Source organism: Prevotella pectinovora, assembly GCF_000834015.1.
GTDB lineage: Bacteria > Bacteroidota > Bacteroidia > Bacteroidales > Bacteroidaceae > Prevotella > Prevotella pectinovora.
Window position 1 is genome coordinate 115,343 of record NZ_JXQI01000062.1, and the last position, 57,671, is coordinate 173,013.

At 48.9% G+C, this 57,671-nt stretch carries 38 protein-coding genes, 1 pseudogene and 1 riboswitch (2 of these 40 running past the window's edge); of the genes and pseudogenes, 14 read left to right on the top strand and 25 right to left on the bottom strand.

The genetic code is table 11. The features are described from left to right. From lysA to ST42_RS08485, 4 genes are all read left to right on the top strand, one after another. On the top strand, window positions 1-1,101 hold the 3' portion of the coding sequence (lysA, locus tag ST42_RS08470; protein ID WP_044073181.1) for a diaminopimelate decarboxylase. 69 nt of this gene lie to the left of the window's left edge; the window shows 1,101 of its 1,170 coding nt (coding positions 70-1,170); its start codon lies off the left edge, out of view; the stop codon is at window positions 1,099-1,101. Window positions 1,102-1,134: 33 nt separating this feature from the next. Then, window positions 1,135-2,301 carry a glycosyltransferase gene (locus tag ST42_RS08475; protein WP_082027988.1) on the top strand — a complete coding sequence of 389 codons (1,167 nt, stop codon included), beginning with the start codon at window positions 1,135-1,137 and terminating at the stop codon, window positions 2,299-2,301. A gap of 283 nt (window positions 2,302-2,584) precedes the next feature. Further along, window positions 2,585-3,853, top strand: coding sequence for a glycosyltransferase (locus ST42_RS08480; protein WP_044073183.1), 1,269 nt, complete (start codon window positions 2,585-2,587; stop codon window positions 3,851-3,853). A gap of 91 nt (window positions 3,854-3,944) precedes the next feature. Beyond that, a complete protein-coding gene (locus ST42_RS08485) occupies window positions 3,945-5,933 on the top strand; it encodes a fructose-bisphosphatase class III (protein ID WP_044064541.1) in 1,989 nt (662 codons plus the stop codon). Window positions 5,934-6,080: 147 nt separating this feature from the next. On the opposite strand, the gene ST42_RS08490 is transcribed toward ST42_RS08485, so the two are convergent. Beyond that, complete coding sequence (locus ST42_RS08490) at window positions 6,081-8,444, bottom strand: bifunctional dihydroorotate dehydrogenase B NAD binding subunit/NADPH-dependent glutamate synthase (protein WP_044073184.1); 2,364 nt, start codon at window positions 8,442-8,444, stop codon at window positions 6,081-6,083. A 107-nt stretch (window positions 8,445-8,551) separates the two neighbouring features. Here ST42_RS08490 and ST42_RS08495 point away from each other — a divergent pair, with 107 nt between their 5' ends. Further along, a complete protein-coding gene (locus ST42_RS08495; protein ID WP_044073185.1) occupies window positions 8,552-9,280 on the top strand; it encodes a PriCT-2 domain-containing protein in 729 nt (242 codons plus the stop codon). A 202-nt stretch (window positions 9,281-9,482) separates the two neighbouring features. On the opposite strand, the gene pyrF is transcribed toward ST42_RS08495, so the two are convergent. From pyrF to proS, 3 genes are read right to left on the bottom strand one after another with little or no spacing between them, the layout of a single operon-like run. Continuing rightward, a complete protein-coding gene (gene pyrF, locus ST42_RS08500; protein ID WP_042520072.1) occupies window positions 9,483-10,307 on the bottom strand; it encodes an orotidine-5'-phosphate decarboxylase in 825 nt (274 codons plus the stop codon). A gap of 33 nt (window positions 10,308-10,340) precedes the next feature. Continuing rightward, on the bottom strand, window positions 10,341-11,453 hold the full coding sequence (gene prfA, locus ST42_RS08505; protein ID WP_044064544.1) for a peptide chain release factor 1: 1,113 nt from the start codon (window positions 11,451-11,453) through the stop codon (window positions 10,341-10,343). A 16-nt stretch (window positions 11,454-11,469) separates the two neighbouring features. Beyond that, window positions 11,470-12,951 (bottom strand): proline--tRNA ligase, encoded by a 1,482-nt coding sequence (proS, locus tag ST42_RS08510; RefSeq protein ID WP_022317286.1) that lies wholly within the window; start codon window positions 12,949-12,951, stop codon window positions 11,470-11,472. Window positions 12,952-13,337: 386 nt separating this feature from the next. Here proS and mutA point away from each other — a divergent pair, with 386 nt between their 5' ends. Both mutA and scpA read left to right on the top strand, forming a co-directional pair. Next, window positions 13,338-15,200, top strand: a complete 1,863-nt coding sequence (gene mutA, locus ST42_RS08520; protein WP_044073187.1) for a methylmalonyl-CoA mutase small subunit — start codon at window positions 13,338-13,340, stop codon at window positions 15,198-15,200. Next, the gene (gene scpA / locus ST42_RS08525) at window positions 15,197-17,341 is read left to right on the top strand and encodes a methylmalonyl-CoA mutase (protein WP_022317284.1); all 2,145 of its coding nucleotides are present in this window, start codon (window positions 15,197-15,199) and stop codon (window positions 17,339-17,341) included. The genes mutA and scpA overlap by 4 nt, the downstream gene beginning before the upstream one ends. A 214-nt stretch (window positions 17,342-17,555) precedes the next feature. Here scpA and cbiB read toward each other — a convergent pair whose 3' ends face one another. From cbiB to hisC, 20 genes and pseudogenes are all read right to left on the bottom strand, one after another. After that, window positions 17,556-18,554 carry an adenosylcobinamide-phosphate synthase CbiB gene (gene cbiB / locus ST42_RS08530; RefSeq protein WP_156139337.1) on the bottom strand — a complete coding sequence of 333 codons (999 nt, stop codon included), beginning with the start codon at window positions 18,552-18,554 and terminating at the stop codon, window positions 17,556-17,558. Beyond that, window positions 18,551-19,564 carry an aminotransferase class I/II-fold pyridoxal phosphate-dependent enzyme gene (locus ST42_RS08535; RefSeq protein ID WP_044073190.1) on the bottom strand — a complete coding sequence of 338 codons (1,014 nt, stop codon included), beginning with the start codon at window positions 19,562-19,564 and terminating at the stop codon, window positions 18,551-18,553. Before ST42_RS08535 ends, cbiB begins: the two co-directional genes overlap by 4 nt. Then, window positions 19,561-21,024 (bottom strand): cobyric acid synthase, encoded by a 1,464-nt coding sequence (locus ST42_RS08540; RefSeq protein WP_044073191.1) that lies wholly within the window; start codon window positions 21,022-21,024, stop codon window positions 19,561-19,563. Before ST42_RS08540 ends, ST42_RS08535 begins: the two co-directional genes overlap by 4 nt. 4 nt (window positions 21,025-21,028) lie before the next feature. Continuing rightward, window positions 21,029-22,320 (bottom strand): annotated as a pseudogene (locus ST42_RS08545) (cobyrinate a,c-diamide synthase). A gap of 20 nt (window positions 22,321-22,340) precedes the next feature. Continuing rightward, window positions 22,341-23,384 (bottom strand): iron ABC transporter permease, encoded by a 1,044-nt coding sequence (locus ST42_RS08550; protein WP_022317278.1) that lies wholly within the window; start codon window positions 23,382-23,384, stop codon window positions 22,341-22,343. Continuing rightward, window positions 23,366-25,138 (bottom strand): cobalt-precorrin-5B (C(1))-methyltransferase CbiD, encoded by a 1,773-nt coding sequence (cbiD, locus tag ST42_RS08555; protein ID WP_044073192.1) that lies wholly within the window; start codon window positions 25,136-25,138, stop codon window positions 23,366-23,368. Before cbiD ends, ST42_RS08550 begins: the two co-directional genes overlap by 19 nt. Then, window positions 25,135-26,958: a precorrin-4 C(11)-methyltransferase gene (gene cobM / locus ST42_RS08560; RefSeq protein WP_231556985.1), complete on the bottom strand. Its 1,824-nt coding sequence runs from the start codon at window positions 26,956-26,958 to the stop codon at window positions 25,135-25,137. Before cobM ends, cbiD begins: the two co-directional genes overlap by 4 nt. A 38-nt stretch (window positions 26,959-26,996) precedes the next feature. After that, window positions 26,997-28,166: a bifunctional cobalt-precorrin-7 (C(5))-methyltransferase/cobalt-precorrin-6B (C(15))-methyltransferase gene (locus tag ST42_RS08565; protein ID WP_044064550.1), complete on the bottom strand. Its 1,170-nt coding sequence runs from the start codon at window positions 28,164-28,166 to the stop codon at window positions 26,997-26,999. A gap of 22 nt (window positions 28,167-28,188) precedes the next feature. Next, window positions 28,189-29,589 (bottom strand): precorrin-3B C(17)-methyltransferase, encoded by a 1,401-nt coding sequence (gene cobJ / locus ST42_RS08570; RefSeq protein ID WP_044073194.1) that lies wholly within the window; start codon window positions 29,587-29,589, stop codon window positions 28,189-28,191. A 1-nt stretch (window position 29,590) separates the two neighbouring features. Then, complete coding sequence (locus tag ST42_RS08575; RefSeq protein ID WP_052488289.1) at window positions 29,591-31,669, bottom strand: TonB-dependent receptor plug domain-containing protein; 2,079 nt, start codon at window positions 31,667-31,669, stop codon at window positions 29,591-29,593. Window positions 31,670-31,717: 48 nt separating this feature from the next. Beyond that, window positions 31,718-32,857, bottom strand: a complete 1,140-nt coding sequence (locus ST42_RS08580) for an ABC transporter substrate-binding protein (protein ID WP_082032794.1) — start codon at window positions 32,855-32,857, stop codon at window positions 31,718-31,720. A gap of 89 nt (window positions 32,858-32,946) precedes the next feature. Continuing rightward, the gene (locus ST42_RS08585) at window positions 32,947-34,026 is read right to left on the bottom strand and encodes a sirohydrochlorin cobaltochelatase (RefSeq protein ID WP_022317271.1); all 1,080 of its coding nucleotides are present in this window, start codon (window positions 34,024-34,026) and stop codon (window positions 32,947-32,949) included. Beyond that, window positions 34,013-36,178, bottom strand: coding sequence for a TonB-dependent receptor plug domain-containing protein (locus ST42_RS08590; protein ID WP_052488290.1), 2,166 nt, complete (start codon window positions 36,176-36,178; stop codon window positions 34,013-34,015). Before ST42_RS08590 ends, ST42_RS08585 begins: the two co-directional genes overlap by 14 nt. A 36-nt stretch (window positions 36,179-36,214) precedes the next feature. Continuing rightward, window positions 36,215-36,410: riboswitch (cobalamin riboswitch) on the bottom strand. Window positions 36,411-36,644: 234 nt separating this feature from the next. Further along, the gene (locus ST42_RS08595) at window positions 36,645-38,003 is read right to left on the bottom strand and encodes a glucose-6-phosphate isomerase (protein WP_044073195.1); all 1,359 of its coding nucleotides are present in this window, start codon (window positions 38,001-38,003) and stop codon (window positions 36,645-36,647) included. A gap of 28 nt (window positions 38,004-38,031) precedes the next feature. Beyond that, window positions 38,032-39,027 carry an NAD(P)H-dependent glycerol-3-phosphate dehydrogenase gene (locus ST42_RS08600; RefSeq protein ID WP_044073219.1) on the bottom strand — a complete coding sequence of 332 codons (996 nt, stop codon included), beginning with the start codon at window positions 39,025-39,027 and terminating at the stop codon, window positions 38,032-38,034. Window positions 39,028-39,105: 78 nt separating this feature from the next. Continuing rightward, window positions 39,106-40,866, bottom strand: a complete 1,761-nt coding sequence (lysS, locus tag ST42_RS08605) for a lysine--tRNA ligase (RefSeq protein ID WP_022317267.1) — start codon at window positions 40,864-40,866, stop codon at window positions 39,106-39,108. 425 nt (window positions 40,867-41,291) lie between these two features. Then, window positions 41,292-42,164, bottom strand: coding sequence for a sigma-70 family RNA polymerase sigma factor (locus ST42_RS08610; protein ID WP_022317266.1), 873 nt, complete (start codon window positions 42,162-42,164; stop codon window positions 41,292-41,294). A gap of 190 nt (window positions 42,165-42,354) precedes the next feature. Next, on the bottom strand, window positions 42,355-42,825 hold the full coding sequence (rlmH, locus tag ST42_RS08615; protein ID WP_044073196.1) for a 23S rRNA (pseudouridine(1915)-N(3))-methyltransferase RlmH: 471 nt from the start codon (window positions 42,823-42,825) through the stop codon (window positions 42,355-42,357). Between the two features lie 80 nt (window positions 42,826-42,905). Then, a complete protein-coding gene (locus tag ST42_RS08620) occupies window positions 42,906-43,205 on the bottom strand; it encodes a DUF4491 family protein (protein ID WP_022317264.1) in 300 nt (99 codons plus the stop codon). 80 nt (window positions 43,206-43,285) lie between these two features. Continuing rightward, window positions 43,286-44,335, bottom strand: coding sequence for a histidinol-phosphate transaminase (gene hisC / locus ST42_RS08625; RefSeq protein WP_044073197.1), 1,050 nt, complete (start codon window positions 44,333-44,335; stop codon window positions 43,286-43,288). A 243-nt stretch (window positions 44,336-44,578) separates the two neighbouring features. On the opposite strand from hisC, the gene ST42_RS08630 reads away from it, so the two are divergent. Next, window positions 44,579-45,817: an MltF family protein gene (locus ST42_RS08630; RefSeq protein ID WP_044073199.1), complete on the top strand. Its 1,239-nt coding sequence runs from the start codon at window positions 44,579-44,581 to the stop codon at window positions 45,815-45,817. 1,447 nt (window positions 45,818-47,264) lie between these two features. Here the strand turns inward: ST42_RS08630 and ST42_RS08635 are convergent. Next, on the bottom strand, window positions 47,265-47,921 hold the full coding sequence (locus tag ST42_RS08635; protein WP_022317258.1) for a DUF4468 domain-containing protein: 657 nt from the start codon (window positions 47,919-47,921) through the stop codon (window positions 47,265-47,267). 284 nt (window positions 47,922-48,205) lie between these two features. Between ST42_RS08635 and ST42_RS08640 the strand changes: the two genes are divergently transcribed. The 6 genes from ST42_RS08640 to ST42_RS08665 all read left to right on the top strand — a co-directional run. Beyond that, complete coding sequence (locus ST42_RS08640) at window positions 48,206-49,393, top strand: ATP-binding protein (RefSeq protein ID WP_022317257.1); 1,188 nt, start codon at window positions 48,206-48,208, stop codon at window positions 49,391-49,393. An 85-nt stretch (window positions 49,394-49,478) separates the two neighbouring features. Beyond that, window positions 49,479-53,078 (top strand): pyruvate:ferredoxin (flavodoxin) oxidoreductase, encoded by a 3,600-nt coding sequence (nifJ, locus tag ST42_RS08645; RefSeq protein ID WP_044073200.1) that lies wholly within the window; start codon window positions 49,479-49,481, stop codon window positions 53,076-53,078. A 262-nt stretch (window positions 53,079-53,340) separates the two neighbouring features. After that, window positions 53,341-55,029 carry a putative transporter gene (locus ST42_RS08650; protein ID WP_044064561.1) on the top strand — a complete coding sequence of 563 codons (1,689 nt, stop codon included), beginning with the start codon at window positions 53,341-53,343 and terminating at the stop codon, window positions 55,027-55,029. Window positions 55,030-55,063: 34 nt separating this feature from the next. Continuing rightward, a complete protein-coding gene (locus ST42_RS08655) occupies window positions 55,064-56,026 on the top strand; it encodes an OadG family protein (RefSeq protein ID WP_044073202.1) in 963 nt (320 codons plus the stop codon). 33 nt (window positions 56,027-56,059) lie between these two features. Then, window positions 56,060-56,518, top strand: coding sequence for a biotin/lipoyl-containing protein (locus tag ST42_RS08660; RefSeq protein ID WP_022317253.1), 459 nt, complete (start codon window positions 56,060-56,062; stop codon window positions 56,516-56,518). A gap of 49 nt (window positions 56,519-56,567) precedes the next feature. Further along, window positions 56,568-57,671 carry the 5' portion of a sodium ion-translocating decarboxylase subunit beta gene (locus ST42_RS08665; RefSeq protein WP_042518586.1) on the top strand. The gene runs 54 nt beyond the window's last position, so 1,104 of the gene's 1,158 nt are visible here — the first part of the coding sequence; its start codon is at window positions 56,568-56,570; its stop codon lies off the right edge, out of view.

Consider the following 57,671-nt stretch of genomic DNA (forward strand, 5'->3'; position numbering starts at 1 on the left):
CTCTTGAGCAAGACTTTAGAGGAGATAAACAGAGAGGCAGGCAGACACGATAATTTCCGTGTCCATTATGCAGTCAAGGCAAATGCCAACCCCAAGATACTGAATGTAATCCGCCATTACGGACTTGGCGCCGACTGCGTGAGTGGAGGTGAGATAAAGGCGGCCCTGCGTAGTGGTTTTCCGCATGACAGGATAGTCTTTGCCGGTGTAGGCAAAAGCGATTGGGAAATAGCGCTTGGCATAGACAACGACATACAATGTTTCAATGTCGAAAGCATCCCTGAGCTTGAGGTGATTGATGAAATCGCCAGGGCGAAGGGCAAAATCGCGAATGTGGCATTCAGGATAAACCCTGATGTAGGTGCCCATACCCATGCTAACATAACCACAGGTCTGGCAGAGAACAAGTTCGGAATACCTATGGAGGAGATGGAACCGGTAATCCGTCTTGCAGTCAACATGAAGAACGTGAAGTTCAGAGGATTGCATTTCCATATAGGTTCACAGATTCTCGACATGGGCGACTTTGAGGCGTTGTGCAATCGCATCAACGACCTCCAGCAACAGCTTGAGCGCCATCATATTATAGTTGAGTCATTGAATGTAGGCGGAGGTCTCGGAATTGACTATCATGAGCCTGACAGAGCCTCTGTTCCCGACTTCAAGGGGTATTTCAACACGTATGCCAGATTCCTGAAGCTTCGTCCTCATCAGACTTTGCATTTCGAGCTGGGGCGTGCTGTAGTAGGTCAATGTGGGTCGTTGATTACCAGAGTGTTGTATGTCAAGGATGGAGTTTCCAAGAAGTTCCTTATCCTTGATGCCGGAATGACAGATCTGATAAGACCGGCTTTGTATCAGGCCTATCATAAGATAGAGAACATTTCAAGCGACGGGCCTATGGAGACCTACGATGTGGTCGGACCGATCTGCGAGTCGAGCGACGTGTTTGCAAAGGCGGCAGACTTGAATTGTAGTAGGAGAGGGGATTTTATAGCCATCCGGTCGGCAGGTGCCTATGGAGAGATTATGGCTTCACAGTACAACTGCAGGAAGTTGCCTGACGGTTACGTGTCTGAGGAGCTGAATATAGATTATTAACTTAAAACTTGGTTATAAGGAAGGCAGTATAAAATGTTAGTAGTTGATGATAAGACAATGGTGTTAGGAGGCGTTGCAATATTGCTTGCGCTTTTGTCTCCAATCGTAAACGCATTGATTCTGAAATTGAAGGTAGGGAAGTCAGACATTGACGGCTCCTCATTGCCTGTCAACGATGTTTCATTGCCCGGCATTTCAGTAGTCATGACTGTTGATGACGAGGGTGAAGACCTCAAGAAGAATCTGCCACAATGGCTTGACCAGTCGTATGGCGGCAAATATCAGGTCATTGTAGTCGTTTCGGGCAACGACCCTCAGGTTGAGTCAATCCTCAAGCGATATTCGGGTTCCCCGTCGCTATACACCACTTTCATCCCGTCTTCGTCCCGCTATATGAGCAGGAAGAAGCTTGCCGTGACCATTGGCGTGAAGGCAGCCAGATACGACTGGGTGCTCTTGACGGATGTGGATTGCTATCCGGAGAAAGCCACATTCCTTGACTCCATATCCCGCAGGTCCATATCCGGCGATTGCCAGATGGTGTTGGGCTACAGCAATTTCAGCTCCGACGCCCCGTCAGCCCGTCTCTTCGACAACACCTACAGTCTCTATCGCCAGTTGGCCCTGTCGCAAAGAGGCAGGACAGCAGGCTATTCCGGCAAAGTAGTACTGTTCAGAAAATCCATGTTCATCGAGGGCAAGGGCTATGACGGGAATCTGAAATACACGAGAGGCGAGTTTGAATTCCTGGCAAACAAATTCTCCACGGAATCCAACACGCTGGTCTTTGCATCCCCCGACGCTATGGTGATAGAAGACACCCCGTCTCACAAGGGTTGGACAAACAAGTGTCTCAATTATCTTGCAATACGCAAGACGCTTCGCAACTCCAGACTCCCGAGGTTCACATTCAATCTTGGCATAGTTTCCATGCTGTCGGCCAACATCCTGCTTACCGCCCTGATAGCCTGTTCAGCCATCGCCCGGATGTGGATACTCTGCGGCTGTGCGGTCTTTGCGTTGCTCCTGTCGTTCGTTCTGCGCACGGTGATTCTGTCCGTCCGCCTGCGCCCGTATCTTCACGGAATGTCGTTCGTCAAATTATGGTGGCTGGAACAGACGCTACCTTTCAGAAACTGCATGAGACTGCTGAAATATCGTTTCGCCGACAAATATGACTTCATAAGCCACAAGCTTTAAGTCCCTCGCCCAAACGGCCATCAATCGGCTTGTAAAAAAGCAAAGGCTGCAAGCAGTCATAAAATGTAACATCAATGATGAGCGTTTGGGCGTTAAAAAGCCAGTGCGATGCAATATATCCCGTTCCACAACGTTATAACAATAGACGATAATTGGAGTTGCCCCAAACTATAGGCAATAATGAGAGTTGCCCACAACAATAGACGATGATGAGGTTGACCCCAACAATATACGATAATGAGAGTTGACCAAAATACTGAATTGATTTTTAAAAGCATGTGCCATGAATATACTCCATTGCATTCCACGTTCAGATTCAGGTTCAATACGGCAGACCCTGCTTGACGACTTGTTTTCGTTCAACACACAAGACCTCTCTAATTATGTGTTGACAGACAAGTCACAGCAATCTGAATTTGCAGCATGCGTAGGGACAGACAAGGTATATTGTTTCTCCTCCTCCCGTCCATGGATCAAGGGAGGCAAGAAACAGTTCAGGCATGTCGTTGCCGCTACCTCGGCAGAGATAATCCACATACATTCATTTGCAGACCTGTATTCTCTTCAGATCATGAGATGGGCCTTTGCTATGAGGATTCCCGTGGTCTTCTCCCCATACAACTCGATGATGCCCTGGCATTTGAGCAACATCCCTCTGCCCCTGAGGCTGAAGAGGACGATAGTTTCCCGGATGCTTCTCAAGCACACCGGAGCCACTGTCCTCACAAGCTCCAACCAGGAAACGGAGCGTATGAAGCAGATGTTCCGTCATGCGTTGGGCAGTTCGGGCCGCCTTTCCGTGGCCACCCGCATCAAGAGCATCAACGGTGAAGCAGACACCCTGCGCCTCGCATCCACCATGTTCTCCGTATACCGGAAGATCATCGACAGCAATCCCTTCTGGCTGATGAGCGAAAAAGACGTATATATAGAAAACGGTCTGGCGGCATTGGGAGCCATACTGTCTTCCGGCAAGGATGCCGACACCGTATTCCTGCCCCTGCAGAAGATAAAGTCAGAGCTCGCCACCCTTTCCGCCGAGCATTGGCGACGCATCCAGCTTCATTCCTCAGACCAGGACATTCTTCCCGAGGTGCGCATGGCCTACGAGTCGCTGATGGGCACACCCGGCGAGTTCGACCCCCAGACTGTGGACCGCCATTCTGTGGTTGCCTTCAGGAGCGAACTGAAAAGGGACAAGCCTTCGATAAAGACATCCAGAATGCATCAGGTTTCCGAGGACTATTCAGAATACAAGAGCGAACTTCTCCTCTGCGTCATGCTTCTCAACATGAAGCACCTGACAGACACCCGAAGAGTGACGCGCAGAAACCTTTCCGACCTGTATCTCTATGCAAGGTTTGAAGACTACAACGAATATGTGCTCGAAGAGATGCTTTCAGATCTGGGCATACTGGAGTTCAGTTCCCGCATCCTCACACTCCTCGTCCACAGCATGTTCCTTGAAAAAGGGCATGTACCCGTAAAACTTTCACGTGAAAAGGATTTATGCAAAATGCAGAAGCAACTTTTCAAATCCAATATAATGTGAAGAAGTAACTTTTCAAATCCATATGATATGGAGCAGCAGCTTTTCAACTCCAATATAATATGAAGAAACAACTTTTCAAATCTAATATAATATGAAGAAAAACTTAAACCAACCGCAAGAGAACGAACTGCAGTATCTGCAGTTGTTGTCAAAGACCTTCCCTACCATTGCGGATGCGAGCACGGAGATAATAAACCTCCAGGCCATCCTCAATCTGCCTAAGGGAACAGAGCATTTCCTTGCCGACATCCACGGCGCCTACGAGTCATTCCAGCATGTGCTGAAGAATGCTTCGGGCAACATCAAGAGAAAAGTGAACGAGCTTTTCGGCAACCAGATCCGCGATACGGAGCTCCGCGACCTCTGCACTCTCATCTATTATCCCGAGCAGAAGCTCGAGATGGTGAAGCTCGTAGAGGAAGACATCAACGACTGGTACCACATCACCATCCACCAGCTTGTCACCATCTGCCGCGATGTGTCGAGCAAATACACCCGTTCGAAAGTCAGGAAATCCCTGCCCAAGGAGTTCTCCTACATCATCCAGGAGCTTCTGCATGAGCATTCCGACGACATCGACAAGGCGGGCTACGTGACTGCCGTCATCGACAGCATGATAGAGACCGACAGCGCCGACGACTTCATCATCGCCATCGCCCACGTTATCCAGCGCCTTGCCATTGACCGGCTCCATATTCTGGGCGACATCTACGACCGCGGTCCTGCCGCCCACAAGATATTGAACCTTCTCACCCATTACCACAACTGGGACATCCAGTGGGGCAACCACGACATGCTGTGGATGGGAGCCTGTGCCGGCAACGACGCCTGCATCACCAACGTGGTGAGAATCTCGCTGCGCTATGCTAACCTCACCACCCTGGAGGAGGGCTACGGAATAAACCTGCTGCCCCTTGCCACTTTCGCCATGGAGACCTACAAGGACGACCCATGCCTGGAATTCATCCCGAAGACCTCAGGCGGCACTGGCGTTCTCGATGAGAAGACTGTTCGCCTCATCGCCATGATGCACAAAGCCATCTCCGTAATCCAGTTCAAGGTGGAAGCCGCCTTGATAAAGAAGCACCCTGAGTGGAAGATGAAAGACCGCATGCTCTTCAACAACGTTGACTACGACAAGGGCGTGTGCACAATCGGCGGCAAGGAATATGCCATGAAGAGCTGCCTGTTCCCCACGGTAGACCCCAAGCATCCCAACGTGCTGACGAAGGAAGAGGAGGAACTCATGAAGAAGCTCCACCATTCGTTCACCGTGAGCGAGAAGCTGCGCAACCATATAGAGCTGCTGCTCAGCCACGGCTGTATGTACAACATCACCAACAACAACCTGCTCTTCCATGCTTCGGTGCCTCTCAACGACGACGGCTCCCTGAAGGAAGTGGAGCTGTTCGGTGGCAAGAAATACAGCGGCAGGGAGCTGATGCACCATACGGGTCTCCTCGTGCGTGCGGCGTTCCAGAACGACAGTTCCGAGGCAATGCGTGATTTCGCGCGCGACTATTTCATGTATCTGTGGTGCGGTCCCGACTCCACACTCTTCGACAAGTCCAAGATGGCCACCTTCGAGCGTTATTTCCTTGAAGACGCCGAGACCCACAAGGAGTATAAGGGCAACTATTTCAAGATGAGAGACAACGAAGAAGTGGTGGACAGGATTCTCGACGCCTTCGAGGTGCGCCATCCCAACCGCCACATCATCAACGGCCACGTGCCCGTGCATGCCGGAAGCGGCGAGAACCCGATAAAGGCCAACGGCAAGCTGATGGTCATCGACGGCGGTTTCTCCAAGGCCTACCACAAGGAGACGGGCATTGCCGGCTACACGCTCATCTATCACAGCCGCGGCTTCTTCCTTGTGCAGCACGAGCCGTTCACGAGCGAGGAGGATGCCATCAAGCGCGGCACCGACATCAAGAGTTTCACCAAGATCGTGGAGATGTCTTCTCACAGGATGCTCGTTGCCGACACCGACATCGGCGATGACCTGCGCGGCCAGATCGAATATCTCAAGAAGCTCCTCTATGCCTACAGGTATGGATGGATAAAGGAGCGCGGATAGGGGGGCTATATCTCCTATATCTCCTATATCTCCTATAAGACTTATAGGACTTATAGGACTTATAGGACTTATAGGACTGATAAAACCTATATCTCCTATAAGTCCTATCAGTCTTATTAGTCCTATCAGCTATATCCAGGCTGGGCATTATTTGCTGCCCTTGAGCGCCTTGTCCATGTTTTCGGCGGCACGTCTGCCGTCGCCCATAGCCAGGATCACCGTGGCTCCGCCGCGCACGATGTCGCCTCCGGCGAAGATTTCCTTCCTCGAGCTCTGCATGCAGTCGTCCACGGCGATGGTGTCCTTCCTGCCCAGTTCCAGTCCCTCGATGGATTTCGGCACGAGGGGGTTCGGCGACACGCCCACCGCTACTATCACCTGGTCGGTCTCCACGGTCAGGGTCTTGCCTTCTATAGGTTTCGGACTTCTTCTTCCGCTGGCGTCGGGCTCTCCCAGTTCCATCACCTGTAGCACCGCCTTGCATACGGCACCGTTTTCGTCGGCGATGTATTCAATAGGATTGTGCAGGTTGAGGAAATTTATCCCCTCCTCCTTGGCGTGTCTCACCTCTTCCAGTCTTGCCGGCATTTCAGCCTCCGAGCGTCGGTAGACTATTGTCACGTCGGCTCCCAGTCTCTTGGCTGTTCGGCAGGAGTCCATGGCAGTGTTGCCTCCGCCAATCACGAGCACCTTCTTGCCGAAGTTCATCGGTGTGTCCGTCTTCGGGTCGGCAGCATCCATGAGGTTCACTCGTGTCAGATATTCGTTAGACGACATTATGTTGATGGCGTTTTCTCCCGGAATGTTCATGAAGTTTGGCAGTCCGGCTCCGCTTCCCACGAAGAATCCCTTGAATCCCTCTTCCTTTAGCTGCTCTATGGTGACAGTCTTTCCGATGATGCAGTCTGTGGTGAACTCCACTCCGAGCTTCCTGAGGTTTTCTATCTCCACGTCCACGATGTGGTTGGGCAGTCTGAACTCCGGAATTCCGTATTTCAGCACACCTCCGATTTCGTGCAGCGCCTCAAACACGTGCACCTCGTAGCCCCTCTTTGCCATGTCGCCTGCGAAGCTTAGTCCAGATGGTCCTGAGCCCACCACTGCCACTTTCACTCCGTTGCTCTCCGGCCTTCCGTCGTTCTGTTCGCCGCATCTCTGTGCGTAGTCGGCTGCGAATCTCTCCAGATATCCTATCGCCACCGCCGGCTCGTTCATCTTCAGGTGTATGCATCTGCTTTCGCATTGCTTCTCCTGCGGGCATACTCGTCCGCATACGGCAGGCAGCGATGATGTGTTCTTGAGCACCCGTGCGGCTCCCTGTATGTTTCCGCGCTCTATGTTCTTTATAAACGAAGGTATGTCGATGCTCACGGGGCATCCTTCCGTGCACGACGGCTTTGCGCAGTCCAGGCATCTGTGGGCTTCGCGCTGAGCCATTTCGAGCGTTATCCCCTGGTTCACCTCTTCCTTGCGGTGTGCGATTCTGTATTCGGGGCTCAGCTCCGGCATCTCCACGCGTTCTATCGCCATGCGCTCCTTCGGCTTCATGCTCTTGCGCAGCTCTTTGCGCCATTCCGCCTCTCTGTCCTTGAGCTGCTCCAGTGTTTCGGCGGGGAAGACTGCCGGGGCGCCATCGCCGTTGGTCTGCGCCTTGGCTCCGCAGTTGCATTCAGCGGTCTCTGGCCTGCACAGATGCTCTTCGAAATGTTCCATCTCTTCTCTCTCAACCGCCTTGAATGTGCCCATTCTCTTGAACATCTCGTCCCAGTCAACGAGTGCTCCGTCGAATTCCGGTCCGTCGATGCATACGAACTTTGTCTTTCCTCCGATTGTCAGTCGGCATGCGCCGCACATTCCCGTGCCGTCCACCATGATTGTGTTGAGCGACACGTCGGTGGGGATATTATATTTTCCGGTGAGCAGGCAGCAGAATTTCATCATTATCGGGGGTCCGATGGCCACCACCTTGTCAATGTGTTCCTGGTTGATGAATTTCTCTATTCCTATGGTCACCACTCCCTTCTCGCCGTATGATCCGTCGTCGGTCATTACGATCACTTCGTCGCTGTATTCCCTCACCTCGTCTTCGAGTATGATGAGGTCTTTGTTTCTTCCGGCTATCACGGAGAGAATTCTGTTTCCCGCCTTCTTGAGCGCCTTGATGATGGGCAGCAGGGGTGCTGTGCCCACTCCTCCTCCGGCGCACACCACGGTGCCGAAGTTCTGTATGTGTGTGGGGCTTCCGAGCGGTCCCACCACGTCTTCCACGTAGTCGCCCTCGCTGAGCCTGCAGAGTTTCCTGGACGAGAGTCCCACTTCCTGCACCACGAGCGTTATGGTGCCCCTGTGGGTGTCGGCGTCGGCTATGGTGAGCGGCATTCTCTCACTGTTTTTGTCCACTCTGATTATCACGAAGTTGCCTGCCTTGCGGCTTTTTGCTATGAGGGGCGCTTCGATTTCGAATTTGAATACTTTTTCCGAGAACTGTTGTTTCTGTATTATCTTGTTCATGGCCGTTAGTGGTTTTGATTTGACTAATCTGTGTATTAGATTTCTTTTGCCGTGCAAATATAGCAACATTTTTTGAATGCTACCATTTTGCACGGCAAAAAATCAGTATGTCGGCGGCTTTCTCACTTTATTTCTATCCATGTGGGCTCTCCGGGCTTGCGGCTGTCGAGCAGCTGCATGAGGCGTGTCAGGGCTACGACAACTGGCTGAAACTTGCCTTCGCACTTTCCGACGGACTCGGAGAGGCTGGCAGACAGATTTTCGACCGCCTCTCGCAAATGAACGCCGACTACGACACTCGGGAATGCAACCGTCTATACGACAACTGCATGAAAGGAAACAAGGGAGGAATCACTATCGCAACTTTCTTCCAGATGGCAAGAGATCTGGCTAATGTTGACCTCAAGGAGATGGCAAGGGAAAGAGGGAAAAAAGAAGAAAGATCTTTACAAAAGAGTCTCAAGTGTCTCAAGTGTCTCACTGTCTCACCGTCTCATAAAATGAATAATAATTGTAATAAAAAAGATAATGTATTGATATATAATAATTTAGAGAAAACAGCCTATACTACTGGAGACAGTGAGACAGTGAGACACTTGAGACACTTTTGTAAAGACTTTTCCAACGGCTATACATTCTCCGACAATTTGGATACGGCAGACCTACCTCCCACACTCAAGAAAATCATGCACAACACGGCGGAACGGAATCGCAAAGCGGCGAAACAGAAGTGCAAAGCGGCGGAACAGAGAATGCAAGCAACTGATTGGCTAACCACAAAACACCTATATATGAACAACAACAGCAGACGAAACCCTCTGCCCGATTGGGGCTGAACAGAGAAAAGCCAAGCCGGCTTCGGAGTCTGTCGTATGACGACTTCCGGAGCCGGCTTTGTTCGTTTCGTCTTGCCGGGGGCAGACGGTTTCCCGTTGTCTGATTGATTGTCAGCGCTCAATACTATCTGTCCCTCCCCTTTGGGGGAGGCCAGGTGGGGGCTGGAGTGGTGAAGCAAGGTTACTTTCTCCAGTCTCCCGTTTATCTGATTTTCTCCAGTTCCTCCTGCATTTGCTGCTGCAGCTCGGCAGCCTTGGCGGCCGCCACCTGTGCAAAGTCAGTGCCGGAGCTGGCGTAGATGATGCCACGGCTGCTGTTCACGAGCAGTCCGCAGTCTTTGTTCATGCCGTATTTGCACACCTCCTCGAGGCTTCCGCCCTGTGCGCCCACTCCCGGCACGAGCAGGAAGTGGTCGGGGGCTATCCTGCGGATGTCTTCAAACATCTTGCCCTGTGTGGCGCCCACCACATACATCATGTTGTTTTTGTCGCCCCACTTCTGCGATGTGCGGAGCACTTTCTCGAAGAGGCGCTCGCCGCTCTGGTCGGCGGTGAGCTGGAAGTCGTGAGACCCCTTGTTGCTGGTCAGGGCGAGCAGTATCACCCATTTGCCCTCGTATTGCAGGAACGGCACCACGCTGTCTTCTCCCATATACGGTGCCACGGTGAGCGAGTCGATGTTGTATTCCTCGAAGAATGTGCGGGCATACATGGTTGATGTGTTTCCGATGTCTCCGCGTTTGGCGTCGGCGATGATGAAGTGGTCGGGGTAGGCCCCCTTGAGATAGTTGATTGTCTTCTCGAAGGAGACGAGTCCCTTCACTCCCATGCTCTCGTAGAAGGCGAGGTTGGGCTTGTAAGCCACGCAGTATTTTGCGGTGGCGTCGATTATCTGCTTGTTGAAGGCGAAGATGGGGTCTTCGCCGCCAAGCAGGTGTTGCGGGATTTTCTTGATGTCGGTGTCGAGTCCGACGCAAAGGAAGGTTTTCTTCGTGAAAATCTGTTTTATGAGTTCTTCTCTGGTCATAGCGTTATGAAATGTTTTTTTTGTTTGTCTTTTCTATAGCTCGTTCTCTTTCATCCTCTCGGCGTTTTCCTCTACAGTGAGCGCGTCAATCATCTCCTGAATGTCGCCGCCGAGGAATCCCTGCAGGTCGTGAGTGGTGAAGCCGATGCGGTGGTCGGTCACGCGGCCCTGGGGGAAGTTGTATGTGCGTATCTTTGCCGAGCGGTCGCCGGTTGAGACCAGTGTCTTGCGGCGCGAGGCGATGTCGTCGATGTATTTCTGGTGTTCGCGGTCGTATATGAAGGTACGCAGGCGCGAGAGGGCGCGCTCCTTGTTCTTGGGCTGGTCGCGGGTCTCCGTACATTCGATGAGAATTTCCTCCACTTCGCCCGTGTTGGGGTTTTTCCAGGGATAGCGCAGCCTCACGCCCGACTCCACCTTGTTCACGTTCTGTCCGCCGGCTCCGCTGCTTCTGAAGGTGTCCCATTTGATGTCGCCCTCGTTGATGTTCACTTCAAACTTGTCTGCCTCGGGCAGCACTGCCACGGTAGCCGCCGAGGTGTGCATCCTGCCCTGTGTCTCGGTTGCGGGCACGCGCTGCACACGGTGTACGCCAGACTCGTATTTCAGCACTCCGTACACTCCGTCGCCGCTCACGGCGAAGTCGATTTCCTTGTATCCTCCGGCTGCTCCCTCGCTCACGCTGGTCACTGAGAGTGTCCACCCCTTGGAGTCGCAGAAGCGCTTGTACATGCCGAAGAGGTCGCCGGCAAAGAGGGCTGCCTCGTCGCCTCCGGCTCCGGCTCTGATTTCCATCTGCACGTTCTTGTCGTCTTCGGGGTCTTTGGGCACGAGTGCCATCTTTATCTCCTCTTCGATGCGGGGCTGCAGGGCCTCGTTTGTCTGCAGTTCCTCTCGCGCCATCTCCTTGAGGTCGGGGTCGCTCTCGTTGGCCAGGATGTCCTTGGCCTCCCTGATAGAGGAGAGGCAGCTGATGTATCGCTTCCGGGCGTCCATGATGTCGCCGAGGTCTTTGTATTCCTTTGTGAGCTTGACGTAGCGCTGCTGGTCGGCTATCACCCCGGGGTCGGTGATGAGGGTGGAAACCTCTTCGTAACGGCTCACCAGTCCGTTGAGCTTCTCTAATATACTGTTGTTGTCTGGCATCGGTATGCTTGTTTGATTAATAGCTTCTGGCGATTATCACGCGTTTTGTGGATGGCTTGCCCGACACCATGTCGGTGCCCGGTGTCTGCTCCACGCCGAACGGGATGCAGCGGATGGTGGCCTGTGTCTCCTCCTTTATCTTTGCTTCGGTCTCGGCGGTGCCGTCCCACGGGCAGATGAAGAAGCCTCCGTCTTTCACCTTTTCCTTGAATTCCTCGTAGTTGTCGCATTCGTAGATGCGCTCGTCGCGGTATGCCTTCGCCTTGGCGAAGATGTTTGCCTGGATGTCGTCGAGCAGCTGCTCCACGTGTTCCACGATGCCTTCGAGCGGGCGTGTCTCCTTCTCCAGGGTGTCGCGGCGCATGATTTCCACGGTGTTGTTCTCGAGGTCGCGTCCGCCCATCACGAGGCGCACTGGCACTCCCTTGAGCTCATAGTCGGCGAATTTGAATCCTGGGCGCTTGTTCTCGGCGTCGTCGTATTTCACGCTGATGCCGGCCTTTCTGAGGGCGCTGATCACGGGCTGGAGCTTTTCGCTGATGGCGTCGAGCTGTTCGCGGCCCTTGGTGATGGGCACGATCACCACCTGTATCGGCGCGAGCTTCGGTGGGAGCACCAGGCCGTTGTCGTCGGAATGGGTCATGATGAGCGCTCCGATGAGGCGGGTGGACACGCCCCATGATGTGGCCCACACGTATTCAGGCTTGTTGTCCTTGTTGAGATAGGTCACGTCGAAGGCCTTGGCGAAGTTCTGTCCGAGGAAGTGGCTCGTGCCGCTCTGCAGCGCCTTTCCGTCCTGCATCATGGCCTCGATGGTGTAGGTGTCGAGGGCGCCGGCAAAGCGCTCTGTCTCGCTCTTCACGCCTCTCACCACGGGCACGGCCATATACTGCTCGGCAAAGTCGGCATAGACGTGGAGCATCTTCTGTGCCTCGGCCTCGGCCTCCTCCTTCGTGGCGTGGGCTGTGTGGCCCTCCTGCCAGAGGAACTCTGAGGTACGGAGGAACGGACGGGTGCGCATTTCCCAGCGCATCACGTTGCACCACTGATTGCACATGAGCGGCAGGTCGCGCCATGAGTGTATCCAGTTCTTGTATGTGTTCCAGATGATGGTCTCTGAAGTGGGGCGGATGATGAGCTCCTCGTCGAGCTTGGCGGCAGGGTCTACCTCAACGCCGCTCTTGTCTTCCTTGGCCTTCAGCCTGTAGTGGGTCACGACGGCACACTCCTTGGCGAATCCCTCCACGTGTTCTGCCTCACGCGAGAGGAACGACTTGGGGATGAGCAGGGGGAAGTATGCGTTCTGGGCGCCTGTCTCCTTGAACATGGCGTCGAGTTGGTGCTGCATCTTCTCCCAGATGGCATAGCCGTAGGGCTTTATTATCATGCAGCCTCTCACGGGCGACTGCTCTGCCAAGTCGGCCTTTGTTACCAGGTCGTTGTACCACTGGCTGTAGTTCTCTGATCTTTTCGTAAGTTGTTTTAATTCTTTTGCCATTATCGTAATTGTTGTTTTGTTGACGTGATTGTATTCATTGCTGACGGGGTGTCGGCATGGGATTCCATCCGGGCCTCCTTTCCGTCATTTGGCTGCAAAATTATAAAAAAAAAACCAAACCATATATATATGCCGGGATATTTTCCCAAACCAAGGCCATGCGATTGACGGCTGCAGGCGGCAGTTTGCCACGTTGATATGTCAAAGTGTTTCGTAAAGACATGATTTTTGATATTGTTTTGTAAAAAACTCTTCCGTTTTTTCTGAATATTGAAAAATTGCTTTACCTTTGCATTTAGGAGAAAGTGCCACACGGATTGTGGCGCCCGATTCATTGTGTTTGTATAATACTTTGAAACATATTAACTTATATAATACTACACACTATGTCGAATTGCAAAGAGCAACTCTTTACGGAGTTTAAGGCTCCTACACGTCAAGAATGGCTTGACAAGATTCAGGTGGACCTGAAGGGAGCCGACTTTAACAAACGTCTCGTCTGGCGCACAAACGAGGGATTCAACGTGCAGCCTTTTTATTTGAAGGAAGACCTTGAGAACCTCAAGACACCAGACTCACTTCCGGGAGAATTCCCGTTCGTACGCGGCAACAAGAAGGGCGACAACGCATGGTACGTGAGACAGCGCATCATGGCCGACGACGCCGCAGCGGCAAACGAAAAGGCGCTGGACATCCTGAACAGGGGAGTGGACTCGCTGTCGTTCAAGATACCGGGAAAGAACATCTCCAAGGATTTCGTCGAGACACTGCTCAAGGGAATCGAATGCGAAGCCGTGGAGCTAAACTTCAACACCTGCAAACGCCACACCCTGGAACTGGCAAAGATCCTGGACTGGTATTTCACGGCGAAGGGATATGACAAGACGAAGATCGTGGGTTCTTTCAACTGGGACCCGATGGAGAAAATCGTGGTGAAGGGACTCGACACGGTGGCCCTGCTCGCACAGGCACCGCAGATCGTGGAGGCAATGAAGGAATACCCCAACTTCCGCACAATCTGCGTGAACGCTGTGGCGCTCAACAACAACGGAGCCTACATCGTGCAGGAACTCGGATATGCACTGGCATGGGGCAACGAATACATGAACCAGCTCGTGGAAGCAGGAACAGACGCCGACGAGGCTGCAAAGAACATCAAGTTCAACCTCGGCATCTCGGAGAACTTCTTCATGGAAATGGCAAAATTCCGTGCAGCCAGAATGCTGTGGGCGGAAATCGTGAAGCAGTATGCACCGAAAGACGACGCATCATGCATGATGTGCGTGAACGCTGCCACATCAAAATACAACATGACGATGTTTGACAGCTATGTCAACATGCTCCGCTCACAGACAGAGGCAATGAGCGCCGCTCTCGCCGGAGTGCATTCAATAGAGGTGTTGCCGTTCGACGCCGTATACGAGACTCCTAACGAATTCTCGGAGCGCATCGCACGCAACCAGCAGCTGCTGCTCAAGGAGGAGAGCCACTTCGACAAGGTGGTGGACCCGGGAGCAGGAAGCTACTTCATCGAAGAGCTCACCACATCGCTCGCCAACGAGGCCTGGAAGATCTTCCTCAACGTGGAAGACAACGGTGGATTCCTGGAGGCTGCAAAGAAGGGAATCGTGCAGGACGACATCAACGCCACAAACGCCAAGCGCCACGACGCTGCCGCAAAGAGAAAGGAATTCATACTGGGTACAAACCAGTTCCCTAACTTCACGGAGAAAAGCGAAGGAAAGCGCGCAAAGAACGCATGCTGCGGATGCGCTGACAAGGGCGCACACGAGGAAGCCTTCAAGGCTATAAAGACAACACGTCTGGCTGCCGACTTCGAAGACCTGAGAATCTCGGTGGAGGAAAGCGAGAAGACTCCTACCGCCTTCATGCTCACTATCGGAAACCTGGCAATGAGACAGGCTAGAGCACAGTTCAGCTGCAACTTCCTGGCTTGCGCCGGCTACAAGGTGATGGACAACCTCGGATTCAAGACCGTGGAGGAAGGCGTGGACACAGCACTCAAGGCTGGCGCCGACATCGTGGTGCTTTGTTCGAGCGACGACGAATATGCTGAATACGCAGTGCCTGCCTTCGAATACCTCAACGGCAGAGCCATGTTCGTAGTGGCTGGAGCACCGGCATGCATGGAAGACCTCAAGGCAAAGGGTATAGAGAACTTTATACACGTGAAGTGCAATGTGCTTGAGACATTGAAGGAGTATAACCAAAAACTGGGAATAAAATGAGAAAGAATTTTAAAGACATAGATATTTTTTCAGGTATAAAGAGCGTTGATGGCGCTGCTTGGCAGGAGTCAAACAACATCAAGGCAAACTGGAAAACCCCTGAACACATTGAGGTAAAGCCTGTTTATACCAAAGAAGACCTGGAGGGCATGGAGCATCTCGGATATACTGCCGGCCTTCCTCCGTTCCTGCGCGGACCTTACAGCATGATGTATCCTTTCCGCCCATGGACAATCCGTCAGTATGCAGGATTCTCTACTGCCGAGGAGAGCAACGCATTCTACCGCAGAAACCTCGCCAGCGGACAGAAAGGTCTGTCGGTGGCATTCGACCTCCCTACACACCGCGGCTACGACCCGGACAACGCTCGTGTGGTGGGCGACGTGGGTAAGGCTGGCGTGTCTATCTGCTCGATCGAGAACATGAAAGTGCTCTTCAACGGAATTCCGCTCAACAAGATGTCGGTATCTATGACCATGAACGGTGCCGTGTTGCCTGTAATGGCATTCTACATCGTGGCAGGACTGGAGCAGGGAGCCAAGCTCGAGGAGATGGCAGGAACAATCCAGAACGACATTCTCAAGGAGTTCATGGTGAGAAACACCTACATCTACCCGCCTGCATTCTCAATGAGAATCATCAGCGACATCTTCGGATACACATCCAAACTGATGCCTAAGTTCAACTCTATCTCTATCTCCGGTTACCACATGCAGGAGGCTGGAGCTACGGCAGACATCGAGCTGGCTTACACCATCGCCGACGGTCTGGAGTATGTGAGAGCCGGTGTGAACGCAGGTATCGACATCGACGCCTTCGCTCCACGTCTGTCTTTCTTCTGGGGAATTTCGATGAACCACTTCATGGAGGTTGCCAAAATGCGCGCAGCACGTATGCTGTGGGCAAAGGTAATCAAGCAGTTCAACCCGAAGAACGCAAAGTCGCTGATGCTCAGAACACACTGTCAGACATCAGGATGGTCGCTCACAGAGCAGGATCCGTTCAACAACGTGGGTCGTACCTGCATCGAGGCAATGACTGCAGCCCTCGGACATACTCAGAGTCTGCATACAAACGCTCTCGACGAGGCCATCGCATTGCCTACTGACTTCTCTGCACGTATCGCACGAAACACTCAGATTTATATACAGAACGAGACCAAGATCTGCAAGCACATCGACCCATGGGCTGGTTCATACTATGTGGAGAGCCTGACAAACGAGCTCGCACACAAGGCATGGGAGCACATACAGGAAATCGAGAAGCTCGGCGGAATGGCAAAGGCCATCGAGACCGGAGTGCCGAAGATGCGCATCGAGGAGGCTGCCGCACGCACACAGGCTCGTATCGACAGCGGTTCGCAGGTTATCGTCGGTACTAACAAGTATCGTCTTGACCATGAGGATCCTATCGACATCCTGGAGGTGGACAACTCTGCTGTAAGAGAGGAGCAGGTGAAGGGACTCGCTGAACTGCGTGCAAACCGCGACAACGAGAAATGCAAGGAGGCTCTTGCTGCACTCACAGAATGCGTGCGCACGGGAGAGGGCAACCTCTTGGAGAAGGCTGTGGAGTGTGCCAAGCTGCGCTGCACCCTTGGAGAGATCAGTGATGCCTGCGAGGAAATCGTAGGACGTTATAAAGCAGTTATAAGAACAATTTCAGGCGTGTATTCATCAGAAAGTAAGAACGACTCAGATTTCCATAAGGCATGTGAGTTGACGGAAGAGTTCGCTAAGAAGGAAGGACGCAGACCACGTATCTTCGTTGCTAAAATGGGTCAGGACGGTCATGACCGTGGTGCCAAGGTAGTGGCTACAGGATATGCTGACTGTGGCTTCGACGTGGATATGGGACCATTGTTCCAGACTCCGGCTGAGGCTGCAAGAGAGGCTGTGGAGAACGACGTGAACATCGTGGGTGCCAGTTCGCTCGCCGCTGGTCACAAGACTCTCATTCCTCAGCTTATTGAGGAATTGAAGAAACTCGGACGTGAGGACATCATGGTTATCGCCGGTGGAGTTATCCCGGCACAGGACTACGACTTCCTCTACAAGGCTGGTGTGGCTGCAATCTTCGGTCCTGGCACTTCAGTGGCAAAGGCTGCCTGCGAGATGATGAACATCTTGCTCGACAAGTAAAAGCTATCTTCTTGACGGACAGAGGCTTGTCTCGTTTTGTGGAATAAAAACTTTTATCCGGACAAGTATGATTGTTCTGCGAAATTGGTCTGTTGCCTTTTGACAAGCGGCAGACAATTTGGAAATGCTATAAAAAAAGATGCGTCTTGCAATGGCAGGATGCATCTTTTTTTATAGGCTGATAAGAATATCCTTCCTCCTGGCAGACCACGGACTATACAACAATGGCAGCAGCTGCCACTACAGCGATGATTTCAGCAGCAAGGCAGATGTGCAGACTTGATGTCATGTCGGAGAATGTTATAGGACGGGCATTTGAACCGATATAGGGCTTATAGAACAGTTCGCCGAAATAATCGTGAGGACCGCCGAAACGGCAGTCGAGCAATGACGAGAGAGCGGCCTCAGGCCATCCGCTGTTAGGCGAGGCATGGCAACGGGAGTAACGTCTGGTAGTTTGCAGGTAATACGCAAGAGAGCGTCCTGAGCGCGATCTGGAGAACTGCATATAGCCCCATCCTGCCAATATCATCAGCAGGGCGGTGAGGCGTGCAGGCAGATAGTTGGCTATGTCGTCGATGCGGGCTGCCCAGCAGCCGAAGTCTTTGTAGCGCTTGTTCTGATAGCCTATCATGGAGTCGAGGGTGTTTATCATCTTATAGGCCATCATTCCCGGCACACCAAGCAGGGCAAACCAGAAAAGCGGAGCAATGACACCATCGGAGAGGTTTTCGGCAAGTGTCTCCAGAGCTGCCGTAGACACTTCCTGCCGGGAGAGCGACAGAGTGTCGCGGCCCACAATCCTGGCCACCTGCTGTCGGCCCTCGTCAAGTCCCAGTTCTAGTTTTCCGAATACCATCCTCACTTCGCGGCGCAACGTCTTTCCGGCAAGGCAGAAGAAGACGCAGAGCGACCCCAACGCATAGGAGAGCAGCGGAAAAGCCCATCCCGTGTCGTAGCTGTCTGTCAGCATTCTGAGCGCCTCTGTCAGCAGCCACATGATGCCGAACGTCATCAAGATGCTTGAAACGGCAAAGACAGCACCTTTAAGTCGCTTTCTTTTGCCGCGGTTGAGCCTGTGTTCGCCCATGGAAATCCATCTGCCCATATATACCACGGGGTGGGGGAGCCGTGAGGGGTCGCCGAAGATGATGTCGAGAGCCCAACCTGTGAGAAGGCTTGCTAACATGATGTGGGTATTCAGAAAATTCATTGTTTCATCCATTCTTCCAGAGATTTTATCAGTTTGTCGTTTTCTTCGCGAGTCTGCACGGCTATGCGGAAATGCTGCGGAGTGAGCGTCTCGAAGTTGCTTGCGTCACGTATCAGTATGCTGTGTGGAGCAACGAGGAATTCCTTCAGCGTGGCAGCGTCTGATTCCGGCAGTCTGCAGAGCAGCATGTTTGAGTCTGAAGGATACGTCATTATGCCAAGTTCCTCAATGAGCCTGCCTACCCGTTCCCGCTCAGAGCAGAGAGCTGCCGTGTCGATGCTATAGTCTTCATGGTGTTTGAGCAGAAACATGCCGGCGCAGATGGCAAGGCTGTTTACCGACCACGGCATGCGGTGGCTGCGGAGCAGGGATATGAGTCGGCGGCTGGCAGTGACGAAGCCGAGGCGCAGTCCGGGGATTCCGAAGTCTTTTGTCATGGAGTTCAGCAGAAGCACATTGCCTTGACGGGCACACTCCCGGGGCTGGAGAGTACGCTTGAGCGTGTAGTGGGAGTAGCTCTGGTCGATAATGAACAATGTGTCGGGATTGTTGCTGATGACGGCAGACACGACATCGTGGTCTGTCACGGTGCCTGTGGGGTTGTTGGGGTTGCAGAACCACACGGTGTCGTTGTTGCCGAACCGGTCGGATGGCGTTATCTTTGACAGAGTGTGGATCCGGCTGCCGTACATGCTGCAGGCGTCGCCATATTCTGCGAAGGTGGGTTGCAGGATGTGTTGTGTCTTCCCACTGAAACATTGGGCAATGAGGTATATGGCCTCCGTGGCTCCGTTGGTCACCATAATGCAGTCTGCCTCAACACCTGTCTGCCGTGCTATCGCTCTTTCGAGAGATGCTGGCGCAGGTTCAGGGTAGCTTGTTATGAGTGGCAACTTTTCGGAGAGATAGGCGAAAAGCCGCGAATGGTCGAAGTGGTTGAATATGTTGGTGGAGAAGTTCATCTCCACATTCTTGTATTTATATAGGTCGTCGCCGTGTCCATGTATCATGGTGTCATTATTTTGATAAGTTTTTCTATGTCTACATATTTTCTCACGTGGTCGGCAAGGAGGTCGTACTGTCTGTTCTTGAATTCCTCAATGCTGACATTGCCTGCCTTGGCTTTACTCTTGCAGAGGGGGGTGATGAAATGGTCTGTCACGGCAGAGTTGTCGAGAAATCCGTGGAGGTAGGTGCCCGTGCAGTTGTTTCCGCTGACAATAAGGTCGGCTTTCTGGCCTGCTCTGTCGTTGCCCTGGCTGTAGGTGGTAATGCCCTGATGGATTTCGTAGCCTTTGCACTCTTTACCGTTGAAAATGAAATCCGTCTGCCGTGTGGTCTTTTCTGGCAACATCTCGGTTATGGTGTCGAGAAGGCCGAGTCCGGGCAGTTGCGGAATGCTGCCTTCCACGGCATGAGGATCAAGCACCGATTGCCCCAACATCTGATAGCCGCCACAGATGCCGATGACGGTCTTCCCGTTGCGATGTGCCCTTACTATTGCTTGGGCAACACCGTTTTTGCGCAATTCGTATAAATCGTCGAGGGTTGCTTTCGTGCCGGGCAGAATGATGATGTCGGCTTTTTCTATATCGGCGGTATTGTTGGTATAGAACAGGTTGACGCGCTCGTCGCGCTCCAGTATGTTGAAGTCTGTGAAGTTTGATATATGTCGGAGCAGCACCACCACAACGTTCACCTTGTCGGTAGCCATCTGACGGGCTTTGCGCTCCAGTTCCACGCTGTCTTCCTCTTCTATCACGATGTCTTTGAACATCGGTACTATGCCCAGCACAGGGATGCCGCATATCTGCTCCAGTAGTTTCTTTCCCTCATCGAAGAGACGAATGTCTCCGCGGAACTTGTTTATTATTATGCCCTTTATCCTCTTCCTGTCATCGGGAGTCTGCAGCATCACACTGCCATAGCATGATGCAAATACACCGCCACGGTCTATATCAGCCACGAGAATTACGTCAGCGTCGGCATGCCGGGCCATTGGCATGTTCACGAGGTCTGAGTCGCGTAGGTTTATTTCAGACACGCTCCCGGCACCCTCCATGATAATCGGACAGAAAGATTGGCTGAGCCTGTCGAAGGCTGCGTTCACTGCCTTGCGTAGTTCTTCGCGACCCTCTTTGCGGAAATAATCGTATGCCGAGCGGTTGCCTATCGGTCGTCCGTTCAGTACCACTTGTGTGGTGTGTTCGGAGTTGGGTTTCAGCAGCAGGGGGTTCATGTCTGTAGTGCAGACCACTCCGGCAGCTTCTGCCTGTACAGCCTGGGCACGGCCGATTTCCAGTCCGTCGGGTGTGGCATAAGAGTTGAGAGCCATGTTCTGCGCCTTGAAAGGGGCAGGGTGGTAGCCCTCCTGCAAGAAGATGCGGCAGAGGGCAGTGGCAATTATGCTTTTGCCTACGTCGCTTCCAGTGCCTGCAAGCATTAAAGGGTGTAATATATTGTGTGTCATAATGTTATAGTCTGATTGTTGAAATTTTGAAGAAGGGGAATCCAGTCTCTGCCCAATACCAGTGGGTGTAGCCTGCTACTACATTTTTATATCTGTATAGAGCCGTGGTGGTCTTGGTGTTTTTTGCAGAAAGCTGTATGCATTCTTTGTGTATTTCCCCATTGTAAAAGCTCTTGTTGTGAGAGGTCTCGTCTGTCAGTGTAACGTCATCATTGATGTCGGAATAATGGAATTCATGTCCTCTTATGCATTGGTTCCTGCCATCGATTGTCAGATACATCTGTCTGTAGCCCAGATGCAGGCGGGCGTCGCGCATCGAGGCGCTGAAAGGGAAGACACCGCACATCGGAATGTTGTCAATATCGTGGCACAGGTACATGAAACCTCCACATTCTGCAAATATCCTGCCTCCGTTTTCGGCATAGGCCTTGATTTCTGCCATCATTTCAGAATTTCCCGAGATGTCGTCGAGATATAGTTCGGGGTAGCCTCCTGGCAGATAGAGAATATCGCACGAAGGCAGATGACTGTCGTGAAGAGGTGAGAAAAACCTGACTTCGCCCATTGTGCGGAGCGAGTCGATGTTGGCACGATATATGAAGTTGAAAGCCTCGTCTTTTGCTATCAGGATTCTCATGATTCAAGGATTTTGTCAATGTCTACATGCTTTTCTATTTCTTTGGCGGCAGCTTCTATGATGCGGTTCATTTCCTGTCTTTCGGATATTGTAAGCCCAAGATGCCTGCCTGGGATTGTCAGTTCGCTGTTCTTGGCCATATAGCCAAAGCATTCCACTCCGGCGTCGTTGCAGGCAGATTTCAGAAACCGGAAATGATTTTCAGACCCTACGTTGTTGAACACCACTCCGGCAATCTGAAGATTCTTGTTGAAATTCTTGAAACCATAGATCAGCGGTGCCACGCTGTAGGCCATCGACTTTGCGTTGACGATGAGGATGACAGGAAGATGGAGCATGATGGCAATCTCGGCGCTGCTGCCGTGAAAACCGTCGTAGCCGTCGAAGAGTCCCATCACGCCTTCTGCTATTGCAACGTCGGCATTTTGTGAATAATCCGAGAATATTTTTCTTACATGTTGGGCAGAGGCCATGAAGGTGTCGAGGTTAAGGCTCTCGTTGCCTGACGCCATATGGTGGAAGATGGTGTCGATATAGTCAGGGCCGCATTTGAAAGGCTGCACGCAGAGTCCTCGTTGGGTGAGAGCACGCAGCAGTCCCATTGTGAATGTCGTTTTGCCGCTGTTTGATGTGGCGGCTCCTATGAGGAATGATTTCATTGTCGCTATGTTTATGTTTGTCAGATCAGGTTTCTTTTCTTTTTCAGTAGGATAGACAATGCTATCGGTGCTCCGATGAGCGATGTGACTGAGTTAATCGGAAGTGCTCCTTCGAAGCCTGGCATTCGGGCAATGAAGTTGCAAAGCAGAGCCAATGCCGCTCCGCAAAGCACGTTGGCTGGCAGCAATATATTGTGGTCGGTGGTGTTGAAAAGACCGCGGCATATGTGAGGCACGGCAAGACCGAGGAACATTATAGGACCACAATAGGCGGTAACGATAGCGGTGAGAGTGCCGGCGGAGGCAATAGTAAGCATTCGTGCCCGTTTGACATTGAGACCGAGATTCGTGGCATAGAGGTCACCCAAGAGCAAGATGTTCAGTGGCTTTGCGAGTAGCATGACAAATGGCAGGAGAAAAGCGGTGAGACCGGTGAATACATATACCTGTCCGCCTGTGACGCGGGAGAAGGAACCGAGCCCCCAGATTACGTAGGCTCGTATATCTTCCTCGCTTGAGAAATATTTGAGCACTCCGATGATGGCTGTGGCAATATAGCCTATGAGTACACCGGTGATGAGCAGAGTGACGTTGCCTTCCACCTTATGGGAGAGAAAGACTATCAGCGACATCACGAGCATGGCACCGAAAATGGCGGCAATGGTTATGGCTGTGTTGCCGATAATGCCGAAACTCGACAGGGCTGTGCCGCCGATGGCTCCGCTTAGCAATACAACGAAAGCTACACCAAGACTTGCAGCACTGGAAATGCCCAGTACGGAAGGTCCGGCAAGGGGATTGCGGAAGACGGTCTGCATCTCAAGTCCGGCTACAGACAAGCCTGCGCCACAGGCCATGGCTGTAATGGTTTGAGGCAATCGCGTGTATATTATGATATTTGTCCACACCTCAGCATTCGCTCCTTGCAGGGCCTTGTCGCTGAAGGGATTGAGGATTGTCAATACAGCGTTTACGGGAATGGCTACTGAGCCTACAGCCAGATTCAGCATAGCCAGAACTATGATGCCCAGTATGAGCAATGTCATCATTGTAGAGTGTCGCATATCAGTTTTATTTTTATTTCTCCTTGCGGGAAAACAGTCTTGGTGTTTTCATGGCAGAGAGATTTTATCCTTTCGAAAAAACAGGCTGGCATGATGTTCCATAGCTCCCTTGCCATTGTTATGTGGCTGATGGGAGATGGGTCTATGCCGAGTTGCTTGGCGGTGGAGATAAGGAAATCTTTGTTCATAACCACTTTGTGTGAGTGAGTGTCTAGGTTTCCATCCGCCAATTTCACTGCTTTTCCTATCATGATGGCGAGAGTTGCACGCCTGAATCCAATATCATAGGCAGCTTTCAGCGCCTCGCCAATGAAATTGCCGTAGTGTATGCAGCGTATGTCCCTTTCTTCCCTCAATGCCTTTTCGCTTTTCATTCCGGCAACGAGTCCGATCTCTCGTCGCCCCATGGCCCATGCCACTTCCAGTTCGCGGCGTATGCTTCGTATGAAGGCATCGTTGGAAAGAGGGTGGACAATGCCTGATGTGCCTAAGATGCTAATGCCACCAACCACACCTACCCTCGGATTGAAAGTATGTTTGGCTATTTCCTCTCCGTTCTCCACGCTTATCGTTACATCAACGTCCATGTTCGTGATACGGCTTATTTCATTTATAATCATTTTACGGGGCGTTGGGTTCACGGCAGGTTCGCCGATAGGGATGCCCAAGCCAGGAAGAGTGACGGTGCCAACGCCACTGCCATGAAGAAACCTTATCTGTTGTCGGCTCATCGTTGGATTGCCTGTATCCTGTTGTCTGACAGGGCAAGAGATGCGAGATGTTATTCTACAGCCTCTTGTCACATCCGGATCGTCGCTGAAGTCTTTTGTGACGGTGGCAATTCCTTTGGCGTTGTGTTCAACGGGGATAGTGAGTATTTCACCATCAGGAAGAGAGAAGGAAACTTCCTCGTCGTCATCATCAAACAAGAGGGAGAGAAGTGCTGCTTTTGTAGCAGCTGTGGCGCAGGCACCGGTAGTGAGACCTGTTTTCAGTGGAAAGAAATCGGGCATCATCTGTTCGATGCTTCGTCTTAGTCCGTATTTTCCTGTTACGTAAACCCAATCGCCGGGAAGTGCAGGATGCTCGATTACGTAGATTTTCAGCCCTAGTTTTTGTGCTGCCTCTATCTTTGCGTCGAATCCTCCGGACAATCCGCTTTCCTTGGTCAGTATGGCATCGCAGCCAATGCGCTTCATCATGGCCTTTTCAGCTTCGGCTGATGGTATCTCAAGGTTTTCGTTATACATTACCAGATGCTCACTTGGAAAACCTGAGACCTCCGCTTTGTCAAGACTCTCCTGTCTGTCGAGGATTCGGAAGAAAGTTGTATGTTTCCGCCAATAAGCTTCCAACTTACTGATAGTGTTTACTCCACTCAACGCCAGCAGACAGTTGATGTCGTCAGCTTCGAGTCTACTGATAGCTTCTTCATAGCTATGGCAATATGTCACACCGATGGCGTGGCGTGGGAAAGAACGTTCAACCCTTATTACAGGAATGCCTGCTTCTTCAATCGCCTTGTGCAGGTTTTCGGCAAAGGGGTGGGCAGCGTCGATGATGCAGCCGATATTATTGTCGTGGCAGAATGACTTTATCTCAGGGGCGGACATGCTTCCAGAGAGACGCACGCCGTTGTGCATCTCCACTTCTTGCAGCTTGCTTCTTGTGGAGTAGTAGAATGGCTTTCCTGCTTCTTCGCATACCTCCACAGCGATGCGGCCTTCTGTTGTGCCGCCAAAGATAAGTATCATTCTTTACCCTTTCTGAATAGATGAGTGAAATGTCCGTCGTAGAGTTTGCTCAGACCATTACGATTGTCGATAGCCTCTCCTACAACTATCATTGTTGTGAGAGTAAGGTTGTTGTCCTTGAGAATCTTGGACAGGTCTTTCAGTTGGCCACGATAAATGCGCTGCTCTTTCCATGTTAATTTATAGCATGCCGCAACAGGCGTTTCGGGAGGATAACCACCATCGAGGAGTTCTTTCATCACTTCGTCTACAATGCTGGCACTGAGGAATATACACATAGTGGATTGATGTTCTGCCAAGAGATGGAGCTTCTCTTTGTCGGGCATTGGAGTACGTCCTTCGCCACGGGTCAGGATGATAGTCTGACATTTTTCCGGGATTGTGAACTGGCTTCTGAGTTCTGCAGCGGCAGCAAGAAAACTGCTGATACCAGGAGTGATGTGGTAGTGCATACCGTATTCGTCGAAATATGCCATCTGTTCCTGTATGGCACCATAGATACAAGGGTCGCCTGTATGGAGACGCACTATGAGTTTTCCTTCGTCATAGAATTTCTTCATCAGGTGGAATTGCTCCTCAAGGTCCATTCCTGCAGATGAGCGTACTGTGGCTCCCGCTTTGGCACAGTATGTCAGTTCCTTGGGTACAAGACTTCCTGCATAAAGGATAAGATCTGCCTGCTCGAGGAATTTCCTGCCGCGCACGCTTATAAGATCAGGGTCGCCTGGACCAGCCCCCACTATTTCTATGTGTCCGTTGTCAAGGCTATTGTTCATGTCTGGTTTGTGGCATGCAAATTCGTCTTCACCAAGAGCCCATGTATAGAAAAACGTCTTGTCGCCGGCAGACACACTACCTTTCTGTTTCTCCACCACCAAACTGCCGTTTCTGCTTGCAGCCAATGCGGAAGCCTCAGCAACACCAAGGCAGCCTGTCACTTCAAATACCTTGTCGGAAGGGTTCGGAACCTCTATCTGGCAAAGAGTCTCGGCAGGATAGATATTCAGTTCGGCCCATGGCAATAGGGCTTGGAGTTTCTTCAATGCAGCCTCGTCTTTCTTCAATGTTATGGTTGAGACAGTTCGTATGCTCTCCATAGCATAGCCTTCATTGCGGACATTCGACAATATTTCGTTGGCAATACCAGTGGGAGCGTCTTTCTGGCAACCAATGCCGAGATTGAGGCATTGCGGACAATACTGGATATGTTTCACTCTGCTTATGTCATATCTGTGTGGAGACACCAAGATCAGCAATTCTTTATTCCATTTGTCATTACCGGTAGTCTTGTCGTTAGAATTGCCATCTGACAAATAGTCATTATAGCTGTCGTAGACTGTGACATGTGTCGGGCATGAGGATTTCAAATATCTTGTTCCTTCGTCATCCACTTCACACACGAGGGCGGTTGGGCATTTGTTGACAAATGTAGCGATGACTTTATTCATTTCCTCATTTGTCATTTTGGTGATTTGCCATCCGAAGCGCTTGGCTATGGTGTCGAGAGACCACAGACCGGTATTGTCGCTCTGGGTGGTTATAATAGCCTCAGCATTTATAACTTTCGCTATTTCTCGGGCAAGGCCGTTGGCACCGCCCACGTGTCCGCTCAAAACAGGAATTACGTATTTCCCTGTTGAGTCTACACATACTACTGCGGGGTCGGTGTGTTTGTCTTTGACAATGGGAAGTATTTTTCTCACGCAGATGCCCAATGCTCCGATGAAGACTATCGCCTCACCATCAAAGCACAAGTTTCCTTTTCGTATTTTGTCTGCAAGACGTCTGCCTGCATCGTTTATTGTCTCGTATTTTATCATATTGCTTTCAAACGTATTGTGTTCTACAACACAGGAGCTCATATCGCTCTCATTATTGTAATAGGGTTGTTGCCGTCAACAGTTATCGTGTGTAGTATTTCTGTTGTCATGCCTAACTCTCTCGTAATGCTGAAGAAAGAGTCTTTGCTTGTTTCGCTGACAGAATTGAAAACTATGCAACCAGAGTGAGACAAGACATTTTTTACTTTTATAAGTACTTCTTTCATCTTGCCTCCATAACCGCCGATGAATACGGCGTCGGGCAGGGGGCAGTCGCTTATGTCCATATTGCAGAAGTCGCCTATCCTTGCGTCAATGCCAGGGGCATGGAATTTCCTGGAGTTTGCAAGCATGAGTTCCTTTCCCTCGTCGCGTATTTCGAATGCCGTGACCTTCAGATGAGGATAGGCGAGCTTGGCCTCAATGCTCACGCTACCAGTACAGAATCCTATATCCCAGAAGGATTTCTTTTCAGCCAACTGAAGGGCCGACAAAGATGCCATACGTACGGGCATTTTAGTTATCATCCTGCTGCGGCCATCCAGCAAGTGGAAGGCTTCGTCTGGGATGCCGATATTCTGGCGTATGAGTTTTCTTTGTTCCAATATTATGCAATTAGGGGTAGAGTAACCTTTGGCAGGGTCGTATTGTCCAAAGTTCTCTTTTTCTTCATTGCCAAGGTTTTCACCCACATACATTTCGTAGTTGTCGTAGCCATAGGTGTGCATTCTTTGCCATATCTCATGTGGAGTCTTGTTCTTGTCGGTGAGACAGCCAATGAGACGTTCTCCGCGTATGAGGGCTTCGTCTAACCGGTCCCACGGTCTGCCGGTAAGCGATGCCGTGTACATGTCATTATAAGCGAGATTCAGTTTGTGTGCAAGTAGCTGAAGAGAGTTGAATGTGGGAAACACTTTCATTTGTACTTCAGGAAAAGACCTCTTTACGGTATTGGCGAAACCATAGAACAGGGGGTCGCCTGAGGCGAAAATTACCAGTTCATCATGGTGCTTGTATTTTTCCAGTACGTCGGTAATTGGTATGGTAATGTTTATCCATACGTATCTGGTGGGCAACATGCTGGCTATGATTTCATGATGGCGCATACCACCGGAGAAGACTCTTCCTGCGGATATGATTTTCATGACCTCTGGTGTGAGGCAAAGTCTGTGGCTGTCGGAGAGTCCTATAATATAACATTTATTCATGTCTTCACTACTTATAATAGGGTTATACGTCTCTGCCCGGTCTCAATTGTTCTGCATCGTCGAATGTCAGAATGCTGTTTATGAGCGTTGCTGCAAGATTACTTCCGCCCTTTCTTCCGTCAATTATGATTTTAGGTATACCGGTGAGAGCCTTGGCTGCGTGTTTGCTTTCCTCAACATGTACGAATCCGACAGGTGCTCCCACTATTCCTGCAGGTCTGCAAATTTGTTTTCTTACCAGCGAACAGAGTTCCAGCAGTGCTGTAGGAGCATTGCCGAAGGCATATAGGGCGTTGGGATGCTCTTGTGAAGCAAGCCGCATCCCGGCCTGAGCGCGGGTTATGTTTTTTTCTTTGGCCATTTCTATGGCGCGGGAGTCATTGATGTAGCATACGGTTTCTATTCCAAGTCGCTCCAGTGCTCCCTTGCGTATGCCGGATGCTACCATAGAGACATCTGTAACAATAACCTTTATTTCTCTGCTTTTTACCTTGTCGTAAATCTTTGCTGTGGCTTCGTTGTCCATCCACAACAGGTTTTCCATATCGAAGTCTGCCGTAGTATGAATGGCATGAAGGAGTGGCCATAGTTTCCATGTAGGGATGTCCCGGTTCTTCAGTTCATTTCTGATAGTTCGGAAAGACTTTATCATTATGCTTTGCCCCACTTTGCAATCTTCATCCTCCTTGTCTTTGCGGTAATAGCCACGTGGGGTGATGAACGATCCGTTCCAGTTGTAAGACTGGCTGTTGCCAATTATTACCACTGTAAACATATCTATATCCTCAGGATTGAAATCCTTCAGCGTTGTGATCTTTACACTTTGTTCCTCACGTCCTGCTTGTCTCACGTATCCTACGATATTGTCCTCGCTTCTATATTTGAGAAACAGTTCTTTCAGACGGTACAACTGCCAGTATCTGCCGTTGCTTTTAGGGTTATATACGGCAGTGATGAAGTCAGCTTCCGCTGCAGCAACAATTCTTTTCTCTATCACATGCCAGGGCGTCATGAGGTCGCTCATAGATATTACGCAGAAGTCATGTCCCATCGGAGCTCCGAGGAGGGAGGCTGCTTTCTGGAATGCGCTGATGCCGGGTATTGAGACGATTTCCACTTTGGATTCCTTCTCACGCTTCATCTCATAAATGAGAGGAGCCATGCCATATATGCCGGCATCGCCGCTGGAAACCACACACACGGTATTCCCCTTCTCGGCATATTCAAAGGCCATCTCGGCACGTTGACGTTCTTTTTTCATTCCGGTGTCTATGCAGACTGTATCGTCGGATATGAACTTCTCGATGAACTGGAAGTAATATTTGTATCCTACAACTACGTTACTGTCTGCTACGGCCTGTTGAAGTGCGGGAGTTATATCTTCCGCACTGCCAGGTCCGATGCCTGCCACATATATTCTCATATCAGTCTTTGAATTTTAAAGTTACACTCAATATAACGGATCTTCCAGGATTTATTGTAGAGAAATTAGAATTCCAGTAAGATGTGTCACGCTTGTTGAAGATATTGTCTATGCCTACACCTGGTGTTATGGTAAATTGTTTCAGGCTGAAAGTGTGCCGCGTAACAATGTCCCATTGCTGATATTCAGGAGCGTAACCATATGTATTTGAGTATCTTTTGCCCTGTATGTGACCGTTGACATGGGTGTTTAGATGATATGAACCCCAGCTTTTGTCCCATGCGGCAGATACATTTACAACATTTTTCACGCTCTTGTCCACTGGAGTTTCTGACATCTTATATTGTTGTGTCTTTTTGTCAAGCGTCACGCTTTTTGCCTTGGTATCGCAGAATGTATAGCCTGCAGAAGCAGAGAATCCATATGGGAGAAGAAGCTTTAAGTTTGTTGATATTCCCTTTATGGTGGCTTTGTCTATATTGTCGCGTTGACGTATAGTTGTCCAGCCTTCATTATAGAGTGCCGTCAGTTTCTCACTGGCTTCAATCTCAGCCTGTGTCATGGTGCGGTAGTTTATCATGTTGCGGATATTGTTGAGGAATCCGCTGACGCTCAGGCTGAACCACTTGTTGGCATATTCCAGGTTGGCATTCCAGAATCTGTTCTTTTCGGGCTTCAGCATGGTGTTGTTGATTGTGTATCGGGCAGATGTCTTAGTCTGGTCGGTAGCATAAAGCTGGGAGAGGGTAGGGGTACGGTAGCCTTCAGCATAGCTTACTCTGGCTCTGAATCCGGCGATGTGATAGAAGAGGGCCGCATTTGGAGTCACATTGCTTCCGAAGTGCTTGTTGTAGGTATATCTCAGTCCCACAACAGCTTCCAGACCTTTGACAATGCGGATTTCATCCTGTGCGAACAGGTTGTATGTATATGTGCTCTCCTTGTCAATATTGTCAGAGGCGCTCTTCAGGTTTTCCTGTTCCATCTCTATGCCAGCCGATAGCTTGTTCCAGTTGTTGAGCCTGAAAATACCTTTTATGGTCTCGTTTATATACTGTGTGTTCTTGCGTGTTTCGTCGTAAGCTTCTTTGGTTGCCGTTTGCCAGTAGTCATAAGCCGACTTGAAGTTGTCCATGTATACGTCAAAGTAGAGATGCACATTTCTGTTTGGCACCCATCTTGCACCAGCTCCCAAGTTGTATGTCCTGTGTTTTATATCGTAGGTGTAGGCTTGCTTTGAAGTATAAGTATAAGTCTTGTCCCCCGTAGTCTTGTCGGTAGTTGCTTTCTGTGTGTAGTATGTAGCGTTTCTGTCGCGTCCGGTTTTGTGACCATATAGGTTGCCGGATAGGTAGATGTCGATTTCGTCATTGAATCTCCATTCAAGCCTCTCGCTGATGTTGTCAGACTTGAAAGCCGTAGACATCGGTCTGCCGGTAAGCTTCAATACGGATTCGTCGCCTTCCTTGAATTCCTGATATCTGTTCACTTGCCAGTTGTCAGCCTGACGGTGGTTATAGCTTGTGTGGCTTGAGAATTTTCCCTTTGTTATATCCACGTTGATATCCTGGTCGAATCTGCCTTTGTTCATAACTTTTGTGCTACTTGTCACCTCAAGGTTGTTTTTGCCATCGTCTGTGATTACGTTTATCACTCCGGCTATGGCATTGCTTCCATAAAGGGCGCTTGCTGCTCCCGACAGGATTTCTATGCGCTTGATGTTGTCAATGCTGATACGGTTCCATCTGTCGTCGCCCGACATTCTCTTGCCGTTTACGAGAATCAGCATGTATGCGTCGCTTATTCCGTTGAAATTCACAGTGGTGCCCATTCCGTTTGTATAGGTGGTTATGTTTGATGTGAGTTTGGCCAAGGCTTCCTGAAGACTTGTCACATTGGCATTTTTCAGTTCTTTTGCCGAGATTACCTTCACTTCAACGGGTGAGTTTTCTGCCTTTCTATAGGTGCCTGTACCTGTTACGATAACAGGATTGAGTATATTCTCGCGAACTTTGTCATTCTGTGCTGATGCAATGCTTGGTATAGTCAGGGCAAAGGGTAAAAATATAAGGCGATTCATAAATATCTTGCTTTTTTCAAGTTGTATAATTGATTGTTTAATTGATTGTTACTTTATTAGTTTATAGTATTTAGGAATATAGCTTGGCAGTATTTCCGGATGGAAAGCTTTCACGAAGTCTGCGAGCAAGAAGTGTGGCTGCACTCCGCCAAGCTCTCTGTAAGGCGTCTGGCTCAAGTCGCAGAAGATTACCCTCTTGTTCTTGAAAGCGTCCATAGTGGCATATCTGGCATCTTCGTTTGCAAGTTCTTTCAATGAGAAATTGCCTTTCGACGAACCATCCGTCTGCCAGAAGTCAGCATGAATTCCTTTGGCATAAACAGATTCGAAGTCGAGGGCAATGCCACCAGACTCCTTGTTGTCTTTCATTATATAGTCTGCACCTGCATCTCTGAACAGTTGTGCCATATAGCTTCTGCCGCCCACGATATACCATCCGTCTCGAAGCTGTCTGCCGCTTATCACGGTTGGGAGTTTCTTGTTGTCAGAGGTTGCCTTTTCCACTTCTTCCTTCAGAGTGTTGTATTTTTTCTCGATGTCAGCGAAAACGGCATTAGCCCTTTTCGTTTCTCCTGTGAGGATGCCAACGAGCTTTATCCATTCAGCCTGTCCCAGTGGGTTAGTTTCTTTGTATCCGTGATGGAAGATAAGTGGAATGCCACATTCTTTCAGAGCTTCAAACCCTCCATATTTGCTTGCGCTCACGAGGATAAAGTCAGGTTTTGTGCGCATCACGGTTTCAAGGTCGAAGTTTCCTTCTTTCCCTATCTCAGCTGTCTTTCCGCTTTCAAGTTGGTCAAGCATCCTGAGTGAGAAGATATGTCGTAGAGAATTGATTCCGACGATTTTGTCTTCCAGACCGAGTACTTCAAAATTTCCGAGTTGTAAAGCCGTGGTGCATATAAAGCGTGAAGAAGATTTTCTGATTGTGATGTGTTGAGGCTTGCTTGCTTTGGCAGCAGGGTCAGGGTTTGTTATAGTGACATGTATGCCGTCGGGTTTGTATTCTACTTTCAGTCCTTTGGCATATTTTATCTCTATCGTGTCGCTATAGTCTTCAATGTGTGAAAGTACAGAGTCCTGGTCGTGGTACAGGCTGTCTGCAACAAGCTCTTTCTTGCCGTCCTGAGCTGTGGCGCAAGAAATGAGCATAGTCATTATTACTGCAAAATAATATAAAATTTTCATGTGTCTAAATAAACGGTAAAAACAGGTACGCAGAACATGCATGTTGTTCCGCGTCCCTGTTATATATAAACCGGTTCTATGATTGATTATTATTCCTCTGGATACATTGAATGGTAAGCGTCTTCAAGAAGCTCAGCATTCTTCGTATGGTTTATCCATATCTGGCGGATAGTAGGCAACTCCAGGAGTCCGAGTGGGTTGCCGTTGGTCTGAGGAACTACAGATGTGAAGCCATTGTGGTTGAAGAACTCAAACCAGCTGTTGTCTTCACTTGTCGGCTCACTTGCGTCCCAATAGTCGTTTCCCTCGCCAGCCATATCGTTGTGTGCGTGGTCACCGGCTATAGACATCAGAGCGTGGAGATAAACCTTGCCAGAAGTGATGTTGTTGTTCTGCATACGTGCCATTACATTCTGCTTGTAGTTGTCCTTCATGTCAACAGTACCTACGTAGTAGTTCTTGCTGTAAGTCTGCAGGGCCTTTTCAAGCTGTGTGTAGCGGATGTTTGCCTTGAAAGAGTCGTAGTTGTCAGGGTTTCCGTGACCCATAAAAGCAACAACGCCCTGTGCCGCCTCGTCTTGATAGAGGTCATTGAGCAGTTTTGCCACGTCGTCAACCTCGTCAAGGTCGTTGAGCAAAGGCATACCGAGGTGGATCTCTACGGTCTTCAGATATTCGTCATCGAGGTGTGCATCCTTTACATAACCGTTGTTGGCGAATTTCTTTACGGCAGCAACAACATTTGCGAACTCCTCTCCAGGGATAACCTGGAGGCTCTGCACGTAAACAGTCTTGTACTTTGCAGCACCGATGGCGTGGAGCAAATAACGTGGCTCATAATAGTTGCGTGACTCGCCATGTTCTCCAGCACTGGCACGGTTGATGCAGATGTCAGAAGAGAAGCAGAAGTAAACGTCTGCATCTGGGAAAGCATCCTCATAAGCCTTTTTCGTGTCATCAAAAGCGGCGAAGGCATTTGTCCAAGTAGAACCGAAGGCTACGAGCAGCACGGCTTTGTCTTTGCCCGACTTGGCTTTCTGTGCAGCCACCTGCTGGTCGTTCATGGAATACTCAGAGATGATGCTCTGCTTAGAGTCATCATCATCGTCGCAAGCTGTAAAGCTCAATACAGCGAGCAACATCATCAGAAAGATTTTAATCTTCTTCATCTTGTTTTTTGTTTTGTTTATAATTATGGTTGAAAATCTTCTTTCCTTTGTTGAACTTTATGGCGAATGAGGCATATATGCTTGTGCCGCCATTGTTTGTTCCGAGATGGTATGGACGCATCGTGGTGTCTTTGTAGTTGAAGATATTGTCCACTCCCAACTCTACCTTATACGACATCTCAGCCCCTGCCTTTCCGAAATCATGCGTGGTGTTGATTCGCCATATCTGATAGTGTTTGCCGTTTCCGTTGTTTTCGTAGTAGCGTTTGCTGCTGCCGCGTGTGGAGAGGCTGGCTCCAAATCGGTATAACGTAGAGAATCTGTGTCCGTAAACCAACGATGCATTCCACTTGTTGTGTGCCATACCGTCTATCACGGCCTTTTTCATCCTGTCGTGGTCTGTGTCATACATGTTGGCTTGAGTGTCGAGGTAACTGTAGTTTCCGACGATGCTCAGATCCTTGTATATATTATACGACAGGTTGACGTCTATGCCATAAGTCTTGGCGTTTTCCATGTTTTTGTAACGTCTTGCCGTTACCTTTCCGCTGCCGTCCCCAAGATAACCGGTCGTCACGTCCTTTGGCAACTCGTCTACCGGAACGTTGACAAGTGCTATCATGTCTTCCAGTTTATTAAAGTAACCGGTTACAGAAGCAGTGAATCTCTCGTTCCTGTATTCGAGTCCAGCGCTGAAGTAGTTGCTTGTCTGTGGTTTGAGCGACGTGTTTCCCATATTGAAGAAAGTGGTCGAACCCATCACGTGCAAATATCTGTAATACAGTTCTTTAACAGTTGGCGCCTTGAATCCCTGACTCCATCCCAGACGCAGTCGGAAGTCGCCAAGACTGGCCATCGTACTCACTTTAGGCGTGAAGTGGAATCCGAATCTTGAATTGTCCACGAGTCTTGCTCCTGCCGTTATGTTCAGCCATGGAATGATGTTGAATTCGTCTTGTGCATATATAGCTCCCGTGTTGTCGTCAGCGCTACCGTTTGCAGTCCTCATTGGGGCTTTAAGATAGTCGTATCTGTATTCGGCTCCAACATTCAAGGTGTTTGCATAAGGCAGATGGAAAACGCCTTTCAGCATAGCCATCACGCGTTGCTGGTCGGCTTGCAGACGCTCTTTGCCTGGATAGAAGGGCACTCCGTGTTCCAGTTTGCCGTCTATATAGGCATCTTCGTATGTCTTGCTTGTATAGTGGTAATAGTAGGCATGCTTGTTCCAGTCCACGTCAATCGATATATAGTCCTTCTTGTCTTTGTTTGTAAACAGTTTACCGCCTATCGCTGCAGAAGCGTTGCGATAGAGCAGGTCGTATGTGTAGACGTCGCATGAGGCATAGTTGCCGTTAGTGGGTCTGTTGATGGATTTCTTGTAGAAATACCCGTCGGCATACAGTTCAAGATTCTTTGTCGGATTATATGTCAGTCTTTCGCTGATCTGCCAGTTCGTGAATTTGTTTGTTGTCTTGTTTCTTGAATCAGGTACTACGTGGCCTTCTGCAAATTCTTTTGAAGTGTTTTGCCATCCATCGTTGTGTTGCAGCTGGAAGCTGGTATACGACTGCACTTTGCTTATTCTCAGCCCCAATCCATTGCGTTGTCTGATGTCGTTGAAACGACTGTAGCGAGTTGTGTTTTCTAGAAGCAGACCTTGCGTGTCGTGTTTCTTTGTTATGATGTTTATCACTCCAGCCATGGCATCAGAACCATAGAGAGCAGATTGGGCACCTTTTACTATTTCTATTCTCTCAATATTGTTCGGGTCGATCAGTCCGAGGTCGTTTTCGCCTCCGTTGTCTCCATGTAGCCTTTTGCCGTTGATGAGAATCAGTATATAGTTGTTTCCGAGTCCTCCAAGCTGTGCTTTGCTGCCCATGTCGCCTTCGTTGAAGGCAAACGAGGCCGTAAGCCCTTCAAGGATGTCTTCCAGGGATTTACCTCCATAACTCTCTATCATCTTGTGCGAGATGACTTCTGTCTGCACAGGCACATCCTTCAGCAGGTGGCCGGTACCGGTAGCGGTCACGACAACCTCTTGCAGCGTCTTGTCGCCAGCAATATTATCTTTGCTGTTCTGGGCATTGGTGCTGATGCTATAAGCACCTGCGGCAATAGCCATTAATATGATTTTATTCTTTTGCATAATTAGATTATCTTCTCCTATCCTGGGAGCATGTTATCTACGAGTTGTGATCTGGCAGGTATTCTGACTTTCCACAGAGCCAACGCCTTCCCGACAATACTTGAAACCCTTTTGTTTCATGTCAGTGGCTTTCTGATGTTAGCTCCATAATGTGGATTACAGCTGCAGGAACAGTTCAGGTCTTTCACCTGATTCCCTTGCACGTCAGCATCGTAAATCACAGCTTTGAAATTATTGTGATCCCTTTGCTTCTGTTACCATATCAATTGCAAAGGTACATTTAATTTGTTTGATAAACAAATTTTCACAAAGTTTTTTCGAGTAAAAGTCTGTCCACAATATAATAATGTTTTCCTTCTCTTCTTGTCTTTTCCCTATCTGGCAACATGTCTGGATGCTGCAAAAAATAAGGCAAATGCCATGTCTGACATTTGCCTTATATATATAATGTATTTTGCTTTCAAGTTTAAGCCTCTTCAGCCAAACGTTTTTTGATAGCCTTGCTGTCTTCTTCATAGCCAGGTTTGTCGAGCAAAGCAAACATGTTGCGCTTGTATGCTTCCACGCCAGGCTGGTTGAATGGGTTTACTTCGAGAAGCAGTCCGCTTATTCCGCAAGCCTTCTCGAAGAAGTATATCAGCTGACCGATGTAGTATTCGTCAAGTTTCGGAACGCTGATATGTATGTTTGGCACTCCTCCGTCGATATGAGCGAGTCTTGTTCCGAGTTCAGCCATCTTGTTCACTTCGTCCACTCGTTTTCCTGCAAGGAAGTTCAAACCGTCCAGATTGTCTTCGTCGTTAGGGAAGAGCAATTCACGGTTAGGCTTCTCTATGCTGATAACGGTTTCATAGATAGTGCGCTCGCCTTCCTGTATCCATTGTCCCATAGAATGGAGGTCTGTTGTGAAATCGCAGGAAGCGGGGAAGATTCCTTTGCCTTCTTTTCCTTCGCTTTCGCCATAGAGCTGCTTCCACCACTCTGAGAAGAAATGGAGCTTCGGCTGATAGTTCACCATTATCTCGATTTTCTTTCCAGCCTCTTGATAGAGTCCGTTTCTTACGGCAGCGTATTGTGCTGCAGGGTTTTCTGCGAACGGCACGTTGATATCACAGGCTTTTTCCATTTCCACCGCACCCTCTACGAGTTTCTTGATGTCGAATCCTGCGCATGCGATAGGTAGGAGTCCTACTGGAGTGAGTACTGAGAAGCGTCCGCCGACGTTGTCAGGAATCACGAATGTCTTGTAGCCTTCTTTTGTGGCTGCTGCACGGGCAGCACCCTTCTTGGCGTCAGTAATAGCCACGATTACCTTCTTTGCTTCTTCCTTTCCGCGCTGTTCCTCACATTGCTTCTTGAGCAGTCTGAAAGTGAGTGCTGTTTCAGTAGTCGTGCCAGACTTGGATATGTTTATTACGCCGAATTTCTTGCCTTTCAGATATGCTGTCAGTTCGGAAAGATAATCCTCGCCGATATTGTTTCCTGCAAAAAGTATTGTAGGGTTGCTGCCGTCGTTGACGAGCCACTGGAAAGAGTTGCTCAGAGCTTCGATTACGGCTTTTGCGCCAAGGTAGCTTCCGCCGATACCTGCCACTACGATTGCCTCGCAGTTGCTGCGTAGGGTGTCTGCACATTGCTGGAGCTCAGCGATGAAGTCTGCAGAAATTTCTGATGGCAGATGGAGCCAGCCCAGAAAATCGTTTCCTTCACATGTGGCATTCTCCAATGCCTCTTGAGCTTTCTTGACTTTTTCTTCAAAACCTTCCACAGCTCCTGCTTTCAGAAACTGTTCGGCTTTTTTTGTGTTCAATTTTATTTTTTCCATATTCGTTTGTGATTTATGTTTGTCTTCTTTATCTGAAAGAATCTGTCAGCAGCTTTATTTCAATCTGCGGACTTATGCGTTCGTACAAGATGTTGTATACAGCATCCAGAATCGGCATGTTCACATGCATGTGTCTGTTTATCTCTTTCATGCATTTCGTTCCGAAATATCCTTCGGCTATCATCTCCATCTCTATCTGTGCGCTTTTCACGCTATATCCTTTGCCTATCATCGTTCCGAATGTGCGGTTGCGCGAGAAGTTGCTGTATGCCGTGACGAGAAGGTCGCCAAGATAGACGGAGTCATATACGCAACGCTTGATAGGGTGTACGGCAGTCAGGAATCTTGACATTTCCTGCACGGCATTAGATATGAGTACCGACTGGAAATTGTCGCCGAATTTCAGTCCGCTGCATATTCCCGACGCTATTGCATATACGTTTTTCAATACGGAAGCATATTCTATTCCGACTACATCGAGGCTTGTCTTCGTCTTGATATAGTCGTTCACCAGTATGTCTGTGAATGCCTGGGCTTTTTCCTCGTCGCAGCATCCCACGGTCAGATACGACAACCTTTCGAGTGCTACCTCTTCGGCGTGCGACGGTCCTCCAAGGCAAGCGATGTTTTCTTCCGGCACGTCGAATACGTTGTGGAAGTATTCTGAGCATACCAGGTTTTCATCGGGTACGATACCTTTTATGGCTGTGACGATGAATTTGTTTGAAATGTTTGTCTTGAGCTTCTTCAGGTGGTTTTTCAGGTATGGTGATGGTGTTACAAACACCAGCGTATCGTATTTTTCTACAATCTCGTTGATGTCTGAAGAGAAACAAATCTCATCTACATTAAATCTAACTCCCATCAGATAAGACGGGTTGTGTCCTAATCGGCGAAATTCGTCAATGCGGTCATCTCTGCGGATGTACCATCCAATGTGGTGGGTTTTTTCCACAACAATCTTTGCAATAGCCGTAGCCCAGCTACCTCCGCCAATTATTGCAATTTTACCACAGTTAAACATTCTGTCAAATTTGTTTGGGTGAGATATGTCCGGACCCATTGTTCTTTGTCGTCCGGACATATCTGGAGATATGAATTATTAAGATTCTGTCGAAGCATTTGCTTCAGCCGAAGGATTGGCTTTGTCAATCCAGTTCTGCACTTCGTCGAGAGACGGCTTTTCGTAGCCCAATTTGTATTTCTTGTTTATTTCTCCTATTTTCTGCTGGAGACCTTGTGCCTTTTCGCCCTTGATGTCTGAGATGAGGTTGAATCCGGCCTTACGCATTACGTAAGCCCAATTTTCCGACACTCCGATTTCTTCCCATTCGTTTATGGTGCTTTGCGGCATTTTCTTTTCCGGCTTCATCTGTGGAAAGAACAACACTTCCTGGATGTAAGTCTTTCCCGTCATGAGCATTACGAGGCGGTCTATGCCGATGCCGATACCGCTGGTAGGAGGCATGCCGTATTGCAGCGCACGCAGGAAATCCTTGTCAATGATCATTGCCTCGTCATCGCCCTTGTCGGCAAGCTTCATCTGGTCTACGAAACGGTTCTCCTGGTCGATTGGATCGTTGAGCTCAGAGTATGCGTTGGCAAGCTCCTTGCCGTTTACCATCAGCTCGAAGCGCTCTGTAAGACCAGGCTTCGAACGGTGCATCTTTGTCAGCGGAGACATTTCCACCGGATAGTCTGTGATGAATGTAGGCTGGATGAATGTTCCTTCGCAGAACTCTCCGAAGAGTTCGTCGATGAGTTTTCCCTTGCCGAATGTCTCGTCGACTTCCATTCCCTTTTCAAGGCAGAACGCACGGATTTCCTCTTCTGTCTTTCCGTTGCAGTCGAAACCTGTTTTCTCCTTGATGGCGTCAAGGATAGGCAGGCGGCGGTATGGAGCCTTGAAGCTCACCATCTTGCCGTCTATTTCCCTTTCAGGCGAACCGTTCACTGCTATACAGATTGTCTCGAGGAGTTTCTCTGTGAATGCCATCATCCAGTTGTAGTCCTTGTATTGCACGTAGAGCTCCATACATGTGAACTCTGGATTGTGGTTGCGGTCCATTCCCTCGTTCCTGAAGTTCTTTCCGATTTCATAAACACCTTCAAAACCGCCTACTATAAGCCTCTTCAGATACAGCTCTGTGGCAATACGCATATACATATCCTGGTCGAGGGCGTTGAAATGAGTGATGAACGGTCTTGCCGACGCACCACCTGCGATACTCTGCAGGGTAGGGGTCTCCACCTCCGTGTAGCCGGCTTCGTCGAGCACTTTTCTCAGCGTGCGCAACACCGTGGCGCGTTTCAGGAAAGTGTCCTTCACTCCGTCGTTCACAACGAGGTCTACATATCTCTGTCTGTAGCGAAGTTCCGGATCGTCGAATTTGTCGTATGCCACTCCGTCCTTGTATTTCACGATAGGCAGCGGCTTCAGACTTTTCGAGAGCAGGGTCAGCTCCTGTGCGTGAACTGAAATCTCGCCTGTCTGTGTGCGGAATACGAATCCTTTGACACCGATGAAGTCACCGATGTCCATGAGCTTTTTGAATACTACATTATAAAGGTCCTTGTTGTCGCCGTGACAGATCTCGTCGCGTGAAACATACACCTGTATTCTTCCTTTGGAGTCTTGTATCTCAGCGAAGGATGCCTTTCCCATGACTCTGCGGCCCATCAGTCGGCCCGCTATCATCACTTGGCGTGGTTCGTCCTCGTCTTTGAACTCAGATCTTATGTCAGTACTGAAAGCGTTTGTTGGAAACTCTGCGGCAGGATATGGGTCGATGCCCATATCGCGTAGCGTCTGCAAGCTCTGGCGGCGTACAATCTCTTGTTCGCTCAATTCTAGAATGTTCATATTATATTATCTTGTAATTTTCTTTTTACGTTGAAAAGGCATTTCGGACATCAGTTGACAAGTGACCAACCTGCATCTTGTCTGCCTGTAAGCAAGTTCGGAAACTTGCTGAACTCCTATACCTTAATGCTTGATTTTGCAAAGTTAATAAATTTATTATTAAAAGCCTTGCGTTTTGTGATTTTTTATTCTCAACAACTTGCTAATACTCATTAGAAGCCAGACAAAATCTACTCTTCAAGAAATACGGAATCCATGCAAACCGTAACCGTCGGTTTGGGTTCAAATAAAGTAAGTGGGAAAGAAAAATGCGTCATGCCGCCATGATGTATGAATCATGTCTGTGGCAAGACGCATATATTGTCTGCTATGGGGAATTGCTTCCCGTCTTTTGTCTCATTTCTTCCCCAACATAGGGGTGGGCATCAGCCCAGATATTTGATGAGGATCTTGGCGTTGCCGCTGTCGCGCAGCTTGGCGATGCTCTTCTCTCTGATCTGTCTCACGCGCTCACGTGTAAGACCGAGCTGGTCGCCTATTTCCTCAAGGCCCTTTTCCTGACATCCTATACCGAAGCATTCGCGGATGATGGTTATCTCTCTCTCTTTGAGCACCTTGCTCAATACGGAATTAAGCTCAAGGGCCATGGATTCGTGGTCTACCACGCGGTCGGTCCTGCTGTCCTCTCCACTAGGCATCACGTCGAGCATACAGTTGTCTTCACCGTCCTGGAATGGGGCGTCGATGCTCACGTGGTGACCGTCGGCAGCAAGCGACTGTCCGATCTTCTCTTCGTCGAGCTTCGTTACTTCAGAGAGCTCGGAAACTGAAGGATGACGCTGGTTTTCCTGCTCAAACTTGTTGATCTCATGGTTTATCTTGTTGAGCGAACCCACCTGGTTCAGCGGGAGTCTCACGATGCGGCTCTGCTCTGCTATTGCCTGAAGGATGCTTTGGCGGATCCACCACACGGCGTAGGAGATGAACTTGAAGCCTCTGGTCTCATCGAATTTCTGTGCTGCCTTGATGAGTCCGATGTTGCCTTCGTCTATAAGGTCGGTCAGAGTAAGGCCCTGATGCTGATATTGCTTGGCAACAGATACGACAAATCTAAGATTGGCTGTCACCAACTTGTTCTTTGCTCTTTCGCCCTCACGTCCGCCTTTCTTGATTTTCTGTGCGAGTTCAATCTCCTCGTCGATGGAAATCAACGGCGCACGACCTATCTCAACGAGGTATTTGTCGAGTGCTTCACTGGAACGGTTGGTAATACTTTTCTGAATTTTTAGTTGTCTCATGCCTGATATTTTCTTTAAAACCTTATAAGTAGCTGATTATTAATACTTTAATATTGTTTTCCTGAAAAAACGATGCAAAGGTACTAAAAATATCCTCCCGTGTCAATGGTTTTAACAAAACTTTAACACTTACGTGTGTTTGTTCTTCTGAAAAGCCGTAATGGTGACAGGCATTCATGTTTGATTGTCTTCATTCGTGATGATACGGTTCGCCTTTTATGATTGTGCACGCCCTGTATATCTGCTCCACGAAGAGCAGGCGTATCATCTGGTGTGAGAAAGTCATTTTTGAGAGCGACAGCTTGGCGTCGCTTCTCTCGTATACGGAGTCGGCAAAGCCGTACGGTCCGCCGATTATGAACACGAGGCTCCGTGCAGTCTGCTGCTGCTTCTCTATCCATCTGGCAAACTCTATGCTTCTGTATTCCTTGCCGTGTTCGTCGAGCAGCACCACGGTGTCTGACGGTTGCAGCCTCTTGAGAATCTGTTCCGCTTCCATCTCCTTCTGGTTGCTCTGTGTGAGGCTTTTCGTGTTTTTGAGTTCGGGGATTACATCTATGTCGAAAGGCATGTAATGCTTCACTCTTCCCACATAGTCGTCAATCCCTTTCGTTATGTTCTTGTCGTTGGTCTTTCCCACGACTAAAAGTTTTGTCTTCATTTCCTCTGTTCTTTGTCCTGTCTTTCGGTTTCATGATGAAGCGTGGCAATGCCTGTATGCGCAACGAGAGGCTGCGCTTTCTATTTGTCGTATTCGTCTTTTCGCTTTGGGTTCATCGGAAACCATCCTTTTCTCACTCTTTCTCTCTGTTCGAAGAGTTCGAGGATAGACCATAGGAATGACGCCCCGGCAAGTCCCAGCGCTGCCGACCCGATAATGTCTTCTACGAAAAGCGCTGCCGCCAGACACAGGAGTCCGAGGAGCATGAACACCCACCAGTATCTTACTCCGGTGTAGTATTCCGTCTTTATCACTATGGGGTGGAACACGCCTATTATCGCCAATGCCATTACGGCTATTATGATACCTGTGAAAAACATTTGTTTATATTGATTTTTTTGAATAATTGGAGAACAGGCAAGGAATGTACGGCCTGTCTTCCGTTAGGTTATGGACTTGTTTATTCTTCTTCCGTCTTCAGGAGTCTTAGTGCGGCGAGCAGTTCGCTGTTTTCCGACTTGCTGCCTACGGTGATTCTCAGGCAGTCTTCACACAGCGGCACGCCTGCCATGCTCTTCACCAATATGCTGTTTCCCTTGAGGTGGTCGTACACTTTTTTGGCGTCGGTCATCTGGGCAAGGAAGAAGTTCGTCTCTGTCGGATAAACCTTCTTGCACGAAGGCAGCAGTCTGAAGGCTTCAACCATCCTTTCGCGCTCCGCCAACAGTATGTTCACCCATTTCTCCACGTCGTATTGTCTGTCGAGGAGCTTGGACACGCTTTCCTGGGTCAGCGTGTTGACGTTGTAGGGATTTCTCACCTTATTTAATATGTCGATGATTTCCGGAAAGGCGAAGGCGGCACCAAGCCGTAGTCCTGCGCATCCCCATGAGTTGCTGAAGGTGTCAAGCACTATCAGGTTAGGATATTTGTATAGTTCGTGCCTCAGAGGCGTGGCGCTTGAGAAGTCTGAATAAGCCTCGTCAACAACCACAAGTCCTTCGAATCCGTTTATGATCTTCACGATTTCTTCTCTCTGCAGTTCGTTGCCCGTCGGGTCGTTGGGTGAGCAGAGCCAAATGATCTTTGTGTTTCCGTCGCATGCTGCGAGTACTCTCTCGGCAGAAAGCTGGAAATTCTCGTCGAGTGCCGCCTTTCTGTATTCCACGTTGTTTATCTCGGCAAGCCTTTCATACATCCTGCATGTCGGTTCTATCGCCACAACATTGTCTCTGCCAGGTTCGGCGAAACATCTGTATATGATGTCTGCGGCTTCGTCTGCTCCATTGCTCAGGAGTATGCATTCGGCTGGCAGCTTCTTCATCTTTGCGATTGCCCTCTTCAGCTCCGTCTGTCGTATTTCGGGATATCTGTTATACGGGGTGTTGTAAGGATTCTCGTTGGCATCGAGAAGCACCAATCCGGTCTTGTTGCCGTTTGAGCTTCTTTCATGTCCGTATGGCTCGAGTCTTAATATGTTTTGACGTACTAATTCGTTGAGTCGCTTCATGTTGTGCGGTTTCTTTAAATCTTTGTTGTGATATGGTTGTCATGATTGTCTTCATTCGAAACGTGGCTTGAATGCGCTTCGTGGCATCTGGTGGTTTCGGTTGCGAAGGCAATCTTTTTCTTTATCATACCGCAAATTTAGTCATTTTGTGATATATTTGCAAGGAAATAGCTATCTTTGTGGGCTATTTGTTCTGCATGCTGTTGTGCCGGAACGATATTTACCCGTAATTAAAAACAATTCATGACAAGATATTTTCGTTGCCGTAATGGCCATTTGCTTTTCATCATCATGCTTTTGCCTGTTCTCATGCTTGCCGTTTCTTGCAGAGACAAGGCGGCAGACAAGTCTATCGTCACTCCCTGGGGCGAGGTGATGACAGACTCCGTGTCGGCTGGAGGCTTTTGCAGCATCTCGGAGATAGTGAGCAACGGCGAACTGATAGTGGTGACGCTAAGCGGTCCGCAGACATATTTCGAATACCACGGCAGGGGCTTCGGCACCCAGTATCTGCTTTGTGAGAAGTTCGCCCAGCAGCTTGGTGTTGCCCTTCGTGTGGAGGTGTGCAAAGACACGGCGGAGCTTGCCGAGAGGGTGAGGCAGGGTAGTGCCGACCTTATAATGTGTATGTTGCCTAAGGGCATGAAGCAGGGTGGCGGACTGAAGTTCTGCGGTGCCTATTCTGATGGCATGCAATGGGCGGTGGCCAAGGGCAACGGCGGATTGGCGAAAGCCCTTGACGGCTGGTATAAGCCCAAGATGCTTGCCGACATAAAGAAGGAGGAGCGGTTTCTGTTGTCTTCGCGTAGCGTTTCGCGTCATGTCTATGCTCCGTTCCTGTCGCGCGAAAATGGCGTAATCTCTAAATATGACCCGCTTTTCCGCCGCTATGCCCCCGTGGCGCGGTGGGACTGGCGGCTGTTGGCGGCACAATGTTATCAGGAGTCGTGCTTCGACCCCAATGCCAGGTCGTGGGCTGGAGCCTGCGGACTGATGCAGATAATGCCTTCCACGGCAGATCATATAGGTCTCGCCCGTAGCGACATGCACGACCCGGAGAGGAGCATTGAGGCTGCTGTGCGCCTTCTTGCCGAACTGTCGTCTGTCTTCAGCAACGTGCGTTCTGCCGAGGAGCGCCAGTGCTTCGTACTCGCAGCATACAATGGCGGTGCGAACCACGTGAAAGACGCCATGGCGCTTGCCCGGAAGCATGGCGGCAATCCGTCGAGATGGAATGATGTGGCACCATACGTGCTGAAGCTTCAGCAGCCGGAATTCTATAACGATCCTGTGGTGAGATATGGCTATATGCGAGGGTGGGAGACTGTAGACTATGTTTATCGCATCCGCAAGCGCTATGCCCAGTATCGCGGATGCAAATATACGGGGCCTTCTGTGGAGGGGATTTCCAGCGGTTCCTACGATGCAGGCGGTGTGATGACTCCCCGCAGGGCTACAAAGAAATACAAATATCACATATAGCCTGTTGCAAACAGGCGGTTTGTGACTCGCAAACCGGCTGTTTGCGCCCTCGTTTTCGGTGTTTTTACGTTTGTATGTCGCCTGTTTCGGCAACAAGCATCTTTCGATTTGCTGCTGTCAATAAAGAGTAGATTTACCCCCCCCCAATCGGTCATAAAAATAAAGTAAACGTCCTGATGACCGTTTTTTTTGGTTTAAAATTTCGTCTGCGGAATATAATCTTGTCGCGGCTCACCACGTCGTCGTGTAGTTGTATGATTTCAAGAACAGGGGAGGGAGTCTGCCGTATCCAACTTGTCGGAAATGTATAGTTGTTTGAAAAGTCTTTACAAAAGAGTCTCAAGAGTCTCAGAGTCTCACAGTCTCACGTGAAATCCGGTATTTTGTATAAGTTATTATATATCAATGTATTATCTTTTTTATTACATTATTTATTGGTTATATGAGACTGTGAGACTGTGAGACTCTTGAGACTCTTGAGACTCTTTTCCTTCCTTTTCCCTCTTTCTCTTGTCTTTTCTTTGAAGTCCACACTTGCCATGCCTCATGTCATAGTATTTGTAAGATTTACAAGAACAGAGTTGTGACGTTTGCCTTAGTCTGCTTGTCGGAGAATGTATACAGCCCCCACCTGGCCTCCCCCGTAGGGGAGGGACAGTTACCATTGGCTATCTGATTATCTGTAGCCTTATTATCAGTCACTTATCCGCTAACGGAGTAATCTTCATCTCCCCTACGGGGGAGAACGAGAGGGGGCTGAAGATGATAACCGGAATAATTCATCTTCACTTGAAGTCTGCATTTGTCATGCCCCTGGTCATTGTAGATGCAAAAAATCACGAACAGATGTGTGACGTTTGCCGTAGTCTGGCTGTCGGAGAATGCTGGTTGTTGGAAAAGTTTTTACAAAAGTGTCCCAAGTGTCCCACTGTCCCATTGTCCCAAGTGGAATCATGTATTTTGTATAAGTTATTATATATCAATATATTATCTTTTTTATTACATTTTTTATTGATTATTTGGGACAGTGGGACAGTGGGACACTTGGGATACTTGGTACTCTTTTCCTCTCTTTTCTCTTGCCTTTTCCTTGAGGTTCATGTTTGCCATGCCTCATGTTGTTGTATTTGCAAGATTTTCAAGAACAGAGGTGTGAAGTTTGCCGTAGTCTGTTTGTCGGAGAATGTATGGCCGTTTGAAAAGTCTTTATAACATTTTTCCCATTTTCCCATTTTCCCATTTTCCCATTTTCCCAATGGGAAATGGTGTTTTTATATAAGTCATTATATATCAATATATTATCTTTTTTATTACATTTATTCTTCGTTATATGGGAAGATGGGAAAATGGGAAAATGGGAATTTTTGGGAAAATGTCACCCTCTGTGTCGCCGTTGTTTATCTGCGAGAGTCAGTAGGAGATGGGGTTGAGGTTGGCAGATCGTGGATCATTTATCCGCCAGATAGGTTCTGAACTTGTCGAACACCTCGTCCTTCCTGTCGATAGTCATCCTGCGGAACTTCGCCCATCCTGTGACGAGTTTTGTCTTCTTCTTGTTCAGCGCATTCTTGTCGTTAATGGATTCCTCGGCAAGGATTTTCGTCATGCCCTTACCGTCGTTCTCGTCATATCTGAAGAATATGTTGCGCATCGTCAGTTCCACACAACCGTCCGTGCAGTTTGCCACCAGCACATAGTTTAGCTTTGCCCTGTCGAGCGAGAGGAAGGTGCTTTTGAATACAAGCCATTCGTTAAGTGTTGCCACAATCACCCGCTGCGACTTGTTCACAAGCGTGACGTTGCTTTCCGGAAGTTGGTCTTCTTCTTTAACGAAATCCTGCAAATAGCCCAAACACAGGTCATAAAGCTGCTGAGAGGATTTTCCTGGCATGTTGATTTTGCAGGTCCATTCCACCTTTCCTTCATTCTCCGTCACGGCGCCGGCCATGTATTTCGGATCTTCTACTTTTTCCTTTCTGGTTACGGTCTTTACTGTTTCCTTCTGTTTCCCGACTGCTGCATCCGGTCTTTCCCACTCGTTCTGTGCCCAAACGTTGCAGAACGACACATTTATAAATAATAGTGACAATAAAAATTTTTTCATTCCAATTAATCTTTAAGTTGTTTAACGATATGCAAAGATAACACTAAAAAGCGCAATGCATCGTTGATTATGCATTATTTAACGATTCGGCATCTTGCCTGCAGTTTCTTTGTCATCCTTCTTGTTCGTGAATTTTTACATGCACAAAGCCCCGCTTTTGAGTAATTTTATCCTGCAAACCATCGAAACTGGATTAAAAATGATAAAAAATGCAAGATTTTGCAATGTAGAGTTTGAAAATTGGTGGAAAACCATTAACTTTGCAAATGAATTAAATGATAGGGATGGAAGCGTTTTTTAGAACACATAACTATTTGGTGGAGCACACGGATGCACCGGTACGTCGTCTATTGATGGACGAGGTAGACTGGAACGACCGCATGATCGGAATCAAGGGGTCGCGAGGAGTGGGAAAAACCACTTTCCTCCTGCAGTATGCAAAAGAAAACTTTGAACTCGGAAACAAAAAGTGTCTGTATGTAAATATGAACAACTTTTATTTCCAGTGCAGGGGAATAGCGGACTTCGCTGGGGAGTTCTACAGAAACGGAGGAAGAGTGCTGCTTATCGATCAGGTGTTCAAAGAGCCGAACTGGGCAAGCGAACTGCGCAAATGCTACGATCTCTATCCAAACCTTCACATCGTCTTTACCGGTAGCAGCGTGATGCGGCTCAAGGATGAGAACTACGAGCTCAGCGGCATCGTGAAGAGCTACAACCTGAGAGGGTTCTCGTTCAGAGAATTCATCAACCTGCAGACGGGAAACAACTTCGAACCTTTCACGCTTGACGACATAGTGGAAAATCACGAGAAGCTTGTCAGGAAAATCCTGCCATACGTTTCGCCGCTGAAGTATTTCCAGGATTACGTTCACCACGGGTTCTATCCGTTCTATCGCGAGCACAGGAACTATTCGGAAAACCTGCTCAAGACGATGAACATGATGACGGAGGTGGACATACTGTTCATAAAGCAAATCGAACTCAAATATCTTGCCAAAATAAAGAAGCTGTTCTATCTCCTGGCTGTGAACGGAACGAAAGCCCCGAACATAAGCCAATTGGCAATCGACATAGAGACAAGCCGTGCCACCGTGATGAACTACATCAAATATCTGGCAGACGCAAGACTTATAAACATATTGTATCCGGTGGGGCAGGAGTTCCCGAAAAAACCACCGATGGTGGTGATGCACAACCCTAACCTCATGTATGCGATATATCCGATAATCGCCGACAAGCAGGCTGTGATGGAGAATTTCTTCATCAATGCGTTGTGGAAAGATCATGTGGTGAACAAGGGAAACAAGAACGGACATTTCATCGTGGACGAGAAATACGACTTCACCATATCCGACGCAACACATTCATCAAGGTCGAGAGGCTCGGCGAACACGTATTCCGCAAGATACAACACGGAAATAGGACAGGGGAACCAAATGCCGCTGTGGCTGCTCGGATTCCTGTATTGACAGAAGAGGCTAATATATTATTTATTTAAAGTGTAATAATTAAATAAGTAAACAACAAATACATTAACATTAATATTTTACTAAAATGGCAAAAGAAAAAAAGTTTATCACTTGTGATGGTAACGAGGCTGCCGCTCACGTAAGCTATATGTTTACAGAGGTAGCTGCCATTTATCCTATCACACCATCGTCTCCAATGGCTGAGCATGTTGACGAATGGTCTGCACGTGGCAGAAAGAACATTTGGGGACAGACTGTTAGCGTACAGGAAATGCAGTCAGAGGGTGGTGCCGCTGGTGCTGTGCACGGCTCACTGCAGGCTGGTGTGCTTACAAGCACATACACAGCTTCACAGGGCTTGTTGCTCATGATCCCTAATATGTACAAGATCGCAGGTGAGATGCTTCCATGCGTATTCAATGTTTCTGCACGTTCATTGGCTACGCAGTCGTTGTGTATCTTCGGTGACCACATGGACGTCATGGCTTGCCGCCAGACAGGTTTCGCCATGTTCTGCTCTGGTTCTGTACAGGAGGTTATGGACCTCTCGGCAGTTCCTCATCTCGCAGCGCTGAAGTCTGAAATTCCTTTCGTAAACTTCTTCGACGGTTTCCGTACATCACACGAGTACCACAAGATAGAGCTCCTCGACCAGGAGGATGTTGCCAAGCTCGTAGACCCAGCTGACGTTAAGCGTTTCCGCGACCGCGCACTCACACCTGAGCGCCCTGTAACACGCGGTACAGCTGAGAACCCTGAGACTTTCTTCACTCATTGTGAGTCTCGCAACGATGTTTATGAGAAGTTGCCGGAAATCGTAGAGCACTACATGAACGAGATGACAAAGATCACAGGTCGTGAGCACCACATCTTCGACTACTACGGAGCTGAGGACGCTGAGCGCGTGATCATCCTCATGGGTTCTGGTTCTGAGGCTGCTCGCGAGGCTATCGACTATATGACAAAGAAGGGCGAAAAGGTAGGTATGGTAAGCGTACACCTCTTCCGTCCGTTCAGCAACAAGCACTTGCTGGCTGCCGTTCCTAAGACAGTCAAGAAGATTGCTGTGCTCGACCGTACAAAGGAGCCAGGAGCTGATGCAGAGCCATTGTATCTCGACGTGAAGAACGCATTCTACAACGTAGAGAACAGACCTGTAATTGTTGGCGGACGCTTCGGTATCGGAGGCTGCGACACTACTCCGGCCAGAATCATCTCTGTATTCGACAACCTCAATTTGCCAGAGCCAAAGGATCACTTCACTCTGGGTATCATTGATGATGTTACATTCACTTCTCTTCCTGCCGTTGAGGAAATCCCAATGGGTGGCGAGGGTCTCTTCGAGGCTAAGTTCTACGGACTCGGTGCTGACGGTACTGTAGGTGCTAACAAGAACTCTGTGAAGATCATCGGTGACAATACAGACAAGTACTGCCAGGCATACTTCTCTTATGACTCTAAGAAGTCTGGTGGTTTTACATGCTCGCACCTCCGTTTCGGCGACGAGGAAATCCGCTCTACATATCTGGTGAACACTCCTAACTTCGTGGCTTGCCACGTACAGGCATATCTCCACATGTATGACGTGACACGTGGACTCCGCAAGAACGGTACATTCCTGCTGAACACAATCTTCGACGGACAGGAGCTTGTTGACTTCATGCCTAACAAGGTAAAGCGTTACTTCGCACAGAACAATATCACCGTTTACACAATCAACGCTACAAAGATCGCCCAGGAGATTGGTCTCGGCAACCGTACAAACACCATCCTGCAGAGCGCATTCTTCCGCATCACAGGAGTTATCCCTGTAGACCTCGCTGTTGAGCAGATGAAGAAGTTCATCGTGAAGTCTTACGGCAAGAAGGGTGAGGACGTTGTGAACAAGAACTACCAGGCTGTTGACCGCGGTGACGAGTACAAGCAGCTCACCGTTGATCCGGCATGGGCTAACCTGCCAGACGATGAAGTGAAGAAGGATGACGCACCTGCATTCGTTAAGGAACTCGTTCGTCCTATCAACGCACAGGCTGGTGACCTGCTCAAGGTTTCTGACTTCGTTAACCACGGTACTGCCGATGGTACATGGAAGAACGGAACTGCTGCTTATGAGAAGCGTGGTGTAGAGGCATTCGTACCTGTATGGAACTCTGAGAACTGTATCCAGTGTAACAAGTGTTCATTCGTTTGTCCTCACGCTGCAATCCGTCCATTCGTGCTCACTGACGAGGAGAAGGCTGGCTTCAACGGCAACACTATCGAGATGAAGGCTCCTGCAGCAATGAAGGGTATGCACTTCGTTATCGAGCCATCTCCACTCGACTGTCTGGGATGCGGCAACTGTGTTGACGTATGTCCTGGCAAGAAGGATAAGGAGACTGGTGAGCTTGTCAAGGCTCTCAAGATGGTTCCTTACAACCCAGACGCAAAGGATATGATAGACCTCGCTGCCGGTTGGAGCTATCTGGTTAAGAACGTGAAGTCTAAGCAGGATCTCGTAGACGTGAAGTCTAATCCTAAGAACTCACAGTTCGCACAGCCATTGTTCGAATTCTCTGGCGCTTGCTCAGGATGTGGTGAGACTCCATACGTGAAGTTGGTTTCTCAGCTCTTCGGTGACCGCGAGATGATCGCTAACGCTACTGGTTGCTCTTCAATCTATTCAGCTTCTGTACCATCTACTCCATATACAACAAACGAGAAGGGACAGGGTCCTGCATTCGCTAACTCTCTGTTCGAGGACTTCTGCGAGTTCGGTCTCGGTATGGTGATGGCTAACAAGAAGATGAAGGAGCGTGTTGAAGGTCTTCTCAATGAGATTATCGCAAACGAGAAGGTTGCCGACGACTTCAAGGCTGCAGCCAAGGAGTGGATTGCCGGCAAGGATGATGTTGAAGCTTCTAAGGCTGCTGCCGCCAAGCTGAAGCCATTCATCGAGGAGTGTGCTGCTGCTGGCTGTGATGTTTGCAAGGAGCTGAAGACTCTCGACCACTATCTCGTTAAGCGTTCACAGTGGATCATCGGTGGTGACGGTGCTTCTTATGATATCGGTTACGGTGGTCTCGACCACGTTATCGCTTCTGGTGAGGATGTGAACCTGCTTGTTCTCGATACAGAGGTTTACTCTAACACCGGTGGTCAGTCTTCTAAGGCTACTCCACTTGGCGCCATCGCACAGTTCGCTGCCCGTGGAAAGAGAATCCGCAAGAAGGACCTCGGTATGATCGCTACTACTTACGGTTATGTATACGTAGCTCAGGTTGCCATGGGTGCTGACAACGCTCAGTGTCTGAAGGCTATCCGTGAGGCAGAGGCTTATCCTGGACCATCACTCATAATCGCTTATGCTCCATGTATCAACCACGGTCTGAAGATCAAGGGTGGTATGGGACGCAGCCAGGCTGAGGAGGCTCGTGCCGTAGCATGCGGTTACTGGCATCTGTGGCGTTTCAACCCAGAGTTGGCAAACGAGGGCAAGAATCCATTCACACTCGACTCTAAGGAGCCGGACTGGAGTCTGTTCCAGGATTACCTGATGAATGAGGTGCGCTTCATGTCTGTCAAGAAGGCTTATCCTAACGAGGCTGACGAACTCTTCGCTGCTACTCAGAGAATGGCCCAGCTCCGCTACGAAAGCTATATCCGCAAGTCTAAGGAGGATTGGTCTGACGCTACAGAGGCTTAATCAGACAGAACTGTCAATAGGTTGACATAATGTCAGTTCTATATTCGACATACACCTAAACGGCATTGAAGAATAGGGAACTGACCATAAAATAAAGAGAGTGGGGGTTGCAAATTGTTTGCAATCCCTACTTTTTTGGCATATAGCGAAAACAAATTGATAAAAATTAGCAATAACACTTTTTTTTCATTACCTTTGCGCACATAATTTTTTAAAATATTTTTTAATCTAAAACCTAAGAGAAAAATTAAATTACTAAGAGATGGAATGGCTAATAGCTTTATTCACAACAACTGACTCGATAGCGCATATAGCATTGCTATACGCTATTGTCATAGCTGTTGGTGTTTATCTTGGCAAGATCAAGCTGGGTGGTATCTCACTTGGAGTGACATTCGTATTGTTTGCAGGCATCGCCGCAGGCCATGTCGGATTTACAGCTCCTACGAATATCCTGTCTTTCATACAGGATTTCGGACTTATCTTGTTCGTGTTCATGATTGGACTTCAGGTTGGTCCTGGTTTCTTTGAAAGTTTCAGAAAAGGTGGCGTTACGCTTAACGCCCTGTCTGCATGCTTGATCCTGCTTAATATCGCAGTTATGTTCGCATGCTATTTCATTTTCTTCGACACAAGCGACCACAACAACCTGCCAATGATGGTTGGAACGCTCTATGGAGCCGTGACCAACACTCCTGGCCTTGGTGCCGCCAATGAGGCTTTGTCTACAATTTTCCCTGCCGGACAGGTACCTCAGATTGCAAACGGATATGCCTGCGCATACCCGCTTGGCGTGCTCGGTATTATTGGCGCTACTATCGCCGTCAGATATATCTGCAGGGTGAAGCTTGAAAATGAAGAAAAGAAGTTGGAAGAGGAGGAAGTTGAGAATACAGCGGTGAAACCGTACATGATGCACCTCAAGGTCACCAACTCGTATCTTGAAGACCGCACGGTAGAACAGGTTCATGAATTCCTCAACAGGGATTTTGTATGTACACGCATACTTCATGAAGGCCACGTGACGATTCCTACAGGCGAAAGCAGACTCCATATGGGAGACTTGCTCTTCATCGTTTGTGCAGAGGATGATGCCGAGCCGATCAACGCTTTCATCGGACCGGAGATTGAAGTTGACTGGAATGAACAGGATGAACCTATGGTAAGCAAGAGAATACTCGTTACCCGTTCTTCTATCAACGGAAAGACTTTGGGACAGATGCATTTCCCAAGTGTCTATGGCGTAAACGTGACTAGAGTGACACGTCAGGGAATGGATATCTTCGCAAGTCCAAGCCTTGCTCTTCAGGTGGGCGACAGAATCATGGCAGTCGGACCAGAGAACGCAGTCAACAGGGTGGCATCTGTGATGGGTAACTCTATCAAGCGTCTTGAGGCTCCTAACATCGCGACTATATTCGTAGGAATTATCCTTGGTATCATTTTCGGAAGTCTGCCTTTTGCCATTCATGGCATTCCTGTGCCTATCAAACTTGGTATCGCAGGTGGACCGCTTATCATAGCCATCCTCATCGGTAGATATGGATACAAGTTCCATCTTGTAACGTATACCACGACAAGTGCCAATATGATGTTGAGAGAAATAGGACTGGTTTTGTTCCTGGCGAGTGTAGGAGTAAAAGCAGGTAACAGTTTCTGGGACACTGTAGCACAGGGAGACGGTCTGAAATATGTATTCACCGGTTTCCTCATCACCATCATACCAATATTGGTAATCGGAACGATAGCAAGAATGAAATACAAGTTCAACTATTTCACTATCATGGGTATGCTGGCTGGTACATGTACCGATCCACCAGCATTGGCATATGCCAACTCATTATGCTCAAAGGAAGCACCAGCTGTAGGATATTCAACAGTCTATCCGCTGAGTATGTTCCTTAGAATATTTACCGCACAGATCATTGTGTTGTTCTTCTGCGGTCTGTAGCGATGATTGCATATAAATAACTTATATAATTCGTATGAAAAAGTTCAGTTTAATTCTCTTTGCTGCACTTACTACATTATTATCCGCATATGGTCAAGGTGCCAGAAACATCAAGATCAACGAGGTGATGACGAGTAATAAAGCAAGTATCACAGATGAGTATGGAAGGCACAAGCCTTGGGTAGAGCTTTCAAACATCGCATACTCTTCCTACAACATCCGTGGCATGTATATCACTACGGACAGGAAAGTGTTGGACAAGTCGTTGACTGTTCCACAGAGGATTTCGATGATGAGCATTATTCCAAGTGGAGATGACCGCACTTTGCTTACCGCCAGGACTCATGTCGTGTTCTATCTTGATTCACATAGAGCCGAAGGTTCTTTCTATATCGGCGAGAAGGCTATGCCAAACGAGCCGATGTGGATTGCCATCTATGACGGTAATGCTGTTGACCTGATTGATTCAGTCAGCGTACCTGCTCTGAAGGATGATTGCTCATTTGCCAGAGAAAAGGACGGCTCTGTGAAATGGGAAATCAAAAGCCCGGCAGAAGTGACTCCTGGTACGAACAACTTGTTGAAAGAAGGTGAATCAAAAGTGGCTAAACTGAAACGAGAAGATCCATACGGATTTGGCATTGCCATCCTGTCAATGGGAATCGTATTCTCTTGCCTTGCCTTGCTTTATGTTTTCTTCCGTGTTTTGGGTATATTCATGTCTCACAAGCAGACCATCAAGAAGGCAAAGAACATACAGCCTGTAAAGGCTGCCGTAGCTGCCGGAGGGCTGATCGCAGAGACTGGACACAAGACAAAAGTGATATTGAAGGACGGTCTGCAGTCGTCGGGTATTGATAAAGAGGTCTATATTGCCGTGATATCAATGGCTCTCAAGCAATATCTGGATGATGTGCATGACAATGAAAGCAATATCATTACCATCAAGCCGCATAGCACTATGTGGAATGCCCATATCGAAGAGAAACATTTTTAATGATTGTACAATTTAATAACAGCATAAAAAATCATGAACAAATATCAATATAAAGTACAAGGTGTAGATTACGATGTAGAAATCGTTGAAGTGGAAGGCAATATCGCAAAAGTCAAGGTCAATGGCATCGAGTTTGAGGTGGAGCTGAAAGAGCCTATCCATGCCTCGACAATGCCTAAGCATCCAATAGCTGTGAAGAAACCGGTTGCAAGTGTAGCACCTGCAGCAGCCGCTTCTCCGGCTCCGGCACCTGTTGCAGCCAAGCCGGCGGCAGGAGCCGGAACGAAGGTCGGAGCACCATTGCCAGGAACTATCACGGAAGTGAAGGTGAAAGTGGGTGACACCGTTAAAGCCGGTGATGCTGTCATCATTCTTGAGGCAATGAAGATGCAGAACAACATAGAGGCTGAGGTGTCTGGTACCGTTAGCTCTGTTCTCGTGAAAGAGGGCGATACCGTTATGGAAGGTGACGCTTTGATAACAATCGCCTGATAAAGGTTCAAGATAGTTCGAGTTATTATAAAATATAGAATAGAACATTATGAACATTATAGATTTCATAGTTTCCAACTTTAATGAATTCCTTTCCTTTACTGGTTTTGCCAATGCCACAGTGGGAAACATCATCATGATCGTTGTTGGAATCTTCTTCATCTGGTTGGCAATCAAGAAGGATTTCGAACCGTTGCTGTTGGTGCCTATAGGCTTAGGTATAGTTTTGGGTAACATACCTTTCCGTGCAGATGCCGGACTTGAGATAGGATTGTATGAAGACAACTCCGTACTCAACATATTCTATCAGGGCGTGCGTCAGGGATGGTATCCACCACTCGTGTTTTTGGGTATCGGAGCGATGACAGATTTCTCTGCACTTATCAGCAACCCTAAGCTTATCCTTATAGGTGCTGCTGCCCAGTTCGGAATCTTTGGAGCTTATATGATTGCCTTGGCTCTGGGCTTTGAACCCAACCAGGCTGCCGGCATAGCCATTATCGGAGGAGCAGATGGTCCTACGGCTATCTTCCTGTCTTCCAAGCTTAGTCCTAACCTGATGGGAGCAATCGCTGTATGTGCGTATTCATATATGGCGCTGGTTCCTGTTATCCAGCCTCCATTGATGCGTCTTCTCACCACAAAGAAGGAAAGACTCATCCGTATGCAGCCTGCAAGAAGGGTAAGCCAGTTGGAAAGAATCATGTTCCCTATCATTGGATTGCTGCTCACTACTTTCATTGTGCCGTCAGGTCTTCCGCTTCTCGGAATGCTCTTCTTCGGAAATCTTCTTAAAGAGTCTGGCAAGACCACACGATTGGCAAAGACTGCGGGAAGTGCGCTCAATGATGTCGTAGTTGTTCTCCTTGGTCTGACTGTAGGATGCTCTACACAGGCGAGTGAGTTCTTGACGATGAATACGGTATTCATATTCCTTCTTGGTGCTTTCGCATTCATCATTGCTTCATCTACGGGTATTCTTTTCGTGAAATTCATGAACATCTTCCTGCCAAGGCACAAGAAGATAAATCCGCTGATTGGTAATGCCGGAGTGAGTGCCGTTCCGATGTGTGCACGTATCTCAAACAACATGGGACTTGAATACGACCGCCATAATTTCCTTCTCATGCATGCCATGGGACCGAATGTGGCA

Excerpts from the sequence above, each read along its gene's own strand:
- ST42_RS08475 (WP_082027988.1), top strand. The coding sequence starts at position 1,135 with ATGTTAGTAGTTGATGATAAGACAATGGTGTTAGGAGGCGTTGCAATA.
- ST42_RS08480 (WP_044073183.1), top strand. The coding sequence starts at position 2,585 with ATGAATATACTCCATTGCATTCCACGTTCAGATTCAGGTTCAATACGG.
- ST42_RS08485 (WP_044064541.1), top strand. The coding sequence starts at position 3,945 with ATGAAGAAAAACTTAAACCAACCGCAAGAGAACGAACTGCAGTATCTG.
- ST42_RS08490 (WP_044073184.1), bottom strand. The coding sequence starts at position 8,444 with ATGAACAAGATAATACAGAAACAACAGTTCTCGGAAAAAGTATTCAAA.
- ST42_RS08495 (WP_044073185.1), top strand. The coding sequence starts at position 8,552 with ATGTCGGCGGCTTTCTCACTTTATTTCTATCCATGTGGGCTCTCCGGG.
- pyrF (WP_042520072.1), bottom strand. The coding sequence starts at position 10,307 with ATGACCAGAGAAGAACTCATAAAACAGATTTTCACGAAGAAAACCTTC.
- prfA (WP_044064544.1), bottom strand. The coding sequence starts at position 11,453 with ATGCCAGACAACAACAGTATATTAGAGAAGCTCAACGGACTGGTGAGC.
- proS (WP_022317286.1), bottom strand. The coding sequence starts at position 12,951 with ATGGCAAAAGAATTAAAACAACTTACGAAAAGATCAGAGAACTACAGC.
- mutA (WP_044073187.1), top strand. The coding sequence starts at position 13,338 with ATGTCGAATTGCAAAGAGCAACTCTTTACGGAGTTTAAGGCTCCTACA.
- scpA (WP_022317284.1), top strand. The coding sequence starts at position 15,197 with ATGAGAAAGAATTTTAAAGACATAGATATTTTTTCAGGTATAAAGAGC.
- cbiB (WP_156139337.1), bottom strand. The coding sequence starts at position 18,554 with ATGAATTTTCTGAATACCCACATCATGTTAGCAAGCCTTCTCACAGGT.
- ST42_RS08535 (WP_044073190.1), bottom strand. The coding sequence starts at position 19,564 with ATGATACATGGACACGGCGACGACCTATATAAATACAAGAATGTGGAG.
- ST42_RS08540 (WP_044073191.1), bottom strand. The coding sequence starts at position 21,024 with ATGACACACAATATATTACACCCTTTAATGCTTGCAGGCACTGGAAGC.
- ST42_RS08550 (WP_022317278.1), bottom strand. The coding sequence starts at position 23,384 with ATGCGACACTCTACAATGATGACATTGCTCATACTGGGCATCATAGTT.
- cbiD (WP_044073192.1), bottom strand. The coding sequence starts at position 25,138 with ATGATACTTATCTTTGGCGGCACAACAGAAGGCCGCATCGCTGTGGAG.
- cobM (WP_231556985.1), bottom strand. The coding sequence starts at position 26,958 with ATGATAAAATACGAGACAATAAACGATGCAGGCAGACGTCTTGCAGAC.
- ST42_RS08565 (WP_044064550.1), bottom strand. The coding sequence starts at position 28,166 with ATGAATAAATGTTATATTATAGGACTCTCCGACAGCCACAGACTTTGC.
- cobJ (WP_044073194.1), bottom strand. The coding sequence starts at position 29,589 with ATGAGAATATATGTGGCAGGCATCGGACCTGGCAGTGCGGAAGATATA.
- ST42_RS08575 (WP_052488289.1), bottom strand. The coding sequence starts at position 31,669 with ATGAATCGCCTTATATTTTTACCCTTTGCCCTGACTATACCAAGCATT.
- ST42_RS08580 (WP_082032794.1), bottom strand. The coding sequence starts at position 32,857 with ATGAAAATTTTATATTATTTTGCAGTAATAATGACTATGCTCATTTCT.
- ST42_RS08585 (WP_022317271.1), bottom strand. The coding sequence starts at position 34,026 with ATGAAGAAGATTAAAATCTTTCTGATGATGTTGCTCGCTGTATTGAGC.
- ST42_RS08590 (WP_052488290.1), bottom strand. The coding sequence starts at position 36,178 with ATGCAAAAGAATAAAATCATATTAATGGCTATTGCCGCAGGTGCTTAT.
- ST42_RS08595 (WP_044073195.1), bottom strand. The coding sequence starts at position 38,003 with ATGGAAAAAATAAAATTGAACACAAAAAAAGCCGAACAGTTTCTGAAA.
- ST42_RS08600 (WP_044073219.1), bottom strand. The coding sequence starts at position 39,027 with ATGTTTAACTGTGGTAAAATTGCAATAATTGGCGGAGGTAGCTGGGCT.
- lysS (WP_022317267.1), bottom strand. The coding sequence starts at position 40,866 with ATGAACATTCTAGAATTGAGCGAACAAGAGATTGTACGCCGCCAGAGC.
- ST42_RS08610 (WP_022317266.1), bottom strand. The coding sequence starts at position 42,164 with ATGAGACAACTAAAAATTCAGAAAAGTATTACCAACCGTTCCAGTGAA.
- rlmH (WP_044073196.1), bottom strand. The coding sequence starts at position 42,825 with ATGAAGACAAAACTTTTAGTCGTGGGAAAGACCAACGACAAGAACATA.
- ST42_RS08620 (WP_022317264.1), bottom strand. The coding sequence starts at position 43,205 with ATGTTTTTCACAGGTATCATAATAGCCGTAATGGCATTGGCGATAATA.
- hisC (WP_044073197.1), bottom strand. The coding sequence starts at position 44,335 with ATGAAGCGACTCAACGAATTAGTACGTCAAAACATATTAAGACTCGAG.
- ST42_RS08630 (WP_044073199.1), top strand. The coding sequence starts at position 44,579 with ATGACAAGATATTTTCGTTGCCGTAATGGCCATTTGCTTTTCATCATC.
- ST42_RS08635 (WP_022317258.1), bottom strand. The coding sequence starts at position 47,921 with ATGAAAAAATTTTTATTGTCACTATTATTTATAAATGTGTCGTTCTGC.
- ST42_RS08640 (WP_022317257.1), top strand. The coding sequence starts at position 48,206 with ATGGAAGCGTTTTTTAGAACACATAACTATTTGGTGGAGCACACGGAT.
- nifJ (WP_044073200.1), top strand. The coding sequence starts at position 49,479 with ATGGCAAAAGAAAAAAAGTTTATCACTTGTGATGGTAACGAGGCTGCC.
- ST42_RS08650 (WP_044064561.1), top strand. The coding sequence starts at position 53,341 with ATGGAATGGCTAATAGCTTTATTCACAACAACTGACTCGATAGCGCAT.
- ST42_RS08655 (WP_044073202.1), top strand. The coding sequence starts at position 55,064 with ATGAAAAAGTTCAGTTTAATTCTCTTTGCTGCACTTACTACATTATTA.
- ST42_RS08660 (WP_022317253.1), top strand. The coding sequence starts at position 56,060 with ATGAACAAATATCAATATAAAGTACAAGGTGTAGATTACGATGTAGAA.